The following is a 55,881-nucleotide window of genomic DNA, read 5'->3' as shown; positions in this document are numbered from 1 at the left end:
GCGTACCTGTTTCTGCGTGCACGGATGTTGAAGCGGCCCGCCAGGGCGTACCCGATTCTGCGTAATTTGCGCCTCGGATACGAGCGGACCTTTCACCAAGTTTCCATTGTACAGGACCCTCTCACAAAAAGCTAGTACTCACACCCGACGTATACGTGATGCGCAGAGGCTTCGCACCGGCGTACCCATTTCTGCGACTCTCTTGAAGGCCGTCCTGCGCTCAGCGACTTGCCCCATGGCAATGCCGCGTCGGTCCGTACCTGATTCTGCGAACGCGCTTGCCGGTCAATCGTCGCAAGGCCGTACCCGTTTCTGCGAACGGCCGGCATGCGGAGGCACCAAGGGCCGGCTTCTGCGCCGCAACAAGGTGCGTACCTGTTTCTGCGGCGGTTGCCCGGGGCATGGGATGTGGATAGATCGGGCCTGCGCGGCCGCGGGAAGCGCAGACGGGACATAAAAAATTTTCGAGGCGTACCCGATTCTGCGTACCGAGGGACGCGTAGGGCAGGGCAGCCGGCCAGTGCGTACCCGTTTCTGCGTGATTATTCGCCGGAAGGCGTGAGGCTCAGGGGGATAGCCCGTACCCGTTTCTGCGAGCGCTGACCACGGGCCTGTCGCCCTGCGCTGCAACATTGCGTACCCGTTTCTGCGAAGCGGGGCGACGCAGTGACGAGCTGCGTCCAATCAGGGCGAGACGCGTGAAAAGACGAGGAAGCGGCGGGGTGAAGGGGGAGGGGAAACGGCAGCACCGCGATGCTGCGACAGAAAACAAAAAACCCCGCCAGGGGCGGGGTTCTTACGCTGCGTGGCGCACACCAGGTGCGCCGTGGCGTCAACGCTTACAGCGGGGTGATGTTCGCGGCCTGCAGGCCCTTCGGGCCATTCTTGACTTCGAACTGCACGCGCTGGTTTTCCTGCAGCGACTTGAAGCCGTCGGCACGGATTTCCGAGAAGTGAGCGAAGAGGTCGTCACCACCTGCGTCCGGCTTGATGAAGCCGAAGCCCTTGGCGTCGTTGAACCACTTGACGATACCGGTTTGCATGATTTGCTTTCCAGAAAAAGGACAAAAAAGATCGCATGACGAACACGTCATCCGACACGGGGAACTCAAGGAAAGGACACCATGGACAACCGAAGTACCAGACGGTGGCTAACGAATGAACTGTTGCCTCGTCGCTTGAATCTAGGCGCGTTTATACGGGGGATTGCCGCCAGCGTCAAGATGGGGGCGGCCCCATGCCTCTGCCGGCAGCGGGCGTGACGGACTGGCCCGCCGCGTGCGCGTCGTGGGATCATCACGCCTTTTGCATGTTGCTTATTCGTGCCCGCCGTGACGGCGCAGGGCCGGGCGGTACAGAGTACGCTTGCCGGTCGGGGCAGGCGCTGCGCCAGCCCCGGCCCGACCGGCGCCGGAACTGACCCACCGGGGTCCAGTTGCCGCGGACACGATAAGACACCAGGAGACCATTCATGTCGATGCCGGATCCCGCTTCCAAGCCGGGCACATCCACCCCCGCAGCGCCCCACGCCGCACCGTCGCTGCTCGAGCGGGTATTCAGGCTGCGCGAGCACCATACCGATGTCCGTACCGAGATCCTGGCCGGCATCACCACGTTCCTGACGATGGCGTACATCATCTTCGTCAATCCCTCCATCCTCGGCGATGCAGGCATGCCCAAGGACGCGGTGTTCGTTGCCACCTGCGTGGCCGCGGCGATCGGCACGCTGATCATGGGCTTCTACGCCAACTATCCGATCGCGATGGCGCCCGGCATGGGCCTGAACGCGTATTTTGCGTACACCGTGGTCAAGGGCATGGGCTTCCCGTGGGAAGCGGCCCTGGGTGCGGTCTTTATCTCCGGCTGCCTGTTCCTGCTGGTGACGCTGTTCCGCGTGCGCGAGATGATCGTCAATGGCATCCCGCATTCGATCCGCGTGGCGATCACCGCGGGCATCGGCCTGTTCCTGGCCATCGTTGCGCTGAAGAACGCCGGCATCGTCACCGCGAGCCCGGCCACGCTGGTGACCATCGGTGACCTGCACCAGCCTTCGGCGGTGCTGGCGATCGTCGGTTTCTTCGTGATCGTGGCGCTGGACCACCTGCGCGTGAAGGGGGCCATCCTGATCGGCATCCTGCTCACCACGCTGCTGAGTTTCGCCTTCGCCGGCAATACCTTCCATGGTGTCTTTTCCGCGCCGCCGTCGCTGAGCCCGACGCTGTTCAAGCTCGACATCACCGCGGCCCTGTCGATCGGCATCATCAACGTGGTGCTGGTGTTCTTCCTGGTCGAACTGTTCGATGCGACCGGCACGCTGATGGGCGTGGCCAACCGCGCGGGACTGCTCAAGGCCGGCAAGATGGACCGGCTCAACAAGGCGCTGATGGCCGACAGCACCGCCATCATGGCGGGCTCGTTCCTCGGCACCTCGTCCACCACCGCGTATATCGAAAGCGCCTCGGGCGTGCAGGCGGGCGGACGTACCGGCCTGACCGCGGTGACGGTGGCCGTGCTGTTTCTCGCGGCACTGTTCATCGCGCCGCTGGCGGGAACGGTGCCGGCCTATGCCACCGCGCCGGCGCTGCTGTATGTGTCGTGCCTGATGTTGCGCGAACTGCTGGAGATCGACTGGAACGACGTCACCGAAGTGGTGCCCGCGGTGATGACGGCGCTGGGGATGCCCTTCACCTATTCCGTCGCCAACGGCGTTGCGTTCGGCTTTATCAGCTATGCGGCGCTCAAGCTGCTGACCGGGCGCGCGCGCAGCGTGCCGGTGATGGTGTGGATCATTGCCGCCGTGTTTATCTTCAAGTTCTATTACCTTCCGGGACACTGAGCGCACGCGCCGCATCAACGTCGAGTCTCCGCGAGCGGGCGGCCCCAGGGCCGCCTTTTTTATCGCCGTGATGACACGCAGCGCAATTTGCACGATGCTGCCGCGTACCCGTTTCTGCGCGCGGCCGATGTCGCGAGGCCGGTGCAGCGTACCCGATTCTGCGTGCAGGCCGAGGCAGCGATTCAGGGGTTCGGCATGGTCATGTCCCTGCCGCGGTGGGGTGTCGAAGCGTACCCGTTTCTGCGTAGTATGTTCGCGCCGTATGCACGCGCGGGCGCGCCGCGGCGTGCCGATGCCAGCGCTCTCGCGTGTGTGCGCGAGGGCTCATACCAATGGATGAGATTGGCTGTAAGTCACCCACACGGGGCTGGACAAACCGCCGCAAATGCACTGAACTATAGGCGTGGCAAAGAGGGGCGCGGCAAGCGCCCCTTCTTGACTCCGGTGTATGCGGCACGGTGCCGGAGCCACGCCGGAAGCGCGCCGGCGCAATGCGCCAGGACGGCAGCGCTTTCGCGACAGAGACCGTCAATATCGATGACGGCGCCGTCCACAATCCGGGAGCGTGCGGACAACATGCGCGCCACGCAGACAAGAAAATTCCAAGACTGAAAAGTGGTAAACGTAGACGTGCAGTGCCGGGGGATGTTGTTCAACGGGGATAATCATGACCGCAGGAGAGATCCGGCGACCCGTCATCGGGCCTGTCAGGGAGTCCAGTAACCGATCCATCCGATCTATGCATCCAGCCTGGGCTGCCGTGGGGGAAGCCGCAGGCGAAGTGCCCGCCAAACGGGCCGTGAGCGACGCGGCCACCGCGGATGTTGTTGCCCTGCTTGCCGAAGACAGCGAACTCAGTGACAGCGCCCGCGCGGCGGTGTCCAACCTGCTGCGTCGCCATCGGCTGCTCGAAGGGGAACTGGCGCGCCAGCGCACGCTGCTGCAGGAATGGATCCTGAGCCAGCTGACCTACAAGACGCTCTACTACCAATACTCCGGCCAGTCGCCGCAGGCGCCTCGCGTGGAGTTGATGCGCGAGAAGGAGGCCGTGCGGCGGCGCATCCGCGAGCAGCTCCAGCCGGGCGCGGATTACCTTGCCGCGCCTGATGAATCCACCCGCAGTCTGTCCAGCTCGTGACACCGACGTCGACCGCGGGCGCATGCCCGCAGCCAGTTCAGCCCCACCGTCCGCCACGGACGCGCGCCGCTGCGGCGGCCACGGGTGCCGGCACCAAGAACAAGCCTAACGTCCGGGAGATCGTGATGGACCGACTGTGCAAGGCGTCACGCACTGCACAGCTCGTGGTCGTGTCGCGTCATGAAGATTTTGGTTTCGACCCGTCCGTGATCGGCACGGAATGGGAAATCCGCCGCGTCGCGCAGGTGCGCGACGCCGAGCGCACGGTGCGCGCCTGCCCGCCCACGGCCGGCGTGATCGACCTGCAGTCCGACTACAGCGAGGCCGAGTTCACGCAGCTGGAACAGGCGCTGCAGTACCTGCATATCACCTGGGTGGCGATCACCTCCGATGCGATGCTGGCCAACGAGCGCGTACGGCGGATGATCCGCGACTATTGCGTCGACTACGTGCGCCTGCCGTTCTCGATGCCGGAGTTGCTGTACACGCTGCGGCATGCGCGCGGCATGGCGTCGCTGCATGGCACGCGCCCGCAGGAAAGCGCGTCGCGCGGCACCATGATCGGCGAATGCGCGGCGATGCGGGCGATGTTCCGCTCGCTCGCCAAGGTGGCGCACAACGAAGCGCCGGTGTTCATCTCGGGCGAGTCCGGCACCGGCAAGGAACTGGCCGCGCAGGCGATCCACGATGCCTCGAGCCGGCGCAAGGGCCCGTTCATCGCCATCAACTGCGGTGCCATTCCCTCGCACCTGGTGCAGTCTGAGCTGTTCGGCTATGAAAAGGGCGCGTTTACCGGGGCTAACCAGCGCAAGATTGGCTGGATCGAACAGGCCGAGGGCGGCACGCTGTTTCTCGACGAAATCGGCGACCTGCCGCTCGAAAGCCAGGTGGCGCTGCTGCGCTTCCTGCAGCAGGGCACGATCACGCGGCTGGGCGGCCACCAGTCGATCCCGCTCAACCTGCGCATCATCTCGGCCACGCACGTGGACCTGGTCGCGGCGCAGGGCGACGGGCGCTTCCGTTCGGACCTGTTCCACCGGCTGTGCGTGCTGACGCTGTCGATCCCGGCGCTGCGCGAGCGCGGCGAGGACATCCTGCTGCTGGCCAATGCGGTGCTGGCCGAGCACGGCCACGAGGCGCACCGACGCATCCGCGGGTTCTCCGCGTGCGCGACGCAGGCGATGATGCAGTACGCCTGGCCGGGCAATGTGCGCGAACTGATCAACCGCGTGCGCCGCGCCATCGTGATGACCGACAACCGCAAGATCACCGCCGAAGACCTGCAGCTGCACAACGGCGCCGAACTGCCGCGCAAGACCCTCGATGCGATCCGCGAAGAGGCCGAGCGCGAAGCGATCCGCACCGTGATGGCCAGCCACGGTTTTCACGTGGTGCCGGCCGCGCGCGAGCTCAACGTGTCACGCGTGACCCTGTACCGGCTCATGCACAAGCACAATATCCGTGTGGAGAGCCACGCCTCGGCGGGGGAATAGCGGCAGTCAACAGCCCCGGTCCTGTGCCGGTTGCCGGCGCGGCCGGTACCACGGCCAGTACCACGGGCCCGGACATGCGCCGGCGGGAAAGGGGAACCGGCGACGTCCGCTCGCCGGTTCCGCCTTTCCCCGTGCCGGCCGGCACGTCAGCGCACCACCCGCGGGGGCCTTGCGGCCCGCTTCCCATCCGCGACCCCGTTCGCGAACCCGCCGCCATACGCCTGCACGGGCGCGGTGGCGAGGTTCATGCTGATCTTGCCGCGCGCGCGCCGCGGCGGCTCGCAGGCATCCTGCGCGGGCCACGGCACCATGTCGCGGCGGCGCTGGCCGTCGCGTGCGTGCCGCGCGGGCGGGGCCAGCGCTTCGCCGCCAGTCGTGTCCGGATCCAGCCGCAGCTCTCCCCAGGCCCAGCCGAAGCCGCGCACATAGACGTCATGACTGACCGCGGCGTGGCTGTTCGCGTCATCCGCGTCGGGGCGGTCGAACCACGCGTAGCTGGCCGCCGCCGCGCTGCCCGAGCCGATCGCCAGCGCCGTGGCGAGCATTGCAGCTTTCATGGTCGGCTCCTCCCTGTGAAAAAAAAGTGCCCGCCGGGGGACGGAACACTAATCGGCGCGGTCACGCTGGCTCGCGTGCCCGCTTGTTGTGTCAGTTCGTCACGCGCGCCGCTTGCCAGCATGACGCCGGCAGGACGGACTGGCCTGCGCCGGTCTGCGGATCGCCATGCATGCCATGCCGTGCGCACTGCGCGCGAGTTGCACCCGGGCGCGCGGATAGGGCAGCAGCGGCGCCGACACCAGGTCCGTCTCTGACGGCGGCGGGCCGGCCAGGCGGTATGCACGCCGGCGCGCCGTCATGCGGGAAGGCGGGTTACGCATGTGGTGATCTCCAGCACGCAAGCGACCGGTTTGACTTAACTGGCGCAGACCTGCTTTGCGCCCTGGCGAAGCCAGAGCGACAAGTGTGCCAAGGGCCGCAAACGCTTGTGCCACGCGGCTTTGCGAGGCGCTTCGCGGTACCTGGCAGCCACTGCGCGGCGGCGCTGGACCAATCGGTTTCGCCACTGCAACGCGTTGCGCCGGCGCCGTGGCGGCGCGGGCATGGCGCTGGCGTCCGCCGGCGCGCACTGGCCGGCGCCTTGCCGTGCGCGCGACGCGTGGCGCCACGGCCTCGCGGCCCGTTGCACGGTTGAAACTGGCCTTACATCAGTCATGCATGCGAGTAACCGCGATGCATCGCGCCAATATCACGCCGTGGTGCGTGGCCACGCAGAAACGGGTACGCGCCGGGGCGGCGCGCGCGGTCAACGGGGCTGGCCCGAGGTGCCAGAGGGATTGGCGGGGCTGGACGGTGTCGCGGCAGGCGCTGCCGAGGGCACGGCGCCCGACGCGGTGCCGGAGATGGGCTTGGGTCCGGGCTGGCTGCGCTCGCAGCCGGCGCAGCCGAGCACGGCGATGATTGCCAGCACGGCCGCCGGGCGTGCGCGGAGGTTGCAGGTCACGGGTGCCTCCTTGCGCCGGCGCGCGGGCAACGGATGCGCCGGCAGGTATGCCTGGTCTTACTGTAGCAGGTCGCCTGCGGCGCGCCGCGCCAGGCGCGCCTTGGGCAAGCGCCGCGATGCGCAGTATGATGAACGCAGCGCCGGCCGCGCGGGCCGGCGCAATCCATCCGCGGTCCCCGCGCCGGATCGCGCCAGCACCAGGCCGTGACTGACAAGACCGAACCTTCCTCATCGTCTGCCGCCGACGGCGTGCCGCCGCCGCGCCGGCACCGCCCGCACTGGCTGCCCGACCGCCACACCGGCGCACGCACGCTGCGCGTGGTGGGCGCCGCGATTACCTCGTGGTTCGCGCACCGTGCCGCCAGCAAGGGTGCGGCGCTGTCCTTCTACATGCTGTTCTCGCTGGCGCCGATCCTGGTGCTGGTGATCTCGATCGCCGGCCTGTTCTTCGGCGCCGAGGCGGCGCGCGGCGAGATCTTCGCGCAGCTTGAAGGGCTGGTCGGCGACCAGGGCGCCGCCGCCATCGAGGGCATCCTGGCCGCGACGCACCGCGCCGGCGGCAGCGGCATGGCCGCGCTGATCGCGACCGGCATCCTGTTCGTCGGCGCCACCAGCGCCTTTGCCGAACTCAAAAGCAGCCTGGACGACATCTGGCACGTGCCGGTGCCCGACACCGCCGGCTGGCGCCAGCTGCTGCGCACGCGCCTGCTGTCGTTCAGCCTGGTGCTGGTGCTGGCCTTCATGCTGCTGGTGTCGCTGATCGTCAATGCGGGGCTGGCGGTGGTCGAGCGCATCTGGGGCCAGCTGTGGACGCAGTCGTGGTTCGCGCCGGTGGCCGAAGCGATCTCCTCGCTGTTCTCGTTCGCGGTGGTGACCGTGCTGTTCGCGGTGATTTTCAAGATGCTGCCGAATGCGCGTATCGCCTGGCGCGACGTCACCATGGGCGCGGTCATCACCGCGCTGCTGTTCTCGATCGGCAAGCGGCTGATCGGGCTGTACCTGGGCAACAGCGCCGTGGCCTCGTCCTATGGCGCCGCCGGATCGGTGGTGGCACTGATGCTGTGGGTGTACTACTCGGCACAGATCTTTTTCTTCGGCGCCGAGCTGACGCGCCAGTACGCGCTGCAGTTCGGCAGCCTGCGCGGCAAGCCGGCGGACAAGCTGGCCGAATAGCGGCAGCGCGCCCAGCGGACAGGCGCAGGGCGCGGGCCCGGCCGGCGACAACGCAAATCCCGTAGCGGCGCCCAAACCGGTAAAATAACGCCCCATTCCCTTCGCGTGCCCGCAGGGCCCGGCCCTGCGGCCGCCCGCGGCGCTGCCGGTCCTGGTTCCGGCCACCGCCGGGCCATCCCAATATTTCCCAGTCTGATTCCGCTGCCGTGAGCTCGCTCGTTCCTGAAATTGCGCGTCGTCGCACCTTCGCCATCATCTCCCACCCCGACGCGGGCAAGACCACCCTGACCGAAAAGCTGCTGTGGTTCGGCGGCGCGATCCAGGTCGCGGGCGAAGTGCGCGCGCGCAAGGCTGACCGCCATGCGACCTCGGACTGGATGGAGCTGGAAAAGCAGCGCGGCATTTCGGTGACGTCGTCGGTGATGCAGTTCCCGTACCGGCGCGACAGCGCGGACGGCAAGGCGCAGGAGAACATCGTCAACCTGCTCGACACCCCGGGCCACGAGGACTTCTCCGAAGACACCTACCGCACGCTGACCGCGGTGGACTCGGCGGTGATGGTGATCGACTCGGTCAACGGCGTCGAAGCGCAGACGATCAAGCTGCTGAACGTCTGCCGCTTGCGCGACACCCCCATCCTTACCTTCATCAACAAGCTCGACCGCGAAGGCCGCTCGCCGATCGAATTGCTCGATGAAATCGAGGACGTGCTGCAGATCCAGTGCGCGCCGATGACCTGGCCGATCGGCATGGGCAAGGCCTTCCGCGGCGTCTACCACTTGATCGACGACAAGGTGCAGCTGTTCGACCCGCACGGCGACAAGGGCACCTCCGCGATCCTCGACGGCCTGGACAATCCCGAGCTGGACCGCATCCTCGGCAGCCAGGCCGAAGAGCTGCGCGTCGAGATCGAACTGGTGCGCGGGGCCTCGCACACCTTCGACAAGGAGGCCTTCCTCAACGGCAAGCAGACGCCCGTGTACTTTGGCTCGGCCATCAACAACTTCGGCGTGCAGTCGCTGCTGGATGCGCTGTGCGAGCTGTCGCCGCCGCCGCTGGCGCGCAATACGGATTCGCGCGTGGTCGAGCCGCAGGAGCCCAAGTTCACCGGCTTCGTGTTCAAGATCCAGGCCAATATGGATCCGCGCCACCGCGACCGCATTGCCTTCGTGCGGGTGTGCTCGGGCCGCTTCGAGCGCGGCATGAAGCTGCTGCACGTGTCCGCGGGCAAGACCGTGGCGATCAACAACGCCATCACCTTCATGGCGCAGGACCGCAACACCACCGAAGAGGCCTACGCCGGCGACATCATCGGCGTGCCCAACCACGGTACCATCCGCCTGGGCGATGTCTTCACCGAAGGCGAGCCGCTCAAGTTCACCGGCATCCCGTCGTTCGCGCCGGAATTCTTCCGCCGCGCGCGCCTGAACAACCCGCTCAAGGTCAAGCAGCTGCAGAAGGGCCTGCAGCAGCTGGCCGAAGAGGGCGCCACGCAGATGTTCCGCCCGCTGGCGTCCAACGACCTGGTGCTGGGCGCCGTGGGGATCCTGCAGTTCGACGTGGTGGCGCACCGGCTCGAGCATGAGTACGGCGTCGATGCCATTTTCGAATCGCATGAATGCGCCACCGCGCGCTGGCTCAAGGGCACGCCGGCGGAGATCGAGAAGCTGATCGCCAAGGCCGGGCACAACGTGGCGCTGGACGGTGCCGGCGACCATGTCTACCTGGCGCCGAGCATGGTCAACCTGCGGCTGACGCAGGAACGGTTCCCGGAGCTGCAGTTCCTGGAGACGCGCGAGATCGTCTGATCATCGCGCTCGTGCCAAGCAAAACGGCTCGCCAATGGCGAGCCGTTTTGCTGTTCCGAGGGTTTGCCTGGCGCTTTTCAAGCCAATCAATACGCCAGCGACGCCTGGATATAGAACGTCCGCGGCATGCCCACATACTTGCCGGCATTGTTGTCGGTCGAGCGCGTGAAATAGCGCTTGTCGAATACGTTCTTCACGCCCACCGCCAGCTTCAGGTTCTGCGCCGCCTTGCCGAAGTCATAGCCCACGCGCAGGTTCATCAGCGCATAGCCCGGGATATCGCCCAGCGCGCCGTTGGCGCTTTCCGCGGTCTGGTAGGTGGTCGAATTGCTCGGGTCGCCCGGCGAATGCTGCTTGGACTGCGCAAAGCCATCGACATTGAACGACCAGCGGTTGCGCGCGTAGCGCATGCCCACCGTGGCCACGTGGCGCGAATAGAACGGCAGGTCGCGCCCGGCGAAGTTGCCCTGGTTGTAGGTGGCTTCGGTGTAGGTGTAGGTGGCGTAGGCCGACAGGCCCATCAGCGCCTTGTCGAGCGCGCCGAAGTCATAGCGCAGCGACGATTCGACGCCGCGATGGGTGGTGGCGCCGAGGTTGGTCCAAGCATCCGGCGCGCCGCCGGTGCCGCCGCGCAGCTGCAGCTCGTCGTCGAAGTCGATGTTGAACAGCGTCAGCTCGCCGCCCCAGCCATTGGCGTTGAAGTGCGTGCCGATCTCGTAGGTCTTGGCCTTTTCCGGCGTCAGTCCATTGGTGGTCTGCGCGATCTGGAAATACTGCAGCGGGCCGAACGACACGCCGGCGTTGGCGAACAGCTTCCACTGGTCGCTGACGTGGTACATCACCGCCAGCGACGGCAGCGGCTCGTTGGACGACACGTCGCGGCGCACACCGCTGAAGTTGTCGGTCACGTACGAGCGGATGAACTCGTAGCGCAGGCCGGGGGTGATGGTCCAGTTGCCGACGTTGATGGTGTCGTCGATATAGACCGCGTTGGCGGTGGTGCCGCCGGTGCGCCACTGGTAGACCGGCGACGGCAGCGTGGTGGCATCGACCGAACCCGGCACGTAGTAGGCGGTGCGCGATGCCTGCTCGTCGCTGGCTTCGCGCAGGAAGCGGTAGCCCACGCTGACCTCGTGGCTCATGCTGTCGCCGCGGAACAGCTGCGAGTAGCGCGGCTCGATCGCGAAGGTGTGATAGTTGCGCGGAGCCGCGGTCAGGCGGCGCCGGCCGGCCTGCGCGCCCGTGCCTTCCTGCTCGATATTGCTGCCGCGGAAGCTGTCGGTGTAGTAGGTCAGCACCTCGAACTTGCGGTCAGCGTCGTTGTGGCTGTATTTCAGGCTGAAATCGTGGCGCCGTCCGCTGAAGTTGTCATAGGGGCGCACCGACTGGAACGGGTCGGCGGCGTATTGCCCTGGCGTCAGGCCGCCCGGCATGCCGGCCGTGCCTTCGTAGTAGTGGAACGCGGCGCTGAGCGAGTCGGTCTTCGAGATCCGGTACGCGCCCTTGAGCAGCAGGTCGTCGATATTGACGTGATCGTTGCTGGCGCGATAGCCGTTGCCGTGGATGCCCGAGTACAGCAGCGCGCCGCCCAGCCCCTGCGCGTTGGTGCCGCCGATGAATGCGGTCGGGTTGGTCTTGACGTTGCCGCCGTGGCTGTAGATGTCGGTCGAGACCGAGGCATCGGCGGCGAAGGTCGTCGGAATCGGGCGCGTCACGAAGTTGATGATGCCGCCCACGTTCTGCGGGCCATAGCGCACCGAGCCCGCGCCGCGCACCACGTCGATGGTCTCGAGGTTGCCCAGCGACAGCGGCGCCATCGACAGCTGCGGCTGGCCGTAGGGGGCCACCGCCAGCGGGACGCCGTCCATCAGGATGGTCGAGCGCGGCGACAGCCGCGAAGCGAGCCCGCGCACACCCACGTTCAGCGAGACATCGCTGCCGCCGGTGCCGTTGTTCTCCTGCACCTGCACGCCCGGGATGCGGCGCAGCACTTCGCGCACATTGTTGGCGCCGGCTTCGGCGAAGGTCTCGCGGTCGACGATGGTGCGCGCGCCCGGATGCTCCAGCACCTTGGCCTCGTTGGCGTTTTCGAGCCAGTTGCCGACCACGGTGACCGTGTTCAGCGTGGCTTCGGCACTGGCGGCGGCAGGGGTGACGGGCGTCGCGGAAGCCGGTTCGGCGGCATGGGCCGGCATGGCGGCGATCTGGGCAAACAGCAGGGCGGCGCCGATGGCACCCCCGGTCAGGCGGAAAGCGGGCTGCAAGGTGAGGTTCCTGGGGAGAGCGGCGCGTCCCGCTGCGCCGGAAGCGGTGGTCCGGACGGTCGCGCCAATGGGCGGCGATTATAAATGCGAGTGATTCTCAAAAGCGAGAAGCCCTGCATTGCATCGCGGGCACGTGTCGCGTCTCTGCATCATTGTGCTGACAACGAGGCAACATTCGCGCTTCAACCGGCACATTTTGAGTATCCCGTGTGCAGGCGTGGGCATCTGCATGCAGCAATTAAGCGCACGCTTTAGAATCTGCCTTTTGCGCACGGCGAACCCGCTTCCCGGACGCAAGCTCCGCTCCCTTCCTGCCCCATCCATGTCTTCCCCTGCCACCGTCCCGGCCGCCGAGCCGGACAGCGTCTTCCGTGATTCCGTCTTTCGCCGCTACTGGTTCGCGCGGCTCTGCACCACCATCGGCTACCAGATCTTTACCGTGGCGGTGGGCTGGCAGATGTACGACCTGACGCGCGACCCGCTGATGCTGGGCATGGTCGGGCTGGTGCAGTTCCTGCCGTCGGTGGCGCTGATCCTGATGTCGGGCCACGTGGCGGACCGCTTCGACCGGCGCCGCATCGTGCGCACCTGCCAGTCGCTCGAGGCGCTGCTGGCCGCCGGCATGGCCGCCGCCAGCCTGGGCGGCTGGATCGACAGCCACCACATCTTTGTCTTCGTCGCGCTGATCGGCGCCACCCGCGCGTTCGAGAACCCCACGCTGCAGGCCTTGCTGCCCAGCGTGGTCACGCCGCGCCAACTGCCGCGCGCGGTCGCGCTGGCCAGCTCGGCGGGGCAGGCCGCCATCATCATCGGCCCGGCCATCGGCGGCTTCGCCTATGTCGCCGGCCCGGGAGTGGTGTACACGCTGAGCGCGACGCTGTTCGCCATCGCCGCCGTGCTGGTGGGCGGCATCACGCTGCGCCAGACGGCGCAGCGGCTGACCGCGCCGGTCAGCGTGCGCACCGTCTTTGCCGGTTTCGCCTATATCCGCAGCCGTCCGGTGCTGCTGGGCGCGATCTCGCTGGACATGGTCGCGGTGCTGCTGGGCGGCGCCGCGGCGCTGTTGCCGATCTACGCGCGCGACATCCTGCATACCGGACCGTGGGGGCTGGGGCTGCTGCGCTCGTCCCCGGCCATCGGCGCGCTGGCGATGGCGCTGTGGCTGGCGCGCCATCCGCTGAACCGGCGCGCCGGACGCGTGATGTTTGCCGCGGTGGCGGTGTTCGGCGTCGCCACGGTGGTGTTCGGGGTCTCGACCTGGCTGCCGCTGTCGATGGCGGCACTGGTGGTGCTGGGCGCTTCCGACATGATCAGCGTGGTGGTGCGCTCCACGCTGGTCCAGCTCGACACGCCCGACGACATGCGCGGGCGCGTCGGCGCCGTCAATTCGGTGTTTATCGGCGCTTCCAACCAGCTGGGCGAGTTCGAGTCAGGCGTCACCGCCGCGCTGTTCGGCCCGGTCGGCGCGGTGGTCCTGGGCGGCGTCGGCACGCTGCTGGTGGTGGCGGTGTGGATGCGCCTGTTCCCGGCACTGGCGGCGCGCGACAAGCTGCATGAACATCCCGCGTGAACTGGCCGCGGGGCGCGTGCAGGGCGGCATGGCGACAGCCAAAGCGTACCCGTTTCTGCGTGCGCGGCAGTGGTGCTGACGGCGGTATAGTGAGGCCTCGCGCGCCAACTTTCGTCGCTGAAAGTCGTGCCCGATTGTTGCCACCCGCATCGCCGACCGCATAGCCGCCCGCATCCCGCCACGCCTTGCGCCACATGACCTTGCCGACCGATCCGCTCCAGCGCCACGCGGTGTTCGCCGCGCTCAGCGGCTCGCGCGCTTCGCTGGAGCGCGCCGCCCCGCTGGGCGATGGCCTGGGCGTGGCGCTGTGGCGCAACCGGGACGACAGCACAGGCTATGCGAGGCCCGGCCACCACACCATGTCGGTCTACCTGCAGGGCGGCCACGCCACCTACCGGCGCGACCAGCCCGGCAACAAGGGCGCCCCGGGCAGGCTGTGCCTGTTGCCGGCCGACCACGAGTCGCGCTGGCATGTCGGCGGCCCGCAGCGCTTCCTGCATCTGTATTTCCGTCCCGAAACCCTGGCCCGGCACTGCGTGCGCCTGCTCGACCGCGAACCGCGCTCGGTGGCCTTGCGCGACCTGACCTTTGCCGACGATCCGCGCCTGCATGCCCTGAGCCAGCAGCTTGCCGCGCTCGACTGGCGCTTGCCCGAGTCCCGCTTGGCCGGCAATGCGCTGGCGCACGAGGCGCTCAGCCACCTGGTGCTGAACCATGCCGGCCGCGCCGCCCCGACCGACTGGCGCGGTGGCTTGTCGGCGCAGGCGCGGCGAACCGTGCGCGACTGGATCGAAAGCCATCCCGACAGCAACCCGACGCTGGGCGAACTGGCGGCCATGGTGGGACTGTCGGAATTCCACTTCGCGCGCATGTTCCGCGTCTCGTTCGGCATGCCGCCGCATGCCTGGGTGCTGCAGACCCGCCTGGAGCGGGCGCAACGGCTGCTGGCCGATCCGCGCCGCCCGCTGCATGAAGTCGCCGCCCGCGCCGGGTTTGCCTCCGCCAGCCACCTGAGCCGGCGTTTCCAGGCCGCGTTCGGCGTCACGCCCGGCGTCTGGCGCGCGGGCGCGTAGCGTTCACGCGCTTGCGGGCGGTCCGGCGCCAGCCGTTGCGGCGCAAGGCCTGGCGCTGACACCCCACCAAATCCGGCCCAAGTCTTGGGAACCCGCCTGGGCTTCGCCTGTCCCCTTCTATGTGCCGTGTTTCCGGCTTTGTCGGTGAACGTCTGACATCGTGCATTCAATGCGCATTAATTTGTCAAGCGTGAACCTCTTGCCAGCGTTCGGGCAAGTCTGTCCGGGCATCGCCACGGCACGCAGAAACGGGTACGCATCGCCGCCCCAGGCCAGCACCGTCGACAACCCTGACAACAACCGCAAACGGAGCCGCTCCCATGGATCTCAACTTTATCGATGCCGACCAGCTTGAGGCGGGCTGGTCCTACCTGGTCCGCTTCGGCATCAACCAGGGCATGAACTGCCTCGCGGCCATCCTGATCCTGATGATCGGCTGGTGGCTGTCGGGCCGTGTCGGTACCGCGGCGCGCGCTGCGTTGGGCCGCACCCATGTCGATGCCACCATGCGCCCGCTGCTGGCCAATGCGCTGCAGTGGATGGTGCGCGTGCTGACCATCGTGCTGGTGCTGTCGCAGTTCGGCGTGCAGACCGCCAGCATCATCGCCATGCTGGGCGCTGCCGGCCTGGCGATCGGTCTGGCGCTGCAGGGCACGCTGCAGAACATTGCCGCCGGCATCATGCTGGTGCTGCTGCGCCCGTTCCGCGTGGGCCAGTACATCGACGCGCAGGGCGTGGCCGGCACCGTGCGCGAAACCGGGCTCTTCATGACCGAGCTGACCACCTTCGACGGCGTCTGCCTGCGCGTGCCCAACGGCAAGCTGTGGGGCAGCGCCATCACCAACTACAGCGAGAACGCGACGCGGCGCGCCGACATCGAGGCCACGGTGACCTTCGACAGCGACGTGCAGCGCAGCCTGGAAGCGCTGCGCGCGATGCTGGCGCGCGAGCCGCGGCTGCTGGCCGAGCCCGCCCCCGAAACCATGGTGGTCAACTACACCCAGCAGGGCATTACGCTGAACGTGCGCTACTGGACCTCGAACGACGATTACTGGAACGTGCGCTTCGCCTTCTACGAGCGCATCAAGCAGGTGCTGGAGCAGGCCGGCAGCAAGCTGGCGGTGCCGATCCAGGAGCTGCACGTGCCGGGCGCGTCGTCGGTGCCGGGCGTGGTGAAGGTGGCCGACAGCGCGCCGTCGGCAGCGTCGCGGCCGGCCGCGACGCAGTCGCACCAGCCGACGCAGCAGCCGACGCGCCAGCCCGCGCGCCAACCGGGCTAGCCGCGCGCGTCCTGCGCCTCGGCCTCGTCCGAGAACAGCGTGCAGGCCCCGCTTTCGGCCGTGCTGACCTGGCGGCGGAAGGTTGCGAACAGGTCGCGGCCGACGCCATGGCGATTGGCGCTCAGGTCCGGGCGCGCCGGCGTGCGCGCCTGCCATTCGTCGTCGGGCACCAGCACGTCGAGCGTGCCCGTGGTCGCGTCGACGCGCATCATGTCGCCGCTGCGCACGCGCGCGATCGCGCCGCCGCGCAGCGCTTCCGGGCAGACATGGATGGCGGCCGGGACCTTGCCCGATGCACCCGACATGCGTCCGTCGGTCACCAGCGCCACATGGAAGCCGCGGTCCTGCAGCACCGTCAGCGTGGGCGTGAGCTTGTGCAGCTCCGGCATGCCGCACGACGCCGGGCCCTGCCAGGGTAGCACCGCAATGAAGTCGCGCTCCAGCTCGCCGCGCTTGAAGGCATGCAGCACATCGTCCTGATGCTCGAACACGATCGCCGGCGCCTGCACCACCTGGTGCTCGGGCTTGACCGCCGAGGTCTTGATCACCGCGCGGCCCAGCTTGCCGTCGAGCAGCTTGATGCCGCCGTCCGGCGCAAAGGGCGCGTCGGCGGTGCGCACGATGCTGTCATCGAGCGGCGCGGCGGGGCCGTCGATCCACGTCAGCTGGCCGTCGCGCAGCACCGGCTCGCGCGTGTAGTCCTGCAGGCCCTGGCCGACGATGGTGGTGACGTCGTCGTGCAGCAGACCGAGTGCGAGCAGGCCGCGGATCACCACCGCCAGCCCGCCGGCGGCCTGGAACTGGTTCACGTCGGCCTTGCCATTCGGGTACACGCGCGCCAGCAGCGGCACCACCGCCGACAGTTCGTCGAAATCGTCCCAGCTCAGCACGATGCCGGCCACGCGCGCCATCGCGATCAGGTGCAGCGTGTGGTTGGTCGAGCCGCCGGTGGCCAGCAGCCCGACGATGCCGTTGACGAAGGCGCGCTCGTCCAGCACCTCGGCCACCGGCGTATAGCGCTCGCCGCCGTGCACCAGCTTCAGCGCCTGGCGCGCGGCCTCGCGCGTGAGCGCTTCGCGCAGCGGCGTGTTGGGATTGACGAAGGCCGTGCCCGGCAGATGCAGGCCCATCATTTCCATCAGCATCTGGTTCGAATTCGCGGTGCCGTAGAAGGTGCAGGTGCCGGGCCCGTGGTAGGAGCGGGTCTCGGCCTCGAGCAGTTCCTTGCGGCCGATCTTGCCTTCCGCATAGAGCTGCCGCGTATGCGCCTTCTCGTCGTTGCTGATGCCGGTGGTCATCGGCCCGCCCGGCACGAACACCGCGGGCAGGTGGCCGAAGGAGAGCGCGCCCATCACCAGGCCGGGCACGATCTTGTCGCACACGCCCAGGTACAGCGCGCCATCGAACATCTGGTGCGACAGCGCCACCGCCGTGGCCAGCGCGATCACGTCGCGCGAGAACAGCGACAGGTCCATGCCGTCCTGGCCCTGCGTGACGCCGTCGCACATCGCCGGCGTGCCGCCGGCAAACTGCGCGGTGCCGCCGGCTTCGAGCGCGGCTTCCTTGAGCCATTGCGGGAACGCGGCCAGCGGCTGGTGCGCGGACAGCATGTCGTTGTAGGCCGAGACGATGGCCAGGTTGGGCCGCTCGTCGGCCTTCAGCCGGATCTTGGCGGCGTCCGGCATGGCGGCCACCGCGTGGGCGAGGTTGGTACAGGAAAGCTGCGCGCGTTCGACCTTCTGCCCGGCCATGGCGCGGGTGCGGTCAAGATACGCCTGGCGCGAGGCGGTGCTGCGGGAGACGATGCGGGCGGTGACCCGCTCGAGCACTGGATGACGTGGCATGGGGTTCTCCTGCGGGGGAGCTTTCAGCCTAGCGCACTTTGCCGGGCCCTGCACGGCGCAGGGCGCCTGATGGCCCGCACGCGGCCGACGCCAACCACGCAGAAATGGGTACGCTTGCCTCGCCAAGCCGGGGCGACTCACGTAAACTGGCCGCAACTCGGCCGGCCATTGCGCGCCGGCCGCGACAACTCGAATCCTCAAGGAGCGCAGGGTGAGCATGCCTGATTTCGACATGGTGCTGTTTGGCGGCACCGGCGACCTGGCGCGGCGCAAGCTGCTGCCGTCCCTGTTCGATGCGCACCACGCGGGGCTGCTGCATCCGGCCGCACGCATCCTCGCCACCGGCAGCCAGCCGATGTCGAGCGCGGACTACATCGCCTCGCTGGAACAGAGCGTGCGTCCCGCGCTGGCCCATGCGCCGCCCGAGTCATGGGACAGATTCTGCGCGCGCATCGTCTACGTGCAGGCCGATGCACGCGTGCCGGCGCACTTCGATGCGCTGGCCGAGCAGCTGCTGTCGCGCAAGCCCGAGGTGGTGGTGTGCTATCTCGCCACCGCGCCGCACCTGTTCGTGTCGATCTGCGAGCAGCTGGCGCGCACCGGCCTGAATACGCGCCACGCACCCAATGTGCGCATCGTGCTGGAAAAGCCGCTGGGCCATGACCTGGAATCGAACGAGGCCATCAACTCCGCGGTGGCGAAGTTCTTTGCCGAAGAGCAGATCTACCGCATCGACCATTACCTGGGCAAGGAGTCGGTGCAGAACCTGATGGCGATCCGCTTCGGCAACGCGCTGTTCGAGCCGCTGTGGCGCCGCGAGTGGGTGCAGGACGTGCAGATCACCATCGCCGAAGAACTGGGCGTGGAAACGCGCGGCGATTTCTATGACCGCACCGGCGCGCTGCGCGACATGGTGCAGAACCACCTGCTGCAGCTGCTGTGCATGGTGGCGATGGAGCCTCCGGCCAGCTTGAGCGAAGACGCCATCCGCGACGAGAAGATCAAGATCCTGAAGGCGCTCAGGCCGATCACGCCGCAGGACGTGGCCGAGAAGACCGTGCGCGGCCAGTATCGCTCCGGCGCCATCGGCGGCAAGCCGGTGCCCGGCTACCTCGAGGAAGAAGGCATCGCGCCGGACAGCCGTACCGAGACCTTTGTCGCGATCAAGGCCGAGATCGCCAACTGGCGCTGGGAGGGCGTGCCGTTCTACCTGCGCACCGGCAAGCGCATGCAGTCGCGTGTGGCCGAGATCGTGATCCACTTCCGCGACGTGCCGCACGCGATCTTCCCGCGGCCGCTGACGCAGTCGCCGCAGAACCGGCTGGTGATCCAGCTGCAGCCCGAGGAAAGCATCCGCCTGTACTGCCTGGTCAAGCAGCCCGGCGATACGCTGGAGCTGACGCCCACCTCGCTCGACCTGGACTTCGCCAACTCGTTCAAGGTGCGCCGCGCCGGCGCCTATGAACGGCTGCTGCTGGACGTGATCCGCGGCCGGCTGGGCCTGTTCGTGCGCCGCGACGAGCAGGTGCAGGCGTGGCGCTGGGTCGAGCCCATCATCGACACGTGGGAAGCCAGCACGGTCCCGCCCAAGCCCTATACCGCCGGCACCTGGGGCCCGGCGGCGTCGTCGGCGCTGATGTCGCGCGACGGCGGCCTGTGGCACGAGGAAGCCTGAGCCATCGGCTCGCACCACTGCAAAGGAAGCCGCCATGCGCCTGTTTGAACATCCCACGCCGATGGACCAGGCCGAGGCCCTGGCGATCTCGATCGGCAATGCGCTGGAGCTCGCCGTGCGCGTCAAGGGCTGGGCGGTGCTGGCGGTCTCGGGCGGACGCTCGCCGGTGGCGATGTTCGAGCGGCTGCGCCACCGGCACGTGCGCTGGGACGCGGTGACCGTTACGCTGGTCGACGAACGCGTGGTGCCGCCCGACCACGCCGACAGCAACGCCGCGCTGGTGCGCGCCCACCTGTTGCGCGAGGCCGCGGCCAGCGCCGCCTTCGTGCCGCTGATCGCCGACGCGCAGGACGCCGCCGCGCCCGCGCAGGCGGTGGCGCGCGCCAACGCCGCGTTCCGCCAGCCCGACGTGGTGGTGCTGGGCATGGGCGAGGACGGCCACACCGCCTCGCTGTTCCCGGATGCGCCCGAATTGCAGAGCGCGTTGAGCGAGCCGCAGCCGGGCTACGCCATCACTCATCCGTCGGTGGCGCCGCATGCGCGCATTACGCTGAACCTGGCCGCGCTGCTGGCCGCCGAGCGCGTGTTCCTTTCCGTCTCCGGCGCGGCCAAGGCCGCGGTGCTGGAGCGCGCGCTGCAGGGCCCCACGCCGTCGTTGCCGGTGAGCCTGGTGCTGTCGCGGCACCGGCACGGCTTTGACGTGTTCAAGACCTGACCGCCCCACTTGCCCGCCTTTGCGCGAGGAACGAGATCCGCTGCCATGGCCACTACCGCATCCTTCTCCGCTGACTTCCCGCGCCTGCTCGGCGATGTAGGCGGCACCAACGTGCGCTTTGCGCTGGAGACCGCGCCCATGCGGATCGGGCCGGTGACGGCGCTGAAGGTGGCGGATTTTCCGTCGCTGGAGGCGGCGCTGCGCCAGTACCTCGACGGCCTCGCCGGCGCGGGCCAGGCCACGCCGCGTCACGCCGCGATCGGCCTGGCAAATCCGGTGACCGGCGACCAGGTCCGGCTGACCAACCACAACTGGACCTTCTCGATCGACGGCATGCGGCGCGCGCTGGGGCTGCAGACGCTGGTGGCCATCAACGACTTCACCGCGCTGGCGCTGGCGCTGCCGCACTTGCCCGCCGACGGCCTGGCGCAGGTGCGCGCCGGCACCGCGGTGCGCAGCGCGCCGCTGGCGCTGGTCGGGCCCGGCACCGGCCTGGGCGTGTCCGGGCTGGTGCCGGCACCGGGCGGGCAGACCGTGGCGCTGGCCGGCGAAGGCGGCCATATCGAGCTGATGCCCGACACCGACGACGAATGGATCGCGTGGCGCGCGGCCCATCGCAACGTCGGCCGGGTCTCGGCCGAGCGGCTGCTGAGCGGCAGCGGCCTGTCGCATATCCATGCCGCGCTGGCCGCAGAAACGGGTACGCTTTTGCTCGCGCCGCTGCAGCCGGCGCAGGTCACCGCGGGCGCATTCGAGCGCAACGACCCGCTGTGCCAGCGCGCCATGGCGGTGTTCTTCGGGTTGCTGGGCTCGGTCGCGGCCGACATCGCGCTGGTGATCGGGGCGCGCGGCGGGGTTTATCTGGGCGGCGGCATCCTGCCGCGCTTCGTGCCGGCGCTGCGGGAGTCGGTGTTCGCCGAGCGCTTTGTCGCCAAGGGTCGCATGCGCGGCTGGCTCGAGGCGGTGCCGGTCCATGTCATCACCGCCAGCCATCCGGCGTTGGCGGGGCTGGCGCAGGCGCTGGCCGAACGCCTCGGCGGCGCGGGCGGGAACGGTTAGCCATGCGCGTGCTGCTGGTTGAAGACGACGCCATGATCGGCGAGAGCGTCAAGCTGGCGCTGCGCCAGGAAGGCTTTGCCGTCGATTGGGTGCGCGACGGCGAGGCGGGCCTGGCCGCGGCCAGCACCGCGGCGGACGGGCAGGCTTGCTACGACCTGATCCTGCTTGACCTGGGGCTGCCGCGCCGCCCCGGCCTGGAGGTGCTGCGCGCGCTGCGGGCGCGCGGCGTGCCCACGCCGGTGCTGATCCTGACCGCGCGCGACGCCGTTGCCGACCGTGTCGCCGGACTCAATGCCGGCGCCGATGATTACCTGGTCAAGCCCTTCGACCTGCAGGAGCTGGCCGCGCGCATGCACGCGCTGGCACGCCGCGCCGCGGGGCGCGCCGAACCGCTGGTCACCTACGGCGACATCGTGCTCAACCCCGCCACGCGCGAAGCCACCTGCCGCGGCGAACCGGTGCGGCTGTCGGCGCGCGAGTTCGCGCTGCTGTCGGCGCTGATGGCGCGCCCGGGCAAGGTGTGGTCGGTGCCGCAGCTGCAGGAGCGGCTCTATGGCTGGGACGACGAGGTCGGCAGCAATACCGTCGAGGTCTACATCCACGCGCTGCGCAAGAAGTTCGGCGCGGCGCTGATCCGCAATATCCGCGGCGTGGGCTATGTGGTGCCGCGCCTGGACAGCGAAGCGGCGGCCGCTGGCGAGGAGGAGGGCAGCTGATGCGCTCGATCCAGCGAACGCTGCTGGCCTGGCTGGCGGCCGGCCTGGTGGCCGGGATCGCCATCGCCACCGCGCTGATCTACGGGCAGGCGCGGCAGGAGGCCAACGCGCTGTTCGACTACCAGATGAAGCAGATGGCCGCGGCGCTGCCGAGCCAGTTTCCCAACCCGGTGGCGCCGCCCTTCATCGGCGCGCCCGGCGACCTCGCGCATGCCGACGAGGATGTGGTGATCCATATCTGGGATGGCTCCGGGCGCAGCCTTTACCTGTCGCACTCGCATCCGGAACTGCCCGCGCGCGCCGAGCTGGGTTTTTCCAACGTGACCACGCAGCAGGGGGAGTGGCGCCTGTACAGCATGCAGCTGGGGCCCGCCGTGGTGCAGATCGCGCAGCCGATGAGCGCGCGCCGCACGCTGGCCGCGCGCATGGCGCTGCGCACGGTGGCGCCGCTGCTGCTGTTGCTGCCGCTGCTGGGCTGGCTGGTGTGGATGGCGGTGGGCCGCGGCCTGCGGCCGCTGCGCGAGATCGCCACCGAGGTGCGCGCACGCGACGCCAACACGCTGGCGCCGCTGGCGGTGCGCCCGATGCCCGACGAGATCGCGCCGCTGAGCGCGGCGCTGAACCAGCTGCTGGCGCGGCTCTCGCATGCTATCGACACCCAGCGCGCCTTCGTCGCCGATGCCGCGCACGCGCTGCGCACGCCGCTGACCGCGCTGCAGCTGCAGGCACAACTGGTCGAGCGTGCCGACGACGGCGCCGCACGCGACGAAGCCATCGCCAAGCTGCGCCAGGGGCTGGAGCGGCTGACCCACCTGGTGACCCAGCTGCTGACGCTGGCGCGGCAGGAACCCGGCGCGGCCGTGCCCCCGCACGAACCGGTGGAACTGCATCAGATGGCCGCGGCCGTGGTCGCCGAGATGGCCCAGGCCGCGCTCGATCGCGACATCGACCTGGGCCTGGACGGCAGCGCCGACGCCACCCCCGCCGTCGTGCGCGGCGATGCCGATGCCTTGCGCATCCTGCTGACCAACCTGCTGGACAACGCGCTCGCATACATCCCCGCCGGCGGCCGCATCGACGTCGCGGTGCGGCGCGGTGCCGACGGCCGCAGCGTGGAACTGGTGGTCAGCGACAACGGCCCGGGCATCCCCGCCGAAGAGCGCGCGCGCGTGTTCGACCGCTTCTATCGCGTCGCCGATGCGCCGACCGGCGGCAGCGGCCTGGGCCTCGCCATCGTCGCCGAGATCGCGCAGTCGCATGGCGCGCGGGTGGTGCTGGAGGATGCCGGCCCGGGGTTGCGGGTCAGGGTGGTGTTTCCGGCTTAGCCTGCGTCGGCAAACATTGCGGCCTGCCCGTTGCGCAACTGGCTGAAGCGGGAGCGCAGATCCAGTTTGTCTTGTGCTCTGTGCAAGGCCGGCGCCGCCATGAACGAAAGCAACCGCTCGAGTTGCTCAACACCGCGCACGGTCAGGAAGGACCTAGTCGTATTGATAAAGACGACCGCTACCTTTCCGCGCAGCAGCAACTCCATGACGTTGTGAAGCGTACCGGTGCTGCGAGCATCCCAGATCATCAGGCCGAAGTCCGCGGCCTTCGCCATCTCGATATCCTTCGCGGTGAAATAGGCGCGCGTGCCAGGCGCTGCATGCCTGGCGTCGACACAAACCACTGCCCAGCCGCCCAGGTTGTTGCGAGGCTTGGGCCCGCTGCAGTAGACGACGATCTGTGCCGCATCCTTGCTGCTTAAATATGCCTGGACGGAACTGTCGGCTCCGTTTGCGTCGCCGATGATGACGGTGTGGTCGCCCGCGACAATGCTATCGATGCGTGCTTTGACCATGGGATCGAGTTGCCTGATGCTGATCGAGCCCGCAACAAAGATCTTGCTCATCCGTCGCACCTCACCACGTTATGGTCACTACGTAGATACCTGCGACCTTCGCGTAACCTCTCAGAACCCGGCACGCTTCCTCCAACGATGCGCCTGTGTCGTACCGGTCGTCGATCAGCAAGACATTGCGACGCGTGGATCCGGGCATTTCGTCATGCAGCCTGATCTGCCCGGCCAGTACCGCCACGCGAGACGCTTTCGTTCCCATGTCCTTCAGGCCTTGTCCTGTCCGTGCCTTGGACAAGGTTCGGTAATGGACGGGGCGGCACACGATTCTACCAAGGGCAGTCGCAACTTCCAGTACAGGCTGCCGGGCGCGATGTCGGGACGCCGGCATGGTAACAATGCAGCCGACGTCGGGAAAGCGGGGGTAGATACTCTCGGCGATTTGCATGGCGATGGGCTGAGCCTGGCTCCAGTCCTGTCGGTACTTTAACTGATAGAGTGCCTCGCCGGCCGGGGAACGCTTCGTCTCGAACATGGCATGACCCCATGCGTCTTCGCCCAGATAGATGCTGCTGCGGGTGTGCTTGTCCAGTGCAAAGCCCAGATCCCAGTTTCCGTGGAGCTCCCGCACCTGCACATCCATCTTGCTTCCCCGTTCATCGCGCCCAGGTCATGTTCCGGGGATGGACGGTCCACGGCCAGGGTCGGAGTCTGAAAACGGGAACGAAATTCGCCGCGATTCCGAAACGCTTTCCGATGCGCGCCTCAGATCGCCGCGTTACCGGGCTTGCCAAACGCGACAGCCCACCGATCAGCACGCAGAAACGGGTACGCTTTGCGCCCGCAAGCCGGGAAGGCGACGCAGTCGCGTGCGTTGGCTAGCCAGCCAAAGCAGGCGTTTTAGCCGGCCCGCAGGCGCCGCGGCATGGCTTTGAATGGCCCCGCCGCAGCACGCAGAAACGGGTACGCTTTTGCCGCGCAAGCCCTCTTGCGCCATGCCGGCGCGACGCCATTGCGTATCATGCGTGTTCCTCTCTTCACTGGTGCAACGACAGCATGCGCGCGATCGGCAACTTCCTCTGGTTCATCCTTGGCGGCGTGGTGATGGGCCTGGCCTGGTGGCTGGCAGGGCTGCTGGCCTTTATCTCGATCATCGGCATTCCCTGGGGCAAGGCCTGCTTCGTGATCGGCAGCTTCACCTTCTTTCCGTTCGGCAAGCAGGCCATCAGCCGGCGCGAGCTGACCGGGCGCGACGATGTCGGCACTGGTGCGCTCGGGCTGGTGGGCAATGTGCTGTGGTTTGTCTTTGCCGGCGTGTGGCTGGCCATCGGGCACGTGATGGCGGCGGTGGCCAACTTCGTCACCATCATCGGCATCCCGTTCGCGATCCAGCACCTGAAGCTGGCCGGCATTGCGCTGGCGCCGATCGGACAGACCGTGGTCAGCAACGAGATGGCGGAGGCCGCGCGCCGCGACGGCGCCCGCGCGCAGGTGGACAACCTGCGCCGCTGAGCGCTCAGGCGTCCGCGTCGTCGTCTGGGCCTTCCGCGTCCTGCTGGCCGGCGTGCGCCACCAGCCGGTCGAGCAGGCTGCCCAGCAGCGCCTGCTCGTCTTCGCTCAGGCAGCCGAAGATCTCCTCATTGCGCCGGGCGATCATGGCGATCGCCTGCCGGTACAGCGGCTTGCCCTGCGCGGTCAGCGACAGCACCACGCCGCGCCCGTCGGCTGCGCTGGCTTCCTTGCTGACCAGCCCGCGCGCCACCAGCGCCTGTGCCGAGCGGCTGGCCTGGCCCTTGGTCAGGTTGGCGCGTTGCGCCAGCGCATTGACCGACAGCGGCGCGAAGGCGCCGATCGCCGCCAGGCAGCGCCCCTCGCTGAGCAGCAGCCCGCATTGCTCCAGGTAGGCGGAGGCGCTGTCCTTGTCGCTGAGCTTGTTGACCTGGTGCAGGCGGTAGGTCAGGAACTGTTCGAGGCGTGGCAGTGGCTTCATGGCGTTTCCGTTTCGGGCGTCGGCATTGTAGAGTCCCCGGGCCCCTCTTGCCGGCTGCGCGCCTCGGCCTCGTCGATCAGCGCCAGCACCGGCGCCAGTGCTTGCTGGCGGCTCATCAGGCCCAGGCACACCATCGCCAGCAGCAGCGGCGCGCGGGCTTCGCCGGTGCGGCCCATGGCTTCGCACAGTCGGGTGTAGGCCTGGTCGAGGTCTTCAGCTTGCATGGCGGGCTCCGGTTTGCAGCAGGGGGGCGAGGGTGGCGCGCACGGCATCCCATGACGGTTCGCGCCAGCGTGCCAGCACATAGCCATCGGGACGGATGAGATATAGCGTGCCGGGGCTGGCACCATAGCGGGCGGGGGCCCGGCCGTCGACGTCGGCCAGCGCGGCGGCGCCGGCCGGGGCGCCGGTGACGACTTCAAACGCGTGCAGGGCTTGCGGATGTTCCCGCGTGAGCGCTGCCAGCGGCTGGGGCAGTGCAGATCGATCGGCGGTATGCCCGAACCAGAGCAGCGTGAAGCGCTGCCCGAAGCATTGCGTCAGATGCCGGATGCCGTCCGGCCCGTCCACGCGCAACTCCGGCGCGGGCACGCCCGGTGCCGCGCCCAGACAGTCGCTGCCGAAGTCGCTGGGACCGTTCAGCGCCGAATCGACATAGGCAATCGGTGCCGACTGCCGCGGATTGATCAGCGAACGCACGGCCGGCTCGGATGACGCCAGTCGCAGCGTGGCCTCGCGCATCAGCTTGAAGGCGAAGTCGGGCGGCGCCATGAACTCGGTGCTCTTGGCGCCGTAGGCAAGGTTCTGGCGCGTGGCGTGCAGGCGCTCGGCGGAGTAGGTATCGAGCAGGCTGTCGCCGGCCTGGCCGCGCAGCACCCATGCCAGCTTCCACGCCAGGTTGCCGGCATCGTCCAGCCCCGAATTGAGCCCGCGCACGCCAAAGATCGGCACCAGGTGCGCGGCGTCGCCGGCGAACAGCACGCGGCCATGGCGGTAGTCCTGCAGGGTCAGGCACTTGGCGTTGTACATCGAGATCCACAGCGGCCGCCACGGCTCGGTTTCGCCGATCATGTCGAGGTGGCTCTGCACGCGCGGCAGCACGTTCTCGGGCTTGACCGCTTCGTCGGGGTCTTCGTCGTCGCGGATCTGGTAGTCGATGCGCCAGACATCGTCGGGCTGCCGGTGCATCAGCAGGGTCGAGCCGGGATTGGAGGGCGGGTCGAACCAGGCCAGCCGCTCCACCTCGCGCCGCGTCTTTTGCACGATATCGACGATCACGTAGCGGCCTTCGTACTGCGTGCCTTCCATGCGCAGGCCCAGTTGCTCGCGCACCGTGCTGCGGCCGCCGTCGCACGCCACCAGCCACTGCGCATCGACCTCCACCGCGCCAGCGCCGGTCTCGATCTCGGCGACCACGCCGCCGGGGTGCTGGCGCAGCGTCCGCAGGCGCGCGCCGAAGCGCACGTCGGCGGGCGACGCGCCGCGCAGCGCGGCATCGTGGGCGAAGGCCTCCAGGTAGTACTGCTGGATATTGACCATCGGCGCAAAGCGCTCGCCCGGCTCGCTCGGCATCTGGAAGTGCAGCACTTGCGTGTCGCGATAGTAGCTGCGCCCGCCGACCCACGGCAGGCCGGTTGCTACCGTGGCCCGGTCGGCGCCGGCCCAGCCCAGGATTTCCAGCGAGCGCCGCGCCATGCAGATCGCGCGGCTGCCGGCGCAGTAGCCGTCGTCGGCTTCCACCACCAGCGTGGCAATGCCCTGGCGCGCCAGCAGTGCAGCCAGCGTCAGGCCGACCGGGCCGCCGCCGGCGATCAGCACCGGGATGCGCTGCGGCCAGGGACGGGACCAATCGGGCGGTGGTGCGGGCGGCACCGGCAGGTGAGGCGCGTGGAGGTCTGGCATGACGGGCGATGGTCTGTGCGGGATGGTTGTGGGCGCAACTATATCGGCCATATAGTTGCGTGCGAAACTAGTGTAAACCCCTGCGGCCAACGCCGGCACTGCGGCAGCGCAAACCCGCCGCATCCGCCGCGCCCCCGCCCCCTGTGCTTCGCCTATGCTTCGCAACAGGCACACTGTTCCGCTGAAGGGGCCGCGCCATGCCCGTCCTGCCCTCCGATGCCGCGCCGCGCGCGGCCTGGCTGCCATCGCCTGGCAGCTGGCAATACCACCTGATGCTGGGCGCGGCCGGCATGCTGGTGCTGGGGCCGCTGGGTGGTGTCGCCGCGGCGTACATGAATTTCTCGCTGGGGTTCTTTGTCGGCGGGCAGGTGCTGGCGGGCATCCTGGGCTCGGTAGTGACGGCCGGCTATGGCGCGTCCGGGCGCCATGGCGCCAACTACATCCAGACCGCGGCGGCGTCGGTGGCGGGCATGGGCGGCATGGCGGTGGTGCTGCAGGCGATGGCGTGGCTGGGGATGGCGCAGCCGCCGCTGTGGCAACTGGTGCTGTACCTGCTGTGCATCGGCATGTTCGGGGTGGGCGTGGGCATGCTGTACACGCCGTTGCTGGTGGACCGCATGCAGCTGACCTTTCCGTCGGGGCTGGCGGTGGCCAACATCCTGCGCGCGCTGACCGATCCGGCGCTGTTGCGGCGCTCGGTGGCGCGCCTCGGCGGCGGCACGGCGCTGGGCCTGGCCAGCGGACTGGGGGCCGGGCGCGTGCCGTGGCTGGCCGCGCTGGACCTGTCCGCGGCCACCTTCGGCGCCGGCATGATCGTCGGCGCGCGCGTGGGCGTGGCCGCGCTGGTGGGCGGGCTGGCCGGCTGGGCCATGACCCCCTGGTTTATCGACGCCGGCTGGCTCGCGCCGGGCGAGCCGTACCGCAAGGCCACCTTCCTGGTGGCGCTGGGCATGATCATGGGCGCGGCTGTGGTCGACCTGGCGCAGTTGCTGATGCAGGCGTGCCGGCGCTGGCGGGCACGGCACCATCGGCAACCGGACATACCGCCAGCCGCAACCAAATGCGCCGCGTCGCGGCGCGGGCCCGGCATGGGCTGGGTAGCAGCCTGGGCGCTGATGTGGGGTGTGGCCACGGTGGCGGCGGGGGTGATGTGGTTCGGGCAGCCGCTGGCCTTCCAGCTGATCGCCGTGCTGCTCGCGCTGGTATTCGCGCTGGTCAACGGCATCTCGGTCGGCATGGTCGACCAGAATCCGATTTCATCGGCGTTCGTGCTCTCGGTGATCCTGATGGCGGCCGCCGGCCTGCGTGCGCCGCAGGTCGGCCTGATCGCCGCCACGGTGCTGCTGGTGGCCACCGCCGAAGCCAGCGACATGCAGCAGGACCGCTCCACCGGCTGGCGCCTGGGCAGCGACCGCATGGTGCAGTTCGGCTACCAGGTGGCGGGCATCGTGGTCGGCGCACTGGTCGCGGTGGCGATGGCGCGGCTGTTCCTGCAGGCCTATCCGGTGCTGGCGCTGGACCAGACCAGCCTGCCGGCCGACCAGCAGCCGGCGCGCTGGACCTCGGCCATGACCTACAAGGTCGTCGGCGTGCTCCGTGGCTTGTCGCAGGACCGGACCGGCCAGTACCTGGCGGTTGGAGCCGGGCTGCTGATCGGGCTGGCCACGGCGCTGTTGCGCCGCGCCATCCTCGGCCATCCTGGCTGGCAGCGCTTTGCGCGTTCCGGACGGGGCGGGCGGGCGGCGGATTTCATGCTCGATGCCGTGATCCTGCCCTCGCCTTATGCATCGTCGTTCGGCGGTTTCGTCAACCTGACGGCGGCGGCATGGATGGCGGCAGGCGGTGTGCTCGCCACCGTGGGCGCCGTGCTCGGAGCGCGCGGGACGCGTAAGCAAGGCTTGCCGCACGACATGAACACCGCGTCGCTGCTTGGCGGGGGCTTGATTGCTGGCGACGCACTGGCGGCGCTGGGCATCGGCATGGCCGGCCTGCTGTCCGTCAGCTGAGAGCCCGGGGCGGCCAATTGTCAAATTTTACTGACGCTTCTGTCCAAGATCCAATGGATTGTCAAATCGTGCCACCGGCGTACCATAGGCGGCCAGACTGACGTACTGGCTTGACCCGGAGAATCACCATGGCCCTAGACCAAGAATCTTTTGCCCTGCTGCGCGCCTCGGTGCAGCGCTTCATCGACGAACGCCTGAAGCCCGCCGAAGACACGCTGGAGGAAACCGACGACGTGCCCGCCGACATCGTCGCCGACATGAAGGAGATGGGGCTGTTCGGCATCTCCATCCCCGAGAACTACGGCGGCATCGGCCTGTCGATGTCGCAGGAATGCGATGTGGTCTATGACCTCGGCCATACCGCGTTCGCCTTCCGCTCGGTCTTCGGCACCAACGTCGGCATCGGTTCGCAGGGCATCCTGATGGATGGCACCGAGGAACAGAAGCAGCAGTACCTGCCGCGCATCGCCAGCGGCGAGATGATCATCTCGTTCGCGCTGACCGAGCCCAACGCCGGCTCCGACGCGGCCTCGCTGCAGACCAAAGCGGAGCTGGACGGCGACCACTACGTCATCAACGGCACCAAGCGCTTCATCACCAACGCGCCGCGCGCGGGCGCCTTCACGCTGATGGCGCGCACCGGCGGACCCGGCGCCGGCGGCATTTCGTCGTTCATCGTGCCGGCCGACACCCCGGGCATCTCGCTGGGCAAGCCCGACAAGAAGATGGGCCAGCGCGGCACCAAGACCTGCGACGTGGTGCTCGAGAATGTGCGCGTGCCGGCCGCCAACATTATCGGCGGCGTGCCGGGGGTGGGCTTCAAGACCGCCATGAAGGTGCTGGACCGCGGCCGCCTGCACCTGTCGGCGCTGGCCTGCGGCATGGCGCACCGGCTCATCACCGATGCCGTGGCGTATGCCAAGGAGCGCAAGCAGTTCGGCCGCCCGATCGGCGACTTCCAGCTGATCCAGGCGATGCTGGCCGACAGCCAGGCCGAGCTCTATGCGGGCCTGTCGATGGTGCGCGACTGCGCCCAGCGCTACGATGCCAAGCCCGCCGGCAAGAGCGATCCGGAAGTCAGCATGCTGGCCTCTTGCACCAAGATGTTCTGTACCGAGATGGTCGGCCGCGTCGCCGACCGTGCGGTGCAGATCCACGGCGGCGCCGGCTATATCGCCGAATACAAGGCCGAACGCTTCTACCGCGATGTGCGCCTGCTGCGCCTGTACGAAGGCACCACGCAGATCCAGCAGATGATCATCGCCAAGCATCTGCTGCGCGACTGACCCTCAACGGCCCGCGTGGCAGGAGTCGACATGGACACGATGCAATACCGCGGGCGCGACGGTGCGCCGCAGGCAGGACACGATGACGGCGCGCCGCACCGGCTGCGCGCGGTGGTGGCGACCTATCGCCCCACGCTGCAGGCGTACACGCTGGCGGTGTCGCCGGCCGAGCTGATGGCGCTCTGCGCGCTGCCGGCACAGATGGCGGCCAGCGTCGGCGCCACCCCGGACCCGCGCGTTCAGGCGCACCTGGCGCGGTTGCGTACCGAGGTGCAGGGCAGCGGCATCGCCTTGCCCGGCGCGATCGTGGTGGCGGTCAGCGGCGGTAGCATGCAGTGCGAGTGCGACCACCTGTTCATGCTCACGCTGCAGCCGCGCCGTGGCGACCGCCTGATCGTGATCGATGGCTACGAGCGCCTGCTGGCGCTGGCGCATGGCGAGCGCCGCCAGTGCAAGACGCTGGTGTCGGCGGTGCTGTGGCGCACCGCGCTGGAGACTGCCGCGACGGCACCGGCCGACGCTGCCGCCAACGACATCATCGACGCGCCGGTGGCGCAGTCATGCGCCGCGCGCTGGGCCAACGCGACACGGGTCTGGCATTGATCCGCGTGCCTGGCGTAGCCGGCGTGACCGGCGCAACGTGACGGAAGCCGCCTGCAGGGCGGCTTCTTTATTTTCTGGTGAACGCAGGTGCGCTCAGGTCGCTCAGGTCGCTCAGGTCGCTCAGGTCGCTCAGGTCGCTCAGGTCGCTCAGGTCGCTCAGGTCGCTCAGGTCGCTCAGGTCGCTCAGGCCGCTTATTGCGGCCACACGCCATCGACCTCGCGCAGCAGGTGGCCGGCGAGAATATAGTCCCCGAGCCGCGTGGCCTTGGCTTCGAGGTCGAGCAGTTCATGGTCCGCCAGCGTGCCGAGATCGAACTGGCAATAGAGATTGCGTTGACGGAATGTGGCCTTGGGTTTGGCCAGCCCTTCGATCAGGGCTTCGCGGGAACGGACGGCGATGCTTTCTTGTCCGCGATATTGCACCTTGATACCGCGCTTTTCTCCGAGCCTGCCGAGTTCGACGGCGTCCTGCCATCCGGTCTCGTAGTCCAGCTCAAGCGCCAGCACGCCTTCCGAGGCCAGAAGCCTGAGCGCTTCTGCCTTGCTGCCAGCTCGCACGATTGACATCCACACCTCTTGTATCGACTTATACTGTACGAATATACAGTCAACCCGGGGTCGGGGCAAGGCCCTGGCGCCGCGTTGCCTGCGCTCGCGGATGCGCCACCGCCCGGGGAGTATGGTTGCCGATCTATGTCAGGCACATGTCAGAGGCGCGCGGGCGCCCTGTCGCCGCCTTCGTTGCTGCCGGCTTCGTTGCCAGCGGCGCCTGAGCCGGTCGCAGTGCCGGCGGGCGTGCCCGCTGCCTGGCCGGTTGTACCGCCCTGCGCCGCCGCGCCGGCGAAGTCGCCGGCATAGGCGCGTGACAGCGTGCCCGGCTGCATGTAGCGGCGGATGGCGGCGTTGACGGCTTCTGGGGTGGCATCGCGCAGGCGTTGCTCCAGTTCCGCGGTAAAGGCCATGGTGCGGCCCAGGTAGAGCTGGCTGGCCAGCGCGCCGGCCAGCGCGGCGTCGTTGCTGCGGCTGACCATGCCCTGCTGCAGCAGGCCGCTGACGGCCTCGGCCAGTTCCTGCGCGGTAATGCCGTCGCGCACCAGCCGCTCCAGTTCCTCGCTGACGGCGCGCTGCACCCGCGCCAGGCTCTGCGGCGCATATTGCGCGCGCACGCCGAAGCGGCCGGCGCGGTCGAGCGCGCCTACCTGTACCCAGCTGCTGGCGCCATAGCTCATGCCTTCGCGCTGGCGCAGCCGGTCCGCCAGACGGCTGCGCAAGCTGGCGCCGCCCAGCACGCGGTTGGCAATCATCATCAGCGCATAGTCGGGCGCATCGTTGGTCAGGTCGATCGGCGCGGTGGCCAGGTACACGGCGTTGGCCTTGCCGGGCGTGGCCAGCGTGAACTCGGCCGCCGGGATCGGCACGAACGGACGGTCGACGCGCGCATACGGCTGCGGCGCGGTCCAGTCGCCAAACAACATGGCCGCCTGCGCCACGGCAGCCGCGCCGTCGAAATCGCCGACCAGGCTCAGCTGCGCATGCCCCGTGCCGTAGAAGCGCGCATGGAATTCGCGCACCTGCGCCAGCGTGGCAGCGCGCAGGTCGGCGATATTCTCGGCGATGGTGCGCGCATGGCGCGGGTCGCCCGCGGGGTAGGGGTCGCCGTGCCGGCCCAGCGCATTGGCGGCCAGCACGCCGGGTTCGCGCTGCACGCTTTCGAGCTCGGCGATGCTGGTCTGGCGCAGGGTCTCGAATTCGGCTTCGGGGAAGGTCGGCGCGCGCAACAGGTCGCGCAACAGCGCCAGCAGCTCCGGCAGGTGCGCACGGCGCGTCTCGAAACTGACCGTCACCTGCTCCGGGCCCCCCGCGATGCCGACGCGCGCGCGCAGGGCCTCGATGCGGTCGGCGATCTGCTGGCGGTCCATGCCGGCGCTGCCGCGGCGGAGCATCGCGGCGGTCAGCGTGCCCACCGTGGTCAGCCCCTGCAGGCTCTGCGCGTCGCCCATGCGCAGCACCAGCACGCCGTGCACCACTTCCCCGCGCGCCGGCTTGGGCAGCAGCGCCAGCTGCATGCCGTTGGCGAGCGTCTGGCGCGTGGTATGGGCTTCGATGTTGGCGGGACTGGGATCGAATGCCGCCACCGCGGGCAGCGCCGGCCGGCCCTGGTAGCCCTTGACCATGGCCGCGATGTCGGGCACCGCCGGCACTTGCGCGCGCTGCGGTTGCTCGGCCGGCAGGAACACGCCAAGGGTGCGGTTCGAGGCCTGGAAGTAGTTCAGCGCCACGCGCTGCACGTCGGCCAGCGTGGTGGTCTCGATGCGGTCGCGCGCGAGGAAGAACAGGCGCCAGTCGCCCTTGGCGATGGCCTCGGACAGCGCAATCCCGAGCGCGCCGGGGTCGTTCATGTACTGCTCGTAGGCGTTGCGCATGCGCACGCGCGCGCGCTCCAACTCGGCCTCGGTCACCGGGGCTTCGGCAAAGCCCTCGATCTGCGTGATCAGGCCGGCACGCGCGGCCGCGAGCGGCTGGTCTTTCGACGCCTGCGCCATGAACAGCAGCGCGCCGGGGTCCTTCATCGCATAGAACGCGCTGCCGATCGACGTAGCCTGGCCGCGCTCCACCAGCGCCTTGTACAGCCGGCCGCCGGGGGTGTCGCCCAGGATGATGGTCAGCAGCGACAGCGCGGTGGTGTCGGGGTGCGCGCCGGGGCTGACATGGTATTGCGCGGCCACCAGGCGGGTGTCGCCGGGGCGCATCACTACCAGTTCGCGCGCGCCTTCCTGAGCGGGCTCGACCGTGGGCTCCGGCGGCAGCACGCGTTGCGGGCGCGGAATCGGCCCGAAATAGCGCTCGATGAGCGCCAGCGTGGCGGCGGGATCGAACTTGCCCGCCACCACCAGCACCGCGTTGTCGGGCTGGTAATAGCGGCGGTAGAAGGCGCGCAGGTTGTCGAGGCTGACGTTCTCCACGTCGCTGCGCGCGCCGATCGGGGCCTTGCCGTAGTTGTGCCAGCGATAGGCGGCGGCCATGGTCTGCTGCATCAGCATGCGCCCGGGGCTGTTCTCGCCCATCTCCATCTCGTTGCGCACCACCGTCATCTCGCTGTCGAGGTCGGCGCGCGCGATCACGCTGTTGACCATGCGGTCGGCCTCCATGCGCAGCGCCCAGTCGAGGTTGTCGTCGCTGGCGGTGAAGGTCTCGAAGTAGTTGGTACGGTCCTGCGCGGTGGTGCCGTTGACGCTCATGCCGCGCCGCGCGAACTCGCCCGGGATGGTCTTGCCCGGCAGCGACGGCGTGCCCTTGAACAGCAGGTGCTCGAGCAGGTGCGCCATGCCGGTCTCGCCGTAGTTTTCGTGGCGGCTGCCGACCAGGTAGGTGATGTTGACGGTGGTGGTGGGCTTGGCGGCATCGGGTGCCAGCACGATGCGCAGGCCGTTGGGCAGGCGGTGTTCGGTAATGCCTTCGACCGATGCCACCTGCACCGCCTGCACTGCCTGTGCCGGCGCTGCCGAAGGCTGCGCCAGCGCCGGCACGCAGGCCAGCGTGGCAAGCAGTGACAGTTGCAGGGCGGTGCGGCGCATGGGGTCTCCGATGGGAAAGATAAGGGCAGGGCAACTGTGCCCCAACCGATCCCCGCGCGCCAGAGGGAAATGTCCGAAACCAGCGGATGCGCACCGGCATCTGGCGGTAGCATGCCGTCATGAACCTCGATCCCGATACCTGCTACAAGGCCGTGGCCTCGCACGACCGCCGCTTCGACGGACGCTTCTACGTGGGGGTCTCGTCGACCGGCGTGTATTGCCGGCCAGTGTGCGCGGTACGCACTCCCAAGCGCGAGAACTGCTCGTTCTATGAAAGCGCCGCCGCGGCAGAAAAGCATGGCTTTCGCCCGTGCCTGCGCTGCCGCCCGGAACTGGCGCCCGGGCACGGCCTGGCCGATATTTCCGGCCGGCTGGCGCAGGCCGCCGCCACACTGATCGACGAAGGCTTCATGGCCGACGGCAGCGTGGCCGCGCTGGCGGCGCGCATCGGCGTGACCGAGCGCCACCTGCGGCGGCTGTTCGACGCGCAGTTCGGCGTTTCGGTGCTGGAGTACGCACAGACCCAGCGGCTGCTGCTGGCCAAGCGGCTGCTGGCCGACACCGCGCTGCCGGTGACGGACGTGGCGCTGGCGGCGGGCTTCGGCAGCGTGCGCCGCTTCAACGATGTGCTGAAGACCCGCTACGGCCTGACGCCGCTGGCGCTGCGCCGGCGTGCCGCCGAGGGCGTGGCCGACCGGCTGGTGTTCGAGCTCGGCTACCGCCCGCCCTTTGCCTGGGACGCATGGCTGCGCTTCCTGGCCACGCGCGCGGTCGACGGCATCGAAGCCATCCGCGAGGGCGCCTATCTGCGCACGTTGCGCGTCGAAGCCGGCGGCAGCGCACACCTCGGCTGGGTGCGCATCGAGCATGTGCCGCGCCGGCTGGTGCTGCGCGTGACGCTGTCGGCGTCGCTGGCGCGCGTGATTCCGCAAGCGCTGGGCAAGGTGCGCCGGCTGTGCGACCTGGGCTGTCGCCCCGACGTGGTGGACCGTCACCTGGGCGAGCTGGCCGAGGCGATGCCGGGAGTGCGCCTGCCAGGCTGCGTCGACGGCTTCGAGATCGCGGTGCGCGCCGTGGTCGGGCAGGTGATTTCGGTGGTGCAGGCGCGGCGCATCCTGGCCGCGCTGGCACAGCGCGCGGGGCAGGCGCTGGACGGCGCGCCGCCGGACGGCCTGCGCTACACCTTCCCGGGCGCGGCCGCGCTGGCGGCGTTGCCCGAGGCTGCGCTGCGCGAGGCCGGAGTGTCGCCGGGCAAGACCCGCACGCTGCAGGCGCTGTCGCGCCGTGTGGCCGACGGCACGCTGGCGCTCGACCCGCATGCGGCGCCGGAGCAGGCGGTGGCGGCGCTGCGCGAGATCGACGGCATCGGCGACTGGACCGCGCAGTATGTCGCCATGCGCGCACTGGGCTGGCCCGATGCCTTCCCCGGTACCGACTATGCGTTGCGCAAGGTGCTGGGCGTCAGCACCGTGCGGGCGATGCACGAACGCACCGCGCAATGGGCGCCGTGGCGGGCCTACGCCGCGATCCACCTGTGGCACCGCTATGAAACGATGAAGGACACGCCGCCGGCCGCGGCGCAACCGGAGAGCCTCCCATGACCAGCTATCGCCATATCGACAGCCCGCTGGGCACCGTGCTGCTGCGTGCGCGCGACGGGCACCTGACCGGCGTCTTCTTCGCGGGGCAGAAGTACCATCCCGCCGGCATTGCCGGCAGCCGCGACGTGCCTGCCGCCGACGCCGCGGTGCTGGACCGCGCCGCCGCTGAGCTGGCCGAGTATTTTGCCGGCCGCCGCGACACCTTTACCGTGCCGGTGCGCTTTGCCGGCAGCCCGTTCCAGCAGCGCGTGTGGCAGGCGCTGCTGGAAATCCCGTGCGGCGCCACCGCTTCGTACGGCGAACTGGCGCGCACGCTCGGGCTGCCGCCCACGCATGCGCGCGCGGTCGGTGGCGCGGTCGGCCGCAACCCGCTGTCGGTGATCGTGCCCTGCCATCGCGTGCTGGGCAGCGCCGGCGCGCTGACCGGCTATGCCGGCGGCATCGAGCGCAAGCGCGCGCTGCTGCGGCGCGAGGGCATCGCCGCCGCGATGGGCTGACACCGGCCGACACGGGCCGCGCAGCGATGGCACGCCTGTTCATCGCAGTGGAAGTACCGCCCGCACAGGCGGTGGGGCTGTTGTCGACGCTGCCTGCCGCACCCGGCGTGCGCGCCGCGACGCCCGCGCAGGTCCACCTGACCCTGCACTTCCTCGGCGAAGGGCTGGGCGAGGCAACACAGGCGGTCGAAAAGCTCGGTGCCGCGCTCGCGATGCTGCGCACCCCCGCGTTCTCGCTGCAGGCCTATGGCACCGGTCGCTTCCGTAGCGGCCCGGGGTCGGTGCTGTGGGCCGGCCTCGCGCCCCGTCCCGGACTGGACGCGCTGCGCGCCTTGCACGCCGAGGTGGGGCAGGCACTGGCGCAAGCCGCCGGCTTCCCGCCCGAGCGGCGGCGCTTCCATCCGCACGTGACCCTGGCCCGCTGCAAGCCGACCGTGCCCGAGAGCGCGCTGCGCGCGTGGCTCGATGCGCACCGCACCCTGGCCAGCGCGCCGTGGCGCGTCGCGCGGCTGGTGTTGTTTGAAAGCCGGCTCGGTCCGCAGGGTCCGCAACATCTGTTGCGCCAGGCCTGGCCGCTGGTGGCGCCAGGCCCTACGCCAGGTTGCTGAAGCCCAGCGCCACCCCCAGCCCGCACAGGGCCGAGCCGATGGCGCGGTCCAGCAGCCGCTGGCGCCGCAGCATGGCCGCGCGCAGCGCCGGCGCGGTGAACACCCAGGCCACCACGCTGAACCATGCCAGGTGCGCCACCGACATGAATCCGCCATAGGCCCACTGCACCGGTACCGGGGTGCGGGCGTCCACCACCTGGGTGTAGGTGCTGACGACGAACAGCGTGGTCTTCGGGTTCAACGCATTGGTCAGCAGGCCCATGCGCAGCGCCGCCAGCGGGGCGAGCGCACGGCCGCCGCGCAGGTCTACCGTCAGCGCGTCGCGCCGGCGCAGTGTCTGCAGGCCGATCCAGATCAGATAGACGGCGCCCAGCGCCTTCACCACCGTCAGCACGCCATGCGCGTGCGCCATCAGCAGCGACACCCCGAACATCGTATAGAGCACATGCACTTGCACGCCCAGGGCGATGCCGAGCGCGCTGAGCAAGCCGGCGCTGCGGCCGTACAGGTAGCTGTTGCGGGTGACCATGGCGAAGTCGGGGCCGGGACTGATCACGGCCAGCACGGTCACCGTGGCGACCGCCAGGGATTCGGCGAGAGGGGGCATGTTGCGTCAGGATATGTTGAGTTTTCTGGCCGATCCCGGTTCTTGGGGATCAAGCGTACCCAATTCTGCGTGCCGGAAAGCACCCCCACAACCGATATATACTCGCGCGATTCCGTGAGAAAAACTAACCGATGCACTGGCTGGGATGGATCCGATTCTTCGAGGCCGCGGCGCGCCACGAGAGCTTTGCCCGGGCGGCGGAGGAACTGCACCTGACCCATGGCGCGGTCAGCCGGCAGATCCGCCAGCTGGAGGACACACTCGGCGTGGCGTTGTTCGAGCGGCGCAACCGCGGCGTCTTCCTGACCGAGGCGGGGCGCTCGCTGTTTGCGGCGGCGACGCAATCGATGGAGGGTCTGGCCGCCGCCGCTGCGCGCATCCGCACACAGCCGACGGGGCGGGCCCTGGTGCTGTCGTGCGAGCCGACCATCGCCATGCGCTGGCTGATCCCGCGGCTGCCGCGCTTTGCGGCGCTCCATCCCGACATTCCGCTGCACCTGATGGCGGCGGGCGGGCCGATCGACTTTGCGCGCAGCGGCGCCGACCTGGCGCTGCGGCGCAACGACTTTGCCTTCGATGCGCGCTGGCATGCGCGCGAGGTGGTGCAGGAACGCGTGGGCCCGGTGTGCCGGCCTCAGGCCGCCGGGGGTGCCGCGGTGGCGCCGGTGCGGTTGCACACGCGCACGCGGCCCGAGGCCTGGCAGCGCTGGCAGGCGGCGTGCCCCGATGACGCGGGCCGCCTGCGCCTGGATGGCGACGCCTGGTACGAGCATTTCTATCTGAGCCTGCAGGCCGCGGCGGCGGGCCTGGGCTGGGCCATGGCCTCGCAGCTCATGGCCGCCGACGAGATCGCCGACGGCCGGCTGGCGGGGCCGTTCGGCTTTGCGGCCGACGGTTCGGCCTACCACCTGCTGTCGCCCGCGCCGTTCGAGCACGACGCGCGCCGGCTGGCCCTGCTGGCATGGCTGCGCGAGTGCGCGCAGGCCACGCTCGCACCGCCGCCGCAGGCCTGAAAGGCACGCAAGCGCTACCCCCCGGAAGTCTGTCCTCAAGTTCTGCCACAGATTTGCCGAAGTGAGATCATCGGTCTTGCCGGCCTATGGTGCAGGCGCTTAACATGCGGCGCGCGGCCGGCAGGCCGGTGCCGCCGACGGGCTCCGGCTGGTCCGTGGCTGCGCCATCGCCGTCGCTCCCAGCCCCTCCAGATGTTGCGTGAACCTATGAACCAGCACGACGCCCCCGGGCCCGCCGATCACGACGCCGAAGCCGACCCGGCGGACGAGCGCTATCGCCTGACCCACAACTCGCAGATCGGCACGGTGCTGCGCGACCTGGCGTGGCAGAAGTGCATGCTGAGCGTGCGCACCCGCACCGCGCACCAGTTCGTCACCTCGATCCTGCATGTCGACCCGGTCAACCGCACCTTCGTGTTCGACTGGTGCAATGCCGAGCCCGAACGGATGTCGCTGATGACCTCCGAAGAGAATGCGTTCTCCGGGCTGCTGCGCGGCGTGCCAGTCAACTTCGTGGTGGGCCAGCCGGCGGCCACGCGTTATGAAGACGGGCCCGCCTTTGTCGTCGAGTTTCCGGACAAGCTCTATCACTTCCAGCGCCGCCGCCATTTCCGCGCGCGCACGCTGGTGACCAAGGGCTACCGCTGCGAGATGCCGATGCCGGACAAGACCGTGCTGGGCCTCGATATCGCCGACCTGTCGCTGTCCGGCGTGGGCCTGCGCTCCAAGACCGTCACCGCCGACCACCTGCCGGTTGGCACCACGGTGGCGAAGTGCCGGCTGGACTTCCGCGAGCTGGGCAAGCTGGAGGTGGACATGCAGGTGGTCGGCCACTGGCTGGTGGGGCACGACGACAGCGCCATCCACCACTTCGGCTGTGCCTTCGTCAATCCGGACGGGCGCATGGAGAACTTCCTGCAGCGGCTGGTGTTCGCGCTCGAACTGGCGCACCGCGGCTGATACGCCCGCCTCGGATCCGGCGCGCTCCCCCCGCTCCCGGCCTGGTTTACGCTACATTGCCCGCCAGTTCGCATGACACGGGAGGCGCACGGCAATGGTCCACAGCGATCCGGCTCCGGCCGGCGGCAAGCAGTTTTCGGCTGACTACCTCGTCATCGGCGCCGGCATTGCCGGGGCCTCGGTGGCGTACTGGCTGGCGCGCGCGGGCAGCGTGATCGTGCTCGAGCGCGAGGCGCAGCCGGGCTACCACGCCACCGGCCGTTCGGCCGCGCTCTACCTGGAAAGCTACGGCACGCCGCAGGTGCGCGGCCTGACCATGGCCAGCCGCGCCTTCCTCGATGCCCCGCCCGCGGGCTTTGCCGACCATCCGGTGCTGTCGCCGCGCGGCGCCATGATGCTGGCGCGCCCAGGCGAACAGGACCAGCTCGACGCGCACTGGCAGGTGCTGGCCGGCATGGGGGCACGGGCACAGCGGCTGGACCAGGCCGGCGCGTGCGCGCTGGTGCCGGTGCTGCGGCCGGAACTGGTGCTGGGCGCGGTGCTGGAGCCCGATGCCGCCGACATGGACGTGCATGCCTTGCACCAGGGCTACCTGCGCGGCGTGCGCCATCACGGCGGTGTGATCGCCTGCGGCGCCGAGGCCGGGGCGATCGAGCGGCGCGACGGCCTGTGGCACGTCCATGCCGGCGCAGACCTCTATCGCGCGCCGGTGCTGGTCAACGCGGCGGGCGCGTGGTGCGACGTGGTCGCGGCGCGCGCGGGCGTGGCGCCGGTGGGACTGCAGCCGTGCCGGCGTTCAGCCTTTGTCTTTGCTCCGCCCGATGGCATCGAGGTCTCGCGCTGGCCGATGTTCTACGGCTTCGACGAGACCTGGTACGTCAAGCCCGATGCCGGCATGCTGCTCGGCTCCCCGGCCAACGCCGACCCGGTACCACCGCACGACGTGCAGCCCGAGGAGCTGGACATTGCCATGGGCATCCACCAGATCGAGGCCGCTACCACGCTGACGATCCGCCGCCCCGCGCGGACCTGGGCCGGACTGCGCTCGTTTGTTGCCGACGGCGACCTGGTGGGCGGGTTCGATCCCGAGGCGGAAGGTTTCTTCTGGGTGGCCGCGCAAGGCGGCTATGGCATCCAGACCTCGGCGGCAATGGGCGAGGCCTGCGCCGCGCTGGCGCAGGGCCGGCCGCTGCCGGCGCACATTGCCGACCACGGCGTGACCGCCGCCATGCTCAGTCCCGCGCGGCTGCGCGCACAGTCAGGCCGGTAAGCCCGGCTGCCGGCCAGCGGCAAGATCAGGAACCGATCATCCGGCCGATCGCCGCGGCGGCCTCGCGCATCGGCGCCAGCAGCCGCGTGATCATGTCCGCTTCGGAGACGCGCGCGGCGCGCACGCTCACGCTCAGCCCCGCCAGCACGATGCCCGAGGCCGAGCGCACCGGCACCGCCATGGCGCGCAGGCCGGGCTCCAGCTCTTCATCGACGATCACATAGTCCACTTCGCGGGCACGCTCGAAGCAGGCTTCCAGCTCCTGCCGCGAGACCTTGGTCTGCAGCGTGCGCGGGCGCAGCTCGGCATGCTCGAAGAAGCCGTCGAGCACCGTGGCGGGCTGGTGCGCCAGCAGCAGCCGGCCGTTCGAGGTGCAGTAGGCCGGCAGGCGGCTGCCCATGCCGAGCGAGTAGTTCAGCACGCGCTGCACTTCGGAGCGCACCAGGTACAGGATGTCGGTGCCGTCCAGGATCGCCAGCGTGCAGGTCTCGTGGATGCGCGCGCTCAGGTTGTCCAGGATGGGCTGCGCCAGCGACACCAGCGAGGTCGACGAGAAATACGCGTGCCCCAGGTGCAGCACGCGCGGGCGCAGCGCGAACTGGCCGTCCTGCTGGCTGACATAGCCCAGCTGCTCCAGCGTGTACAGGCAGCGCCGCACCGACGCGCGCGAGAGCTGGGTGCGCTGCGCCACCTGCGAGATTGTCAGCGGGCGCTTGCGCTCGGAGAACGCTTCCAGCACGGTCAGCCCGCGCGCCAGCGACAGCATGAAATTGGGATCGCCGGCAAAGCTGGCGAGCAGGTCGGCCTGGGGCCGGGCAACGCGGACGGTGTCGGCCTGGGCATGGCCAAGACCGATGGGGCGGAGGACATCCATGGGTGGCTGGGAGTGGTCTACTGTCGTTCGATAATCGCGCAATGTTAAACCGCTCCGGCGCCGCGGGCCAGTACTGCTTGCATGCTGCGCTGCGTCATCGGCGCCGCCGCGTCAGCCCTTCCGCCACCTCGAATAGCGCCATGCCCGCGAGCATCGCCGCGACAAAGCCCCACGCCTTGGCATAGCCCGCACCCAGCGCGACCAGCGCGGGGCCAGGGCAGAAGCCGGCGAGCCCCCAGCCGATCCCGAAGGCGGCACTGCCCAGCAGCAGGCGCGGCGTGACCGCGGTCAGCACCGGCCACTGCATCGGCAGCCCCAACCACGAGCGCTGGCGCCGGCGTGCCAGCGCAAAAGCCACCACGCCGACCCCGATCGCGCCGGCCATGACGAAGGCAAGCGACGGGTCCCACATTCCCGCGAGGTCCAGAAAGCCCAGCACCTTGGCCGGGTTGGCCATGCCGGAGAGGATCAGGCCAATGCCGAACACCAGTCCGGCCAGCAACGCCAGCAGGGTGCCCATGATTCAGCCTCCCAGCACGTGGCGCTGCACCAGCACCGTCAGGAAGCCGGCCGCCATGAAGGTCACGGTGGCCGCCAGCGAACGCACAGAACCGCGCGACAGGCCGCATACGCCATGGCCGCTGGTGCAGCCGCCGGCATAGCGCGTGCCCACGCCGACCAGCAGCCCGGCTACCAGCACCTCGGTCCAGTCCGCGTCGATGCGTGCCGCGGGCATGGCATCGAAGGCAGTGGCCAGCCATGGCGACAGCAGCAGCCCGATGACAAAGGCGGCGCGCCATGCGGTGTCGCCATGCGGCAGCCGCAGCAGGCCGCCGACGATGCCGCTGATGCCGGCGACGCGGCCCAGGCCGAGGATCATCAGCGCCGCCGCGAGGCCGATGACAAGCCCGCCGGCGAGCGAAAGCCACGGCGTGAAATGCTGGAAGTCGATCTGCATGAAGGGTGCGCGCGGAACCGGCGCGAAGACGGCCGCAAGTGCAGCCCGAGGCAGGGATTATAGGCGGGCCCTCGTCGGCCACGCGCCCATAAAAAAGTCGCCGCTGGGGAAGCGGCGACCGGGGAAGGTTGTCATTCAAGAGGGGGTCTTGGTGACAGGGAAAAGTATAGACATTTGAATTAAGACATTACATACAACTTTGGAGGGGTACGGCGAGACGCACATTGCCGCGCCGCGTCAGAACGGTTTGCCCAGGTACAGGTAGAAGCTGAAGACGCCGGCCGCCGCGCGGCCATAGGCCAGGTAGAGCGGCCCGAGCGGGCTGTCGAGCGCCAGGAACAGCGAGCCGGACTTGAGCAGCCCGGTCGGGCTGCCGGGCACCAGCGGGTCGCCCACGCGGCCCGCCTCCAGCGAAAAGCCGGCGTAGACGCCCTGCAGCAGGGTTTGCCGCGCCAGCTTGTTGTAGTACACCAGCCGCGCAAACTGCAGGTTGCCGCCCATCAGCTGGCCGGTCGCGTAGCCGGACTGCTGCAGGAAGCCGCCCCACTGGAACTGGTCGTAGTTCGGCAGCGGCTTGCCGCCCGGATTGCCGCCGACCTTGAAGCCGAACGACAGCGTGTGGTCGCCGAACGAATGGGCATAGATGCCGTCGGCCTGGGCCTTGATATAGGTCTGGTCGGCTCCGAGCCCCGGTTGCGAGGCGTAGATCCGCACCCCGCCCGCATAGCCGAAGCGCGGGAAGTCCACGCTGTCGAGCTGGTCGAAGAACAGCCGCCCGGTGATGGCCCCGCGCCGGATGCTGCCCGGACCCGGCGCCAGCGACGCCGGGCCGGTGCTGAGGGTGGCATGCTCCGAGCCGGCCTGCACGCCGACGCGCAGCTCGCCGTACTTGGTGAACTGGCTGCCGACGTCGAGCGCCAGGTCGAAGCGGCGCACGTCGTAGGTGGCGATGCGCGTGCTGCCCTGGAACACATTGACCGGGCGCCGCTCCAGCTCGATGCGCGGGGCGATAAAAAAGAACTGGCGCGTATCCAGCGGCTGGTAGAACTCGCTGCTCAGCGCCGAGGTCTGGCCCACCTGCGCGTCGGTGCGCCATTCCGCCCCCAGCGCATTGAGCCACGTGCGCCGGTAGCTGCCGACCAGGTTGAAGTACGCGTCGCCGCGGAAGTCCGAACTCAGTCCCAGCCCGAAGCGCAGGTAGTCGGGGCCCCACGATTTTTCCACCGCATTGACCGTCAGCACGCGCCGGCCCGGTTCTTCCAGGATGCCGTAGTTGACGTGCTCGAAGTCGCCGGTGCCGAACAGGCGGCGCATGTCCTGGTCCAGCGCGGCCTGGTCGATCGGCTCGCCCGGGCGGGTCTGCATCACCGCGGTGGCATAGTCCGGGTTGACGCGATGCAGCGGCGCCAGCCGGATCTCGTCGACGGGGCGGGTGTCGGGCGGCTGCACCGCCTGCTGGGCCGCGCGCAGCTCGGCATACTGCGCCGGCGGCAGCGCCAGCGGCGCGAGGCGGTCGGCGACCTTGCGCGCGGCGGCTTCGCCGATCGGGATGGTGGTCGACAGGTGGTCGAAATCGGTCGCGGAAAAGTCGCCCAGCGCAGGCTCGATCAGCACGTCGGTGGGCCGCAGCGAGGCCAGCGAGGCGCGCACGTTCTGCTCGGTCAGGATGTTCAGCATCTGGCCGGTCACGCCGATCACCGAGGTCAGCGCCTCGCGCTTCATCAGCGGCGTGCCCAGGTTCACGGCGATGACGATATCGGCGCCCATGCTGCGCGCCACGCCCACCGGCAGGTTGTCGGTCAGCCCGCCGTCGACCAGCAGCCGGCCCTCGTATTCCGCCGGTGCCACCGCCCCCGGCACCGACATGCTGGCGCGCATCACGTTGGCCAGCTCGCCCTCGCTGAACACCACCGCCGTGCCCGCCACCAGATCCGTCGCCACCGCGCGGTACGGGATCGGCAAGCGGTCGAAATCGCGGTAGCCCGGGGTCCTGGCCAGCTGGCGCAGCACCGTCTCCAGCTGCACGCCGGAGACCGCGCCCTTCGGCAGCAGCACGCCGCTTGCCTGCAAGCCGATCTCCGGCGTGAGCAGGTTGGTGAAGTCGTCCTGCTTGCGCCGCACGGTCAGGTCCTGGCGCGGCGGCCGTTCCTTGAACAGCTTGTTGGTGCTCAGGCCGCTGACCAACTTTTCCATTTCAGCGGGCCCCATGCCGGTAGCGTAGGCGCCGCCGACCAGCGAGCCCATGCTGGTGCCGGCGATGCAGTCGACCGGGATACGCATCGCCTCCAGCACCTTGAGCACGCCGATATGCGCGGCGCCGCGCGCGCCACCACCCGACAGCACCAGGCAGATGCGCGGGCGAGCCGCCGCGGCGGGCCGGGCGTGGGCAGGAGCTGCGGGGCTCACGGCAGCGCCGGCGTCATGGCCGGCTGCCGGTTGCTCCGCGGCCGTCGCGGCGCCGGCGGCCAGCGCGATGGCGGCGAGCAGGCGCTTCGTGCCGGCGTGGCGCGGGCGTTGGTGTGGGGCTGCCTTCATGGCTCGATCGGGGTCGCAGTCCGCTGCGTGGCCGGTTGCCGGGGCGGGAAGTCCGGCTATCTTCCGGCAAAACGTGGCGTGCAGGCCCCTGTGCACGCCGCCCGCCAAAACAATTCAACACGGACCTCGGAAGCGTTCAGATCGGCTTGCGGCGCTGCCAGGCACCGCGGGGCAGGGGCGGGCGCGCCGGAATATACTGGGGGCTGGTTTGCCATGGCGCCGCGCGCGCGATTTGCAAGTGTCTCAAGTGTCCCCCGAAGTCCCCGTCGCTGGTTCCACGCTTACCCCTGACGATCCCCGCCCGGAGCCGCCGGAGCGGCCCGCCGATGGCGAGTGCTGCGGCTCCGGCTGCGATCCCTGCATCTTCGATTACTACTACCAGGAGATGGACCGCTACCGCGAGGCGCTGCGGGCATGGGAAGCGCGCCAGGCCGCGCGCCATGCCGAGGATCCGGCCGCTTGAGCACACACCCGAGCGTCCCGGCCATGCAGCCATTGCAGCCATCGCAGCCCTCCCCGGCAGCCGGGGCGGCGCTGTTCGATTTCGTGCAGCGCCACCCGCGCCTGTTCGTGCTGACCGGCGCCGGCATCAGCACCGATTCCGGCATTCCCGGCTACCGCGACGCGCGTGGCCAGTGGCAACGCTCCCCGCCGATCACGCTACAGGCCTTTCTCGGCTCGCACGCCGGGCGCCAGCGCTACTGGGCGCGCAGCATGCTCGGCTGGCCGCTGGCGGGGCAGGCGCGGCCCAACGATGCCCACCACGCGCTGGCGCGGCTGGGCGAGCAGGGCCGGATGACGGCGCTGGTCACGCAGAATGTCGACGGCCTGCACCAGCGCGCCGGCAGCCAGGGCGTGATCGAGCTGCACGGCAGCCTGGCCAATGCCATCTGCCTGGACTGCGGCGCCAGCCACGACCGCGCCGGCCTGCAGGACTGGCTGGTGTCCCGCAACGCCGCACTGCGCGACGTGATCGCGCCGCCCGCGGCCGACGGCGACGTGCATTTCGAATCGCCGCTGTTCGCGCAGTTCCAGGTGCCCGACTGCGGCCATTGCGGCGGCATCCTCAAGCCTGATGTGGTGTTCTTCGGCGAATCCGTGCCGCGCGCGCGTGTCGACGCCGCGCGCGCGGCGCTGGCAGCCGCGGACGCGATGCTGGTGGTGGGCTCGTCGCTGATGGTCTATTCCGGCTACCGCTTCTGCGTCTGGGCCGGCCAGATGGGCAAGCCGGTGGCCGCGCTCAACCTGGGCACCACGCGTGCCGACGCCATGCTGGCGCTGAAGGTCGAGGCCGGCTGCGCGCCGGCGCTGCAGGCCCTGGTGTCGCGGCTGGAGCAGGACACTGCAGGATCCCGTTGACGCGAGCGCCGTGCAGGCATAGCATCGCCACACCACTTTGACCGACGCCGGTCGATCTTTCTTCAAGGCTTCCGCTTTCCACCATGACCGCAGACCGTCAACGCCCCGTCATCGCCGCGCCTCCGGGCCGTGCGTTGCCGTGCCCGCGTCGCCAGCCTGCGTTCACATCTGTCGCGCCGCCGCCGCCGTTCTCCGGCGGTGCACACCCGCCGCCGCCGCGCGGCTGACGGGCACGCGCCCCAGCCCTTCTCGTCTCCGGTAATCCCGCCTTCGTGCGCCCGCGCGCATGGCCGACGCACGCCTGTGCGCGCTGTCGCCGTGCCGTGGCCGCATGCCGATGCGCGTCGCCGGAGCCCGCCAAGCTGACGACAGATGACAAGCCATGAACAACCAAGAAGATTGCGCGGCGCGCTTCGACGCCGCGCGCGACACGCTCACCACGCGCTCCACTTCCTCCGCCCTCTGGGCCACGCCGCTGTTCGTGCTGCTATGGAGCAGCGGCGCCATCGCCGCCCGGCTGGCGCTCGACCACGCCACCCCGTTCGCCCTGCTGACCTTGCGCTTTGCGCTGGTCTGCGCCGTGCTGGGCGCGATCGGCCTGGCGCGCAGGCGCCTGCTGCCGCCGCGCGGCGAGCGGCTGCATACGGCCGGCGCGGGCCTGCTACTGATCGGCGGCTACGCGGTTTTTTACTTTCTGGCGCTGGACCACGGCATGACGCCCGGCGTGCTGGCCACGGTGCTGGGGGCGCAGCCGATGCTGACGCTGCTGCTGACCGAGCGCCGCGCCAGCGCTGCGCGCCTGGGCGGCCTGGCGCTGGCATTCGCCGGGCTGGCCATGGTGGTTGCCGACAGCCTGCTGCTGGCCCGGCTGTCGCCGGCGGGGGTGCTGTGCGCGCTGGCCTCGCTGGCCAGCATGACGGTCGGCGCCATCCTGCAGAAGCGCAGCCCGCGCGCGCCCGCCGAAGTGCTGCCGCTGCAGTACGGCGCAAGCCTGGGGGCCTGCCTGCTGTGCCTGCCGTTCCAGCCCTTCGCCTTCGAAGCCACGCTGGCGTTCGCCGCGCCGCTGCTGTGGCTGGCGCTGGGAATTTCGATCGGCGCGACGCTGCTGTTCTACCGCCTGATCCACGCCGGCAACCTGGTCAACGTGACCAGCCTGTTCTACCTGGTGCCGGCCGGCACCGCGGCGCTGGATTACCTGCTGCTGGGCAACCGCATGGCGCCGCTGGCGCTGGCGGGGATGGGGGCGGTGCTGGCGGGGTTGGGGGTGGTGTTCAGGGGAACCAAGGGCTGATGCCGAGGTAAGGTCGGATGGGAGGGAGGCAGCCTGAAGGCCGAGCCTACCGCTGCTTCACCTCCACCCGCACCTCTTCCTTGCCCACCGTGATCGCCCCCGGTTCCACCTCCTTGCCGCCCACGCGCAGCTCCTCGGGCTTGAAGGTATAGATCGGATAGTCCTTCAGCAGCTGCTGCGCGACCACGGCGCCGATGGCGTTGAGCTGTTCGCGGTAGGGCCCCATGCCGGCGACTTCGACCTGCTGCACGGTGGGGTTGTCGAGCAGCACCGCGCGCCGGGCCGGGTCATAGCGGATGCCGCTGTTCAATGCCAGCTTGCCGTCGACCGGGGGCGACGGCAGCAGGGCGTTGGTCAGGCGTGCATCGACATGGGTGGTGATGCGGTTGCTGGCTTCATCCAGCACCAGCCGCGGGTGGCTGAGCTGGACGCTGACGACTTCGGCGTAGCGCAGCGTCGCGGGAAAGCGCTTGTCGAGTTCGGTCTGCAGTTCCTGGCGGGTCAGGGAATATTCGCCGGTCCAGATGTTGTAGCCGGCCAGGGCCGGCGCGGAGCCGGCGATGCAGGCGGCGGCAAGGAGCAGGGAAGGCGTCAGGCGCATGTGGCGGATCGGGCGCGCCATGGGATGGCGCGGGAAGTGGGATCAGCCTGTCAGACCGCGTATCCAGGGGTCGCGTTCCGTCACATCGGCCGGGGGGCCGGCTCAGTAGTGCGGCGGGATTTCCTGCAGGGGGTCGGCTTCGGCCGCGGTGGTGGCGGCGCTGCGCACCTGCTGGTACAGCGCGCGGAACTGCTCCTGCAGCAGGTCGATCTGCTGCTGCTGGCGCGCCACGTTGCTGTTCAGGGTATCGAGCAGGTCTTCCTGGAAGGCGAGCTTGATTTCGAGTTCGTTGATGCGATCGTCCATGGCTAGGTTTCTCCGGCGGGCGGCGCGCATTGTAAACCCATCGCCGGGCTGTGGCCCGAAGCGCGCCGCTGGCCGGGAACCTGCTCGCTGGCTTACTTGGGCGCCGTCAGCAGCATCCACATGATGCCGAAACGGTCGGCCACCATGCCGAACTGTTCGGCAAAGAAGGTCTTGTCCAGCGGCATCAGCACCTGGCCGCCTTCCTTCAGGCCGTTGAAGGCCTTCTCCACCCCGGCCTTGTCGGGAAAGGTGATGGCCAGGCCGAAACCCTGGAAGGCGACCTGGTTCGAGCACTGCCCGTCGGAGGCCAGGATGATGCTGTCGCCGACCTGGAATTCCAGGTGCATGACCTTGTCCTGGGCACCGGCGCCGGGTTGGCAGCCTTCGCCGCCCTTGCCGGCATCGGGGTTGTCGGCAAAGGTCATGCGGGCGTTGACCTTGGCGCCAAGGGTCTGCTTGTAGAACTCGACCGCTTCATCGCAACGGCCTTCGAAAAACAGATAGGGCTGGACTTGCATGACAACTCCTGTGAAGGGGCGGCCGGTGGTGGGGCTGTAGGGGCCGCGGGGATCTCGGCAAAATGGCGACACGCTTTGTGTACGCCGTCCACAATACCTTAGCAAAGAAAATGGACGGCGTCCACATTTAATGCGCGAGGCGGCGCGGGTGGGGCGGCCGCCGGAACGCCGGCGTAGGTGCACTAGAATGGCCGGCGAGAGCGCCCGCCCGGCGCCAACCGTTTCGACTGCCGCGGCCCGAATGGAGTTGCCTTGCGTTACGAATTGACCGACCTGCGCCTGTTCCAGGCCATTGCCGATGCGCAAAGCCTGTCGGGGGGCGCGTCGGCCACCCACATCACCGCGTCGGCGGCGAGCTACCGGCTGAAGAACCTCGAGCACGCCATGGGCACGCCGTTGTTCGTGCGCACTGCGCGCGGCATGGAGCTGACGCCGGCCGGCGAAACCCTGCTGGTCCATGTGCGCGAGCTGCTGCTGGGGGTTGAGCGCATGCATGGCGAGGTCGGACGCTTCTCCGCCGGGCTGAAGGGCAATATCCGGCTGCTGGCCAACAGCAGCTCGCTCAACGGCTTCATCATTCCCAGCGTGAGCCGCTTCCTGCTGGCCAACCCGGACGTGAACATCGACCTGGAGGAGCGCGCCAGCCAGGCGATCCTGGCCGCGGTGGCGGCGCACGAGGCCGATGTCGGCATCCTGGCCGGAGATTTCCATACCGGCGACGATGCCGCCGGCGTGCGCTCGGTGCGCTACGCGCGCGATGAACTGATCCTGGTGATGGCGGCGGACCATCCGCTCGCGCGCGAGCCGGAGGTGCGCTTTGGCGCGGCGCTGGCGTTCGATTTTGTCTGCATGAGCCGCACCAGCAGCAACTTCCTGTTCCTGCGCGAGATGGCGCAGCGCGCGGGCAAGGGCCCCAATGTACGCCTGCATGCGCACAGCTTCGATGCGGTGCTGTCGCTGGCCGAGGCCGGCGTGGGCGTGGCGCTGGTGCCGCGCAGCGTGGCGGCACAGGCGCTGCGCGAGGCGCGCGTGGCCGGGGTGCGGCTGGCCGAGCCGTGGGCCTTGCGCGAACTGAACCTGATCGTGCGCGCCGACGGCAAGCTGCCGGCGTTTGCCGAAGCCTTTGCGCAGTTCCTGCTCAACGATCCGCGCGTGGTCGCCACGCGCGAAGGCGGCGCCGTGGCGGCCACGGCGCCGTAACTGCCTGATTCAAGTTTCAGCGTTTCAGCGCTTGCGGTTCAGGAAGGTGGCCATGTGCTGCTGCGGCTCGCCGGTGTCGAAGGCGCTGCCGAACTCGGTCACGCTGTTGCCGATCGAGACCTCCAGCGGCGCGTCTTCCCACTCGCGCAGCAAGCGCTTCTGCTGGCGCACCGCGACCGGACCAAAGCCGGCCAGCAGCGCGGCCACGCGCTCGACTTCCAGGTCCAGTTCGGCCAGCGGCACCACGCGGCTGACCAGGCCCCACTGCAGCGCTTCGGCTGCGTCGGAGATCTCGCCCGTCAGCAGCATCCACGCGGTGCGCGCATTGCCGATCAGGCGCGGCATCAGCGCGGCGTGGATCACCGACGGGATACCGACCTTCACCTCGGGCATGCCCAGCTGCGCGGTGTCGGCGGCGATGCGCAGGTCGCACGCCAGCGCCAGTTCCAGTCCGCCGCCCAGGCACCAGCCCGGCATGCGCGCGATCACCGGCACCGGCAGGTGGCGCACGGCATCGCACAGGCGGCGCAGGCCGCTGATAAAGGCCTCGGCGCTGGCGCGGTCGAGCGCCGCCATCTCCTTGATGTCGGCGCCACCGATAAAGTCCTTGTCGCCGGTGCCGCGCAGCACCAGCACGCGCAGCCCGTCCTGGGCGGCCAGCGCTTCGATCGCGCGCGTGAGCGAGGCGATCACCGGCGTGCTCAGGATATTGAGCGAGCCCGCCTCGCGGATGGTGACGGTGGCAATGCCGCGCGCGTCGATCTCGACGCCGGCGTGCGGTTCCTGCTGAAGTGTGCTCATGTCGGTCCTCGTGGCTTACTGGAGCTTGGTGAAGTGGATCGCTTCGACCACCTGCTTCCAGTGCGCATTCTGCCCACGGATCAGGTCGCCAAAGGCCTTGCGCGAGGTCGGTGCCGGGATCGCGCCCTGCTTCTCGATGGCGGCGACCACCTCCGGCTCGGCCAGCACCTGGCGCACCGCGTCGTTGAGCTGGTCGAGGATGGCGGCGGGCGTGCCCGCCGGCGCGCCCAGGCCGAACCACGACGGGTTGTTCATCGCCGGCAGCCCGGCCTCGGCATAGGTAGGCACATTGGGCAGCACCGTCAGGCGCTGTTTGGCGGCCACCGCCAGCGGCTTGAGACGTCCGCCCTGGATCAGCCCGGATGACGACGGGATATTGTCGAACACCACCTGGATCTGCCCGGCCACCGCATCGTTGAGCGCCGGGCCCAGCCCCTTGTATGGCACGTGCAGCATGCGTGTGCCGGTGGCGTTCATGAACAGTTCGCCATTCATGTGGCTGAGGCCGCCGTTGCCGGACGAGCCGAACGAATACTTGCCGGGATTGGCCTTGAGCTGCTTGATGAAGCTTGCCAGGTCCGTCGCCGGGAAGGCGGGATTGATCACCAGCACGTTCGGCACGTCGGCCAGGTTGCTGATCGGCGCGAAGTCCTTGACCGGGTCGTAGGCGGTCTTCAGGTAGACGTTGGGGTTGACCGCGTGCGAGCTTTCCACCTCCATCACCAGGGTGTAGCCGTCGGCGGGCTGCTTGGCCGCGTAGGCGCTGCCGACCGCGCCGCCGGCGCCGGGACGGTTCTCGATCACGACGGGCTGGCCCAGCACCGGGCCCAGGCGGGTGCCGACGATGCGGGCAATGATGTCGGTGGTGCCGCCGGCCGCATAGGGCACGATCAGCTTGATCGGCCGCTCGGGATAGGCGGCGTGCGCGCTGCTGGCAATGCCGAGCAGGGCCATGGCGAAAAGGGCTGGCTTCATCGGGATGTCTCCGGGTCGGGGTTATAGATCTCGTGGCAGGGCGGTCAGCGCTGCGGGCTGTGTTCGCCAAGCAGCGGCGGCGGTGCCGGCGGGGCATCGTGCCCGGCCAGCATCGGGTTGCGCACCATCGGCACGCGCCCCATCACGGGGTGCTCGGCCACCTGCATCAGATTGCGATGCCTGACCTGCGGATGGGCGAAGACTTCGTCCATGGTGTGGATCGGGCCCCACGGCACGCCCGCCGCATCGAAGGCCTCGGTCCAGGCGGCGCGGGTGCGGGTAGGGAAGAGGTCGGTCAGTTGCGCGCGCAAGGCGTCCAGGTGTTCGATGCGCGCGGAATTGGTGGCGTAGCGCGGGTCCTGCGCCAGCGCCGGGATGCCGGCCACGGCGCAGAAGCGCGCGAACTGGCCGTCGTTGCCGATTGCCAGAATCAGGTGGCCGTCGGCGCAGCGGAACACTTCATACGGCGCGCAGTTGGGATGGGCGTTGCCGCTGCGCTGCGGGTTCTGGCCCGAGACCAGGTAGTTGGCGGCCTGGTTGGCGTTCATCGCCACGGCCACGTCGAGCAACGCGATGTCCAGGTGCGCACCCACGCCGGTCGCCTGGCGCTGGTACAGCGCGGCCAGCACCGCGGAGGTGGCATACATGCCGGTGCTCAGGTCGACCACCGCGACGCCGGTGCGCAGCGGGCCGGCGCCGGGCGTGCCATCGGGCTGGCCGGTGTAGCTCATGAGCCCGCCCATGCCCTGGAACACGTAGTCGTAGCCGGGCTTGTCCGCCATCGGCCCGCTCTGGCCGAAGCCGGTGATCGACAGGTAGACCAGGCGCGGGTTGATCGCCTTGAGCGCGTCGTAGTCCAGCCCGTAGCGGCGCAGCGTGCCGACCTTGTAGTTCTCGACCAGCACGTCGGCGGTGCGCGCCAGCGCGCGCACCTGCGCCGCACCTTCGGGCGTGCCGTAGTCGATTGCGACCGAACGCTTGCCGCGGTTGCAGCAGATGAAATAGCCGGACAAACGCGCATCGCCCTCGGTACCGGCCGGTGCGTCGAGGTAGGGCGGTCCCCAGCCGCGGGTATCGTCGCCGCGCTCCGGGTGTTCGACCTTGGTCACCTCGGCGCCCAGGTCGGCCAGGTTCTGGGTACACCAGGGGCCGGCCAGGATGCGCGACAAATCCAGGACCCGGATGCCTTCCAGGGCGCGATGCAGCATGACGACTCCGCTTTCCGATCACAGTGCGGCGCAGTATAGGGAGGGGTATCGGGCCGAACCAGTCGAGAGTTTTGAAAGGCGCGTTCGCCGGATTTGAACGGTATGGCCGGGCCGCGGCCGGCGCGGCCGGGGTGGCGCAGGCGCCCCCGCCGGACCCCGCGTTTGGCGCGTGGGCGTTGCCGTGTCACAATTCGCGTTTGGCACTGACTCGGCACGTGACTCGGCCGGCCGCGTCGCCGTGCTTCCCGCCGCCCCCGGCCGCTTGCGGCCGACGCAGTGGAAGCCCGTCCAAGAGCCGACAAATTCACATTGATTTCTGGCGATGACTACCATCCTGCAGCACATTCCTACCGGCCAGCGCGTCGGTATCGCCTTCTCCGGCGGCCTTGACACCAGCGCGGCACTCCTCTGGATGCGCCAGAAGGGCGCCGTCCCCTACGCCTACACCGCCAACCTGGGCCAGCCCGACGAGCCCGACTACGACGACATCCCTCGCCGCGCCAAGGCCTACGGCGCCGAGGAAGCGCGCCTGGTCGATTGCCGCGCGCAGCTGGTGGCCGAGGGCATCGCCGCGCTGCAGTGCGGTGCCTTCCATATCTCCACCGCCGGCATCACCTACTTCAACACCACCCCGATCGGCCGCGCCGTCACCGGCACCATGCTGGTCGCCGCGATGAAGGAAGACGGCGTCAACATCTGGGGCGACGGCAGCACCTTCAAGGGCAACGACATCGAGCGCTTCTACCGCTACGGCCTGCTGACCAACCCCGGCCTGCAGATCTACAAGCCGTGGCTGGACCAGCAGTTCATCGACGAACTGGGCGGCCGCGCCGAGATGTCCGAGTTCATGCGCCAGAACGGCTTCGACTACAAGATGTCGGCCGAGAAGGCGTACTCGACCGACTCCAACATGCTGGGCGCGACCCACGAGGCCAAGGACCTGGAGCATCTCGATTCGGGCATCCGCATCGTGCAGCCGATCATGGGCGTGCAGTTCTGGCGCGATGATGTCGAAGTCAAGCGCGAGGAAGTCACGGTGCGCTTCGAGGAAGGCCAGCCGGTCGCGCTGAACGGCCAGACCTTCGCCAATGCCGTCGACCTGTTCATGGAAGCCAACCGCATCGGCGGCCGCCATGGCCTGGGCATGAGCGACCAGATCGAGAACCGCATCATCGAGGCCAAGAGCCGCGGCATCTATGAAGCCCCGGGCCTGGCGCTGCTGTTCATCGCCTACGAGCGCCTGATCACCGGCATCCACAACGAAGACACCATCGAGCAGTACCGCGACAACGGCCGCCGCCTGGGCCGCCTGCTGTACCAGGGCCGCTGGTTCGACCCGCAGGCCATCATGCTGC

Annotated in this window: 52 protein-coding genes (1 of these 52 cut by a window edge); 28 read left to right on the top strand and 24 right to left on the bottom strand. The window is 69.2% G+C overall.

What is annotated here, in order from left to right; genetic code table 11:
• Nucleotides 1-839: 839 nt before the first annotated feature.
• A complete protein-coding gene (locus tag C7416_RS21550; protein WP_010811149.1) occupies nt 840-1,043 on the bottom strand; it encodes a cold-shock protein in 204 nt (67 codons plus the stop codon).
• Nucleotides 1,044-1,471: 428 nt separating this feature from the next.
• On the opposite strand from C7416_RS21550, the gene C7416_RS21545 reads away from it, so the two are divergent.
• The 3 genes from C7416_RS21545 to C7416_RS21535 all read left to right on the top strand — a co-directional run bounded on the left by C7416_RS21545 (nt 1,472) and on the right by C7416_RS21535 (nt 5,467).
• Nucleotides 1,472-2,836, top strand: coding sequence for an NCS2 family permease (locus C7416_RS21545; RefSeq protein ID WP_111520812.1), 1,365 nt, complete (start codon nt 1,472-1,474; stop codon nt 2,834-2,836).
• Between the two features lie 667 nt (nt 2,837-3,503).
• Nucleotides 3,504-3,974 (top strand): hypothetical protein, encoded by a 471-nt coding sequence (locus C7416_RS21540; RefSeq protein ID WP_111520811.1) that lies wholly within the window; start codon nt 3,504-3,506, stop codon nt 3,972-3,974.
• Between the two features lie 125 nt (nt 3,975-4,099).
• Nucleotides 4,100-5,467, top strand: coding sequence for a sigma-54 dependent transcriptional regulator (locus tag C7416_RS21535; RefSeq protein ID WP_111520810.1), 1,368 nt, complete (start codon nt 4,100-4,102; stop codon nt 5,465-5,467).
• A gap of 146 nt (nt 5,468-5,613) precedes the next feature.
• Here C7416_RS21535 and C7416_RS21530 read toward each other — a convergent pair whose 3' ends face one another.
• Together C7416_RS21530 and C7416_RS21520 are read right to left on the bottom strand one after the other, a co-directional pair.
• Nucleotides 5,614-6,024 carry a hypothetical protein gene (locus C7416_RS21530; RefSeq protein WP_240988234.1) on the bottom strand — a complete coding sequence of 137 codons (411 nt, stop codon included), beginning with the start codon at nt 6,022-6,024 and terminating at the stop codon, nt 5,614-5,616.
• Between the two features lie 746 nt (nt 6,025-6,770).
• Nucleotides 6,771-6,968 (bottom strand): hypothetical protein, encoded by a 198-nt coding sequence (locus C7416_RS21520; protein WP_240987750.1) that lies wholly within the window; start codon nt 6,966-6,968, stop codon nt 6,771-6,773.
• Between the two features lie 249 nt (nt 6,969-7,217).
• On the opposite strand from C7416_RS21520, the gene C7416_RS21515 reads away from it, so the two are divergent.
• Together C7416_RS21515 and C7416_RS21510 are read left to right on the top strand one after the other, a co-directional pair.
• Nucleotides 7,218-8,141, top strand: coding sequence for a YihY/virulence factor BrkB family protein (locus C7416_RS21515; RefSeq protein WP_474078215.1), 924 nt, complete (start codon nt 7,218-7,220; stop codon nt 8,139-8,141).
• 206 nt (nt 8,142-8,347) lie between these two features.
• Entirely contained in the window at nt 8,348-9,949 is a 1,602-nt protein-coding gene (locus tag C7416_RS21510; RefSeq protein ID WP_062803948.1) for a peptide chain release factor 3, read from the top strand.
• 86 nt (nt 9,950-10,035) lie between these two features.
• On the opposite strand, the gene C7416_RS21505 is transcribed toward C7416_RS21510, so the two are convergent.
• Nucleotides 10,036-12,213, bottom strand: coding sequence for a TonB-dependent receptor family protein (locus C7416_RS21505; RefSeq protein WP_111520806.1), 2,178 nt, complete (start codon nt 12,211-12,213; stop codon nt 10,036-10,038).
• 322 nt (nt 12,214-12,535) lie between these two features.
• On the opposite strand from C7416_RS21505, the gene C7416_RS21500 reads away from it, so the two are divergent.
• From C7416_RS21500 to C7416_RS21490, 3 genes are all read left to right on the top strand, one after another.
• Nucleotides 12,536-13,783: an MFS transporter gene (locus C7416_RS21500; RefSeq protein ID WP_111520805.1), complete on the top strand. Its 1,248-nt coding sequence runs from the start codon at nt 12,536-12,538 to the stop codon at nt 13,781-13,783.
• A 194-nt stretch (nt 13,784-13,977) separates the two neighbouring features.
• A complete protein-coding gene (locus C7416_RS21495) occupies nt 13,978-14,856 on the top strand; it encodes a helix-turn-helix domain-containing protein (RefSeq protein WP_111520804.1) in 879 nt (292 codons plus the stop codon).
• Between the two features lie 320 nt (nt 14,857-15,176).
• Nucleotides 15,177-16,136: a mechanosensitive ion channel family protein gene (locus C7416_RS21490; RefSeq protein WP_111520803.1), complete on the top strand. Its 960-nt coding sequence runs from the start codon at nt 15,177-15,179 to the stop codon at nt 16,134-16,136.
• On the opposite strand, the gene edd is transcribed toward C7416_RS21490, so the two are convergent.
• Nucleotides 16,133-17,980: a phosphogluconate dehydratase gene (gene edd / locus C7416_RS21485; protein WP_111520802.1), complete on the bottom strand. Its 1,848-nt coding sequence runs from the start codon at nt 17,978-17,980 to the stop codon at nt 16,133-16,135. The genes C7416_RS21490 and edd overlap by 4 nt on opposite strands.
• Before the next feature lie 217 nt (nt 17,981-18,197).
• Here edd and zwf point away from each other — a divergent pair, with 217 nt between their 5' ends.
• From zwf to C7416_RS21460, 5 genes are read left to right on the top strand one after another with little or no spacing between them, the layout of a single operon-like run.
• On the top strand, nt 18,198-19,655 hold the full coding sequence (zwf, locus tag C7416_RS21480) for a glucose-6-phosphate dehydrogenase (protein WP_062803942.1): 1,458 nt from the start codon (nt 18,198-18,200) through the stop codon (nt 19,653-19,655).
• Between the two features lie 34 nt (nt 19,656-19,689).
• Entirely contained in the window at nt 19,690-20,370 is a 681-nt protein-coding gene (pgl, locus tag C7416_RS21475; protein WP_111520801.1) for a 6-phosphogluconolactonase, read from the top strand.
• A 45-nt stretch (nt 20,371-20,415) separates the two neighbouring features.
• Nucleotides 20,416-21,429, top strand: coding sequence for a glucokinase (gene glk, locus C7416_RS21470; protein ID WP_111520800.1), 1,014 nt, complete (start codon nt 20,416-20,418; stop codon nt 21,427-21,429).
• 2 nt (nt 21,430-21,431) lie between these two features.
• Nucleotides 21,432-22,145, top strand: coding sequence for a response regulator (locus C7416_RS21465; protein WP_111520799.1), 714 nt, complete (start codon nt 21,432-21,434; stop codon nt 22,143-22,145).
• Nucleotides 22,145-23,470, top strand: a complete 1,326-nt coding sequence (locus C7416_RS21460; protein ID WP_111520798.1) for a sensor histidine kinase — start codon at nt 22,145-22,147, stop codon at nt 23,468-23,470. The genes C7416_RS21465 and C7416_RS21460 overlap by 1 nt, the downstream gene beginning before the upstream one ends.
• Here C7416_RS21460 and C7416_RS21455 read toward each other — a convergent pair.
• Together C7416_RS21455 and C7416_RS21450 are read right to left on the bottom strand one after the other, a co-directional pair.
• Nucleotides 23,467-24,036: a hypothetical protein gene (locus C7416_RS21455; protein ID WP_111520797.1), complete on the bottom strand. Its 570-nt coding sequence runs from the start codon at nt 24,034-24,036 to the stop codon at nt 23,467-23,469. The two genes, C7416_RS21460 and C7416_RS21455, sit on opposite strands and share 4 nt — an antisense overlap.
• A 10-nt stretch (nt 24,037-24,046) precedes the next feature.
• A complete protein-coding gene (locus C7416_RS21450; protein ID WP_111520796.1) occupies nt 24,047-24,625 on the bottom strand; it encodes a ComF family protein in 579 nt (192 codons plus the stop codon).
• 413 nt (nt 24,626-25,038) lie between these two features.
• Here C7416_RS21450 and C7416_RS21445 point away from each other — a divergent pair, with 413 nt between their 5' ends.
• Entirely contained in the window at nt 25,039-25,494 is a 456-nt protein-coding gene (locus C7416_RS21445) for a YccF domain-containing protein (protein WP_111520795.1), read from the top strand.
• Between the two features lie 4 nt (nt 25,495-25,498).
• Here C7416_RS21445 and C7416_RS21440 read toward each other — a convergent pair whose 3' ends face one another.
• From C7416_RS21440 to C7416_RS21430, 3 genes are read right to left on the bottom strand one after another with little or no spacing between them, the layout of a single operon-like run.
• A complete protein-coding gene (locus C7416_RS21440; protein ID WP_111520794.1) occupies nt 25,499-25,972 on the bottom strand; it encodes a MarR family winged helix-turn-helix transcriptional regulator in 474 nt (157 codons plus the stop codon).
• Nucleotides 25,969-26,196 carry a hypothetical protein gene (locus C7416_RS21435; RefSeq protein WP_111520793.1) on the bottom strand — a complete coding sequence of 76 codons (228 nt, stop codon included), beginning with the start codon at nt 26,194-26,196 and terminating at the stop codon, nt 25,969-25,971. Before C7416_RS21435 ends, C7416_RS21440 begins: the two co-directional genes overlap by 4 nt.
• Nucleotides 26,186-27,874 carry an FAD-dependent oxidoreductase gene (locus C7416_RS21430; RefSeq protein WP_111520792.1) on the bottom strand — a complete coding sequence of 563 codons (1,689 nt, stop codon included), beginning with the start codon at nt 27,872-27,874 and terminating at the stop codon, nt 26,186-26,188. Before C7416_RS21430 ends, C7416_RS21435 begins: the two co-directional genes overlap by 11 nt.
• 197 nt (nt 27,875-28,071) lie before the next feature.
• Between C7416_RS21430 and C7416_RS21425 the strand changes: the two genes are divergently transcribed.
• The 3 genes from C7416_RS21425 to C7416_RS21415 all read left to right on the top strand — a co-directional run bounded on the left by C7416_RS21425 (nt 28,072) and on the right by C7416_RS21415 (nt 31,769).
• Entirely contained in the window at nt 28,072-29,880 is a 1,809-nt protein-coding gene (locus C7416_RS21425; RefSeq protein ID WP_111520791.1) for an OPT/YSL family transporter, read from the top strand.
• A 128-nt stretch (nt 29,881-30,008) separates the two neighbouring features.
• A complete protein-coding gene (locus C7416_RS21420) occupies nt 30,009-31,166 on the top strand; it encodes an acyl-CoA dehydrogenase family protein (RefSeq protein ID WP_012357075.1) in 1,158 nt (385 codons plus the stop codon).
• Between the two features lie 30 nt (nt 31,167-31,196).
• Nucleotides 31,197-31,769: a hypothetical protein gene (locus C7416_RS21415; RefSeq protein ID WP_111520790.1), complete on the top strand. Its 573-nt coding sequence runs from the start codon at nt 31,197-31,199 to the stop codon at nt 31,767-31,769.
• A 67-nt stretch (nt 31,770-31,836) separates the two neighbouring features.
• Here the strand turns inward: C7416_RS21415 and C7416_RS29200 are convergent, their stop codons facing one another.
• The 3 genes from C7416_RS29200 to C7416_RS21400 form a co-directional block, all read right to left on the bottom strand.
• Nucleotides 31,837-31,974 (bottom strand): hypothetical protein, encoded by a 138-nt coding sequence (locus C7416_RS29200; protein ID WP_181461292.1) that lies wholly within the window; start codon nt 31,972-31,974, stop codon nt 31,837-31,839.
• Nucleotides 31,962-32,336 (bottom strand): hypothetical protein, encoded by a 375-nt coding sequence (locus C7416_RS21405; RefSeq protein WP_012357073.1) that lies wholly within the window; start codon nt 32,334-32,336, stop codon nt 31,962-31,964. Before C7416_RS21405 ends, C7416_RS29200 begins: the two co-directional genes overlap by 13 nt.
• Before the next feature lie 140 nt (nt 32,337-32,476).
• Entirely contained in the window at nt 32,477-35,344 is a 2,868-nt protein-coding gene (locus tag C7416_RS21400; RefSeq protein ID WP_111520788.1) for a M16 family metallopeptidase, read from the bottom strand.
• Nucleotides 35,345-35,463: 119 nt separating this feature from the next.
• Between C7416_RS21400 and C7416_RS21395 the strand changes: the two genes are divergently transcribed.
• From C7416_RS21395 to thpR, 3 genes are read left to right on the top strand one after another with little or no spacing between them, the layout of a single operon-like run.
• Nucleotides 35,464-36,945 carry a DNA-3-methyladenine glycosylase 2 family protein gene (locus C7416_RS21395; protein ID WP_111520787.1) on the top strand — a complete coding sequence of 494 codons (1,482 nt, stop codon included), beginning with the start codon at nt 35,464-35,466 and terminating at the stop codon, nt 36,943-36,945.
• Complete coding sequence (locus tag C7416_RS21390) at nt 36,942-37,442, top strand: methylated-DNA--[protein]-cysteine S-methyltransferase (RefSeq protein ID WP_111520786.1); 501 nt, start codon at nt 36,942-36,944, stop codon at nt 37,440-37,442. Before C7416_RS21395 ends, C7416_RS21390 begins: the two co-directional genes overlap by 4 nt.
• A 26-nt stretch (nt 37,443-37,468) precedes the next feature.
• A complete protein-coding gene (gene thpR / locus C7416_RS21385) occupies nt 37,469-38,050 on the top strand; it encodes an RNA 2',3'-cyclic phosphodiesterase (protein ID WP_111520785.1) in 582 nt (193 codons plus the stop codon).
• Here thpR and C7416_RS21380 read toward each other — a convergent pair.
• Nucleotides 38,034-38,657, bottom strand: a complete 624-nt coding sequence (locus tag C7416_RS21380) for a LysE family transporter (RefSeq protein ID WP_111520784.1) — start codon at nt 38,655-38,657, stop codon at nt 38,034-38,036. The two genes, thpR and C7416_RS21380, sit on opposite strands and share 17 nt — an antisense overlap.
• A 131-nt stretch (nt 38,658-38,788) precedes the next feature.
• On the opposite strand from C7416_RS21380, the gene C7416_RS21375 reads away from it, so the two are divergent.
• The 3 genes from C7416_RS21375 (at nt 38,789) to C7416_RS21365 (ending at nt 41,900) form a co-directional block, all read left to right on the top strand.
• Nucleotides 38,789-39,670, top strand: coding sequence for a LysR family transcriptional regulator (locus C7416_RS21375; protein ID WP_111520783.1), 882 nt, complete (start codon nt 38,789-38,791; stop codon nt 39,668-39,670).
• Between the two features lie 207 nt (nt 39,671-39,877).
• Nucleotides 39,878-40,630, top strand: coding sequence for a flagellar brake protein (locus C7416_RS21370; RefSeq protein ID WP_240988232.1), 753 nt, complete (start codon nt 39,878-39,880; stop codon nt 40,628-40,630).
• A 94-nt stretch (nt 40,631-40,724) separates the two neighbouring features.
• Nucleotides 40,725-41,900, top strand: a complete 1,176-nt coding sequence (locus C7416_RS21365; protein ID WP_111520781.1) for an NAD(P)/FAD-dependent oxidoreductase — start codon at nt 40,725-40,727, stop codon at nt 41,898-41,900.
• A gap of 25 nt (nt 41,901-41,925) precedes the next feature.
• Here C7416_RS21365 and C7416_RS21360 read toward each other — a convergent pair whose 3' ends face one another.
• The 4 genes from C7416_RS21360 to C7416_RS21345 all read right to left on the bottom strand — a co-directional run bounded on the left by C7416_RS21360 (nt 41,926) and on the right by C7416_RS21345 (nt 46,267).
• Entirely contained in the window at nt 41,926-42,774 is an 849-nt protein-coding gene (locus C7416_RS21360; protein WP_062803923.1) for an IclR family transcriptional regulator domain-containing protein, read from the bottom strand.
• 94 nt (nt 42,775-42,868) lie between these two features.
• Complete coding sequence (locus tag C7416_RS21355) at nt 42,869-43,294, bottom strand: DUF6691 family protein (RefSeq protein WP_111520780.1); 426 nt, start codon at nt 43,292-43,294, stop codon at nt 42,869-42,871.
• A gap of 3 nt (nt 43,295-43,297) precedes the next feature.
• On the bottom strand, nt 43,298-43,732 hold the full coding sequence (locus C7416_RS21350) for a YeeE/YedE family protein (protein WP_111520779.1): 435 nt from the start codon (nt 43,730-43,732) through the stop codon (nt 43,298-43,300).
• Between the two features lie 237 nt (nt 43,733-43,969).
• On the bottom strand, nt 43,970-46,267 hold the full coding sequence (locus C7416_RS21345) for a patatin-like phospholipase family protein (RefSeq protein ID WP_111520778.1): 2,298 nt from the start codon (nt 46,265-46,267) through the stop codon (nt 43,970-43,972).
• Nucleotides 46,268-46,505: 238 nt separating this feature from the next.
• Between C7416_RS21345 and C7416_RS21340 the strand changes: the two genes are divergently transcribed.
• The 3 genes from C7416_RS21340 (at nt 46,506) to C7416_RS21330 (ending at nt 48,917) form a co-directional block, all read left to right on the top strand.
• Nucleotides 46,506-46,730 (top strand): oxidoreductase-like domain-containing protein, encoded by a 225-nt coding sequence (locus C7416_RS21340; protein ID WP_373425042.1) that lies wholly within the window; start codon nt 46,506-46,508, stop codon nt 46,728-46,730.
• A gap of 23 nt (nt 46,731-46,753) precedes the next feature.
• The gene (locus C7416_RS21335) at nt 46,754-47,626 is read left to right on the top strand and encodes an NAD-dependent protein deacetylase (protein WP_111520776.1); all 873 of its coding nucleotides are present in this window, start codon (nt 46,754-46,756) and stop codon (nt 47,624-47,626) included.
• A gap of 382 nt (nt 47,627-48,008) precedes the next feature.
• Nucleotides 48,009-48,917 carry a DMT family transporter gene (locus C7416_RS21330; RefSeq protein WP_111520775.1) on the top strand — a complete coding sequence of 303 codons (909 nt, stop codon included), beginning with the start codon at nt 48,009-48,011 and terminating at the stop codon, nt 48,915-48,917.
• A 46-nt stretch (nt 48,918-48,963) separates the two neighbouring features.
• Here C7416_RS21330 and C7416_RS21325 read toward each other — a convergent pair whose 3' ends face one another.
• The 3 genes from C7416_RS21325 to C7416_RS21315 form a co-directional block, all read right to left on the bottom strand.
• Nucleotides 48,964-49,518, bottom strand: coding sequence for a DUF1439 domain-containing protein (locus C7416_RS21325; RefSeq protein WP_111520940.1), 555 nt, complete (start codon nt 49,516-49,518; stop codon nt 48,964-48,966).
• Between the two features lie 102 nt (nt 49,519-49,620).
• Nucleotides 49,621-49,824 carry a SlyX family protein gene (locus tag C7416_RS21320; protein ID WP_111520774.1) on the bottom strand — a complete coding sequence of 68 codons (204 nt, stop codon included), beginning with the start codon at nt 49,822-49,824 and terminating at the stop codon, nt 49,621-49,623.
• Nucleotides 49,825-49,916: 92 nt separating this feature from the next.
• Nucleotides 49,917-50,342 carry a VOC family protein gene (locus tag C7416_RS21315; RefSeq protein WP_111520773.1) on the bottom strand — a complete coding sequence of 142 codons (426 nt, stop codon included), beginning with the start codon at nt 50,340-50,342 and terminating at the stop codon, nt 49,917-49,919.
• Between the two features lie 252 nt (nt 50,343-50,594).
• Here C7416_RS21315 and C7416_RS21310 point away from each other — a divergent pair, with 252 nt between their 5' ends.
• Nucleotides 50,595-51,542, top strand: a complete 948-nt coding sequence (locus tag C7416_RS21310; protein WP_111520772.1) for a LysR family transcriptional regulator — start codon at nt 50,595-50,597, stop codon at nt 51,540-51,542.
• Between the two features lie 24 nt (nt 51,543-51,566).
• Here the strand turns inward: C7416_RS21310 and C7416_RS21305 are convergent, their stop codons facing one another.
• Genes C7416_RS21305 through C7416_RS21295 form a run of 3 tightly spaced genes read right to left on the bottom strand, consistent with a single transcriptional unit; the run spans nt 51,567 to nt 54,526 of the window.
• The gene (locus C7416_RS21305) at nt 51,567-52,343 is read right to left on the bottom strand and encodes an enoyl-CoA hydratase (protein ID WP_111520771.1); all 777 of its coding nucleotides are present in this window, start codon (nt 52,341-52,343) and stop codon (nt 51,567-51,569) included.
• A 15-nt stretch (nt 52,344-52,358) separates the two neighbouring features.
• On the bottom strand, nt 52,359-53,318 hold the full coding sequence (locus C7416_RS21300; protein WP_111520770.1) for a Bug family tripartite tricarboxylate transporter substrate binding protein: 960 nt from the start codon (nt 53,316-53,318) through the stop codon (nt 52,359-52,361).
• A 44-nt stretch (nt 53,319-53,362) separates the two neighbouring features.
• A complete protein-coding gene (locus C7416_RS21295; protein ID WP_111520769.1) occupies nt 53,363-54,526 on the bottom strand; it encodes a CaiB/BaiF CoA transferase family protein in 1,164 nt (387 codons plus the stop codon).
• 322 nt (nt 54,527-54,848) lie between these two features.
• Here C7416_RS21295 and argG point away from each other — a divergent pair, with 322 nt between their 5' ends.
• Nucleotides 54,849-55,881 carry the 5' portion of an argininosuccinate synthase gene (gene argG, locus C7416_RS21290; RefSeq protein WP_111520768.1) on the top strand. 293 nt of this gene lie beyond the right edge of the window, so 1,033 of the gene's 1,326 nt are visible here — the first part of the coding sequence; it begins with the start codon at nt 54,849-54,851; its stop codon lies beyond the right edge, outside the window.

The organism is Cupriavidus phytorum, from assembly GCF_003254285.1.
Classification (GTDB): domain Bacteria; phylum Pseudomonadota; class Gammaproteobacteria; order Burkholderiales; family Burkholderiaceae; genus Cupriavidus; species Cupriavidus phytorum.
Note: the sequence above shows the minus strand (reverse complement) of the source record. Positions and strands in the feature narration are given on the sequence as shown.

Coding starts and splice junctions, on each gene's coding strand:
- C7416_RS21550 (WP_010811149.1), bottom strand. CDS start 1,043: ATGCAAACCGGTATCGTCAAGTGGTTCAACGACGCCAAGGGCTTCGGC.
- C7416_RS21545 (WP_111520812.1), top strand. CDS start 1,472: ATGTCGATGCCGGATCCCGCTTCCAAGCCGGGCACATCCACCCCCGCA.
- C7416_RS21540 (WP_111520811.1), top strand. CDS start 3,504: ATGACCGCAGGAGAGATCCGGCGACCCGTCATCGGGCCTGTCAGGGAG.
- C7416_RS21535 (WP_111520810.1), top strand. CDS start 4,100: ATGGACCGACTGTGCAAGGCGTCACGCACTGCACAGCTCGTGGTCGTG.
- C7416_RS21530 (WP_240988234.1), bottom strand. CDS start 6,024: ATGAAAGCTGCAATGCTCGCCACGGCGCTGGCGATCGGCTCGGGCAGC.
- C7416_RS21500 (WP_111520805.1), top strand. CDS start 12,536: ATGTCTTCCCCTGCCACCGTCCCGGCCGCCGAGCCGGACAGCGTCTTC.
- C7416_RS21495 (WP_111520804.1), top strand. CDS start 13,978: ATGACCTTGCCGACCGATCCGCTCCAGCGCCACGCGGTGTTCGCCGCG.
- C7416_RS21490 (WP_111520803.1), top strand. CDS start 15,177: ATGGATCTCAACTTTATCGATGCCGACCAGCTTGAGGCGGGCTGGTCC.
- edd (WP_111520802.1), bottom strand. CDS start 17,980: ATGCCACGTCATCCAGTGCTCGAGCGGGTCACCGCCCGCATCGTCTCC.
- zwf (WP_062803942.1), top strand. CDS start 18,198: ATGCCTGATTTCGACATGGTGCTGTTTGGCGGCACCGGCGACCTGGCG.
- pgl (WP_111520801.1), top strand. CDS start 19,690: ATGCGCCTGTTTGAACATCCCACGCCGATGGACCAGGCCGAGGCCCTG.
- glk (WP_111520800.1), top strand. CDS start 20,416: ATGGCCACTACCGCATCCTTCTCCGCTGACTTCCCGCGCCTGCTCGGC.
- C7416_RS21465 (WP_111520799.1), top strand. CDS start 21,432: ATGCGCGTGCTGCTGGTTGAAGACGACGCCATGATCGGCGAGAGCGTC.
- C7416_RS21460 (WP_111520798.1), top strand. CDS start 22,145: ATGCGCTCGATCCAGCGAACGCTGCTGGCCTGGCTGGCGGCCGGCCTG.
- C7416_RS21455 (WP_111520797.1), bottom strand. CDS start 24,036: ATGAGCAAGATCTTTGTTGCGGGCTCGATCAGCATCAGGCAACTCGAT.
- C7416_RS21450 (WP_111520796.1), bottom strand. CDS start 24,625: ATGGATGTGCAGGTGCGGGAGCTCCACGGAAACTGGGATCTGGGCTTT.
- C7416_RS21445 (WP_111520795.1), top strand. CDS start 25,039: ATGCGCGCGATCGGCAACTTCCTCTGGTTCATCCTTGGCGGCGTGGTG.
- C7416_RS21440 (WP_111520794.1), bottom strand. CDS start 25,972: ATGAAGCCACTGCCACGCCTCGAACAGTTCCTGACCTACCGCCTGCAC.
- C7416_RS21435 (WP_111520793.1), bottom strand. CDS start 26,196: ATGCAAGCTGAAGACCTCGACCAGGCCTACACCCGACTGTGCGAAGCC.
- C7416_RS21430 (WP_111520792.1), bottom strand. CDS start 27,874: ATGCCAGACCTCCACGCGCCTCACCTGCCGGTGCCGCCCGCACCACCG.
- C7416_RS21425 (WP_111520791.1), top strand. CDS start 28,072: ATGCCCGTCCTGCCCTCCGATGCCGCGCCGCGCGCGGCCTGGCTGCCA.
- C7416_RS21420 (WP_012357075.1), top strand. CDS start 30,009: ATGGCCCTAGACCAAGAATCTTTTGCCCTGCTGCGCGCCTCGGTGCAG.
- C7416_RS21415 (WP_111520790.1), top strand. CDS start 31,197: ATGGACACGATGCAATACCGCGGGCGCGACGGTGCGCCGCAGGCAGGA.
- C7416_RS21405 (WP_012357073.1), bottom strand. CDS start 32,336: ATGTCAATCGTGCGAGCTGGCAGCAAGGCAGAAGCGCTCAGGCTTCTG.
- C7416_RS21400 (WP_111520788.1), bottom strand. CDS start 35,344: ATGCGCCGCACCGCCCTGCAACTGTCACTGCTTGCCACGCTGGCCTGC.
- C7416_RS21395 (WP_111520787.1), top strand. CDS start 35,464: ATGAACCTCGATCCCGATACCTGCTACAAGGCCGTGGCCTCGCACGAC.
- C7416_RS21390 (WP_111520786.1), top strand. CDS start 36,942: ATGACCAGCTATCGCCATATCGACAGCCCGCTGGGCACCGTGCTGCTG.
- thpR (WP_111520785.1), top strand. CDS start 37,469: ATGGCACGCCTGTTCATCGCAGTGGAAGTACCGCCCGCACAGGCGGTG.
- C7416_RS21380 (WP_111520784.1), bottom strand. CDS start 38,657: ATGCCCCCTCTCGCCGAATCCCTGGCGGTCGCCACGGTGACCGTGCTG.
- C7416_RS21375 (WP_111520783.1), top strand. CDS start 38,789: ATGCACTGGCTGGGATGGATCCGATTCTTCGAGGCCGCGGCGCGCCAC.
- C7416_RS21370 (WP_240988232.1), top strand. CDS start 39,878: ATGAACCAGCACGACGCCCCCGGGCCCGCCGATCACGACGCCGAAGCC.
- C7416_RS21365 (WP_111520781.1), top strand. CDS start 40,725: ATGGTCCACAGCGATCCGGCTCCGGCCGGCGGCAAGCAGTTTTCGGCT.
- C7416_RS21360 (WP_062803923.1), bottom strand. CDS start 42,774: ATGGATGTCCTCCGCCCCATCGGTCTTGGCCATGCCCAGGCCGACACC.
- C7416_RS21355 (WP_111520780.1), bottom strand. CDS start 43,294: ATGGGCACCCTGCTGGCGTTGCTGGCCGGACTGGTGTTCGGCATTGGC.
- C7416_RS21350 (WP_111520779.1), bottom strand. CDS start 43,732: ATGCAGATCGACTTCCAGCATTTCACGCCGTGGCTTTCGCTCGCCGGC.
- C7416_RS21345 (WP_111520778.1), bottom strand. CDS start 46,267: ATGAAGGCAGCCCCACACCAACGCCCGCGCCACGCCGGCACGAAGCGC.
- C7416_RS21335 (WP_111520776.1), top strand. CDS start 46,754: ATGCAGCCATTGCAGCCATCGCAGCCCTCCCCGGCAGCCGGGGCGGCG.
- C7416_RS21330 (WP_111520775.1), top strand. CDS start 48,009: ATGAACAACCAAGAAGATTGCGCGGCGCGCTTCGACGCCGCGCGCGAC.
- C7416_RS21325 (WP_111520940.1), bottom strand. CDS start 49,518: ATGCGCCTGACGCCTTCCCTGCTCCTTGCCGCCGCCTGCATCGCCGGC.
- C7416_RS21320 (WP_111520774.1), bottom strand. CDS start 49,824: ATGGACGATCGCATCAACGAACTCGAAATCAAGCTCGCCTTCCAGGAA.
- C7416_RS21315 (WP_111520773.1), bottom strand. CDS start 50,342: ATGCAAGTCCAGCCCTATCTGTTTTTCGAAGGCCGTTGCGATGAAGCG.
- C7416_RS21305 (WP_111520771.1), bottom strand. CDS start 52,343: ATGAGCACACTTCAGCAGGAACCGCACGCCGGCGTCGAGATCGACGCG.
- C7416_RS21300 (WP_111520770.1), bottom strand. CDS start 53,318: ATGAAGCCAGCCCTTTTCGCCATGGCCCTGCTCGGCATTGCCAGCAGC.
- C7416_RS21295 (WP_111520769.1), bottom strand. CDS start 54,526: ATGCTGCATCGCGCCCTGGAAGGCATCCGGGTCCTGGATTTGTCGCGC.